Annotated in this window: 45 protein-coding genes and 1 pseudogene; 24 read left to right on the top strand and 22 right to left on the bottom strand. The window is 64.8% G+C overall.

The annotated features are described in order from the left end of the window. The 3 genes and pseudogenes from VG320_RS06540 to VG320_RS06530 all read right to left on the bottom strand — a co-directional run. Nucleotides 1-512, bottom strand: a pseudogene (locus VG320_RS06540) (YidE/YbjL duplication); the annotation flags it as partial. Nucleotides 513-724: 212 nt separating this feature from the next. Next, nucleotides 725-1,381 carry a glutathione S-transferase family protein gene (locus VG320_RS06535; RefSeq protein WP_327199319.1) on the bottom strand — a complete coding sequence of 219 codons (657 nt, stop codon included), beginning with the start codon at nt 1,379-1,381 and terminating at the stop codon, nt 725-727. 62 nt (nt 1,382-1,443) lie between these two features. Beyond that, nucleotides 1,444-2,430, bottom strand: a complete 987-nt coding sequence (locus VG320_RS06530; RefSeq protein ID WP_327199318.1) for an acyltransferase — start codon at nt 2,428-2,430, stop codon at nt 1,444-1,446. A gap of 341 nt (nt 2,431-2,771) precedes the next feature. Between VG320_RS06530 and VG320_RS06525 the strand changes: the two genes are divergently transcribed. Continuing rightward, a complete protein-coding gene (locus VG320_RS06525) occupies nt 2,772-3,704 on the top strand; it encodes a hypothetical protein (protein WP_327199317.1) in 933 nt (310 codons plus the stop codon). Nucleotides 3,705-4,002: 298 nt separating this feature from the next. Beyond that, the gene (locus VG320_RS06520; protein WP_327199316.1) at nt 4,003-4,974 is read left to right on the top strand and encodes a LysR family transcriptional regulator; all 972 of its coding nucleotides are present in this window, start codon (nt 4,003-4,005) and stop codon (nt 4,972-4,974) included. An 89-nt stretch (nt 4,975-5,063) separates the two neighbouring features. Here the strand turns inward: VG320_RS06520 and VG320_RS06515 are convergent, their stop codons facing one another. Beyond that, nucleotides 5,064-6,356, bottom strand: a complete 1,293-nt coding sequence (locus tag VG320_RS06515; RefSeq protein WP_327199315.1) for an NAD(P)/FAD-dependent oxidoreductase — start codon at nt 6,354-6,356, stop codon at nt 5,064-5,066. A 177-nt stretch (nt 6,357-6,533) separates the two neighbouring features. Here VG320_RS06515 and VG320_RS06510 point away from each other — a divergent pair, with 177 nt between their 5' ends. The 3 genes from VG320_RS06510 to VG320_RS06500 all read left to right on the top strand — a co-directional run bounded on the left by VG320_RS06510 (nt 6,534) and on the right by VG320_RS06500 (nt 11,306). Further along, nucleotides 6,534-7,199, top strand: coding sequence for a helix-turn-helix domain-containing protein (locus tag VG320_RS06510; RefSeq protein ID WP_327199314.1), 666 nt, complete (start codon nt 6,534-6,536; stop codon nt 7,197-7,199). A gap of 343 nt (nt 7,200-7,542) precedes the next feature. Further along, on the top strand, nt 7,543-9,978 hold the full coding sequence (locus VG320_RS06505; protein ID WP_327199313.1) for a membrane-bound PQQ-dependent dehydrogenase, glucose/quinate/shikimate family: 2,436 nt from the start codon (nt 7,543-7,545) through the stop codon (nt 9,976-9,978). Nucleotides 9,979-10,127: 149 nt separating this feature from the next. After that, nucleotides 10,128-11,306 carry a porin gene (locus VG320_RS06500; protein WP_327199312.1) on the top strand — a complete coding sequence of 393 codons (1,179 nt, stop codon included), beginning with the start codon at nt 10,128-10,130 and terminating at the stop codon, nt 11,304-11,306. 119 nt (nt 11,307-11,425) lie between these two features. Here VG320_RS06500 and VG320_RS06495 read toward each other — a convergent pair whose 3' ends face one another. Beyond that, complete coding sequence (locus VG320_RS06495; RefSeq protein WP_327199311.1) at nt 11,426-11,716, bottom strand: DUF4148 domain-containing protein; 291 nt, start codon at nt 11,714-11,716, stop codon at nt 11,426-11,428. 206 nt (nt 11,717-11,922) lie between these two features. Here VG320_RS06495 and VG320_RS06490 point away from each other — a divergent pair, with 206 nt between their 5' ends. From VG320_RS06490 to VG320_RS06455, 8 genes are all read left to right on the top strand, one after another. Beyond that, a complete protein-coding gene (locus tag VG320_RS06490) occupies nt 11,923-13,212 on the top strand; it encodes a citrate synthase family protein (RefSeq protein WP_327199310.1) in 1,290 nt (429 codons plus the stop codon). Nucleotides 13,213-13,492: 280 nt separating this feature from the next. Continuing rightward, nucleotides 13,493-13,564 carry a pyrroloquinoline quinone precursor peptide PqqA gene (gene pqqA, locus VG320_RS06485; protein ID WP_084162062.1) on the top strand — a complete coding sequence of 24 codons (72 nt, stop codon included), beginning with the start codon at nt 13,493-13,495 and terminating at the stop codon, nt 13,562-13,564. Nucleotides 13,565-13,660: 96 nt separating this feature from the next. Continuing rightward, nucleotides 13,661-14,572, top strand: coding sequence for a pyrroloquinoline quinone biosynthesis protein PqqB (gene pqqB, locus VG320_RS06480; RefSeq protein WP_327199309.1), 912 nt, complete (start codon nt 13,661-13,663; stop codon nt 14,570-14,572). A 90-nt stretch (nt 14,573-14,662) separates the two neighbouring features. Then, a complete protein-coding gene (pqqC, locus tag VG320_RS06475; protein WP_327199308.1) occupies nt 14,663-15,415 on the top strand; it encodes a pyrroloquinoline-quinone synthase PqqC in 753 nt (250 codons plus the stop codon). A gap of 5 nt (nt 15,416-15,420) precedes the next feature. Then, nucleotides 15,421-15,702 (top strand): pyrroloquinoline quinone biosynthesis peptide chaperone PqqD, encoded by a 282-nt coding sequence (gene pqqD, locus VG320_RS06470; RefSeq protein WP_103706759.1) that lies wholly within the window; start codon nt 15,421-15,423, stop codon nt 15,700-15,702. After that, the gene (pqqE, locus tag VG320_RS06465; protein ID WP_327199307.1) at nt 15,695-16,876 is read left to right on the top strand and encodes a pyrroloquinoline quinone biosynthesis protein PqqE; all 1,182 of its coding nucleotides are present in this window, start codon (nt 15,695-15,697) and stop codon (nt 16,874-16,876) included. Before pqqD ends, pqqE begins: the two co-directional genes overlap by 8 nt. Further along, a complete protein-coding gene (locus VG320_RS06460) occupies nt 16,842-18,701 on the top strand; it encodes an alpha/beta hydrolase family protein (protein WP_327199306.1) in 1,860 nt (619 codons plus the stop codon). Before pqqE ends, VG320_RS06460 begins: the two co-directional genes overlap by 35 nt. Before the next feature lie 226 nt (nt 18,702-18,927). After that, nucleotides 18,928-19,983, top strand: a complete 1,056-nt coding sequence (locus tag VG320_RS06455; protein WP_327199305.1) for a methyl-accepting chemotaxis protein — start codon at nt 18,928-18,930, stop codon at nt 19,981-19,983. Between the two features lie 11 nt (nt 19,984-19,994). On the opposite strand, the gene VG320_RS06450 is transcribed toward VG320_RS06455, so the two are convergent. The 3 genes from VG320_RS06450 to VG320_RS06440 all read right to left on the bottom strand — a co-directional run bounded on the left by VG320_RS06450 (nt 19,995) and on the right by VG320_RS06440 (nt 21,272). Next, nucleotides 19,995-20,417, bottom strand: coding sequence for a lysozyme inhibitor LprI family protein (locus VG320_RS06450; RefSeq protein ID WP_327199304.1), 423 nt, complete (start codon nt 20,415-20,417; stop codon nt 19,995-19,997). A 112-nt stretch (nt 20,418-20,529) separates the two neighbouring features. Further along, nucleotides 20,530-20,841: a hypothetical protein gene (locus tag VG320_RS06445; protein ID WP_327199303.1), complete on the bottom strand. Its 312-nt coding sequence runs from the start codon at nt 20,839-20,841 to the stop codon at nt 20,530-20,532. Nucleotides 20,842-20,963: 122 nt separating this feature from the next. Then, nucleotides 20,964-21,272: a chemotaxis protein gene (locus VG320_RS06440; RefSeq protein ID WP_327199302.1), complete on the bottom strand. Its 309-nt coding sequence runs from the start codon at nt 21,270-21,272 to the stop codon at nt 20,964-20,966. 235 nt (nt 21,273-21,507) lie between these two features. On the opposite strand from VG320_RS06440, the gene VG320_RS06435 reads away from it, so the two are divergent. The 3 genes from VG320_RS06435 to VG320_RS06425 are packed head-to-tail and all read left to right on the top strand — an operon-like array spanning nt 21,508 to nt 25,851. Then, nucleotides 21,508-22,683 carry an HlyD family secretion protein gene (locus VG320_RS06435; protein WP_327199301.1) on the top strand — a complete coding sequence of 392 codons (1,176 nt, stop codon included), beginning with the start codon at nt 21,508-21,510 and terminating at the stop codon, nt 22,681-22,683. A 2-nt stretch (nt 22,684-22,685) separates the two neighbouring features. Next, the gene (locus VG320_RS06430; RefSeq protein WP_327199300.1) at nt 22,686-24,269 is read left to right on the top strand and encodes a DHA2 family efflux MFS transporter permease subunit; all 1,584 of its coding nucleotides are present in this window, start codon (nt 22,686-22,688) and stop codon (nt 24,267-24,269) included. Nucleotide 24,270: 1 nt separating this feature from the next. Next, the gene (locus tag VG320_RS06425; RefSeq protein ID WP_327199299.1) at nt 24,271-25,851 is read left to right on the top strand and encodes an efflux transporter outer membrane subunit; all 1,581 of its coding nucleotides are present in this window, start codon (nt 24,271-24,273) and stop codon (nt 25,849-25,851) included. 34 nt (nt 25,852-25,885) lie between these two features. Here VG320_RS06425 and VG320_RS06420 read toward each other — a convergent pair whose 3' ends face one another. Both VG320_RS06420 and VG320_RS06415 read right to left on the bottom strand, forming a co-directional pair. After that, on the bottom strand, nt 25,886-26,731 hold the full coding sequence (locus VG320_RS06420; RefSeq protein ID WP_327199298.1) for a CHAD domain-containing protein: 846 nt from the start codon (nt 26,729-26,731) through the stop codon (nt 25,886-25,888). A gap of 78 nt (nt 26,732-26,809) precedes the next feature. After that, nucleotides 26,810-28,771 (bottom strand): potassium transporter Kup, encoded by a 1,962-nt coding sequence (locus VG320_RS06415; RefSeq protein WP_327199297.1) that lies wholly within the window; start codon nt 28,769-28,771, stop codon nt 26,810-26,812. A 213-nt stretch (nt 28,772-28,984) separates the two neighbouring features. Between VG320_RS06415 and VG320_RS06410 the strand changes: the two genes are divergently transcribed. From VG320_RS06410 to VG320_RS06385, 6 genes are all read left to right on the top strand, one after another. Next, nucleotides 28,985-32,542 (top strand): response regulator, encoded by a 3,558-nt coding sequence (locus VG320_RS06410; protein WP_327199296.1) that lies wholly within the window; start codon nt 28,985-28,987, stop codon nt 32,540-32,542. A gap of 4 nt (nt 32,543-32,546) precedes the next feature. Further along, nucleotides 32,547-33,431 (top strand): CheR family methyltransferase, encoded by an 885-nt coding sequence (locus tag VG320_RS06405; RefSeq protein WP_327199295.1) that lies wholly within the window; start codon nt 32,547-32,549, stop codon nt 33,429-33,431. Between the two features lie 21 nt (nt 33,432-33,452). Next, the gene (locus tag VG320_RS06400; protein ID WP_327199294.1) at nt 33,453-34,094 is read left to right on the top strand and encodes a chemotaxis protein CheB; all 642 of its coding nucleotides are present in this window, start codon (nt 33,453-33,455) and stop codon (nt 34,092-34,094) included. 14 nt (nt 34,095-34,108) lie between these two features. Beyond that, nucleotides 34,109-35,251, top strand: a complete 1,143-nt coding sequence (locus VG320_RS06395) for a hybrid sensor histidine kinase/response regulator (protein ID WP_327199293.1) — start codon at nt 34,109-34,111, stop codon at nt 35,249-35,251. A 478-nt stretch (nt 35,252-35,729) separates the two neighbouring features. Continuing rightward, complete coding sequence (locus VG320_RS06390; RefSeq protein WP_327199292.1) at nt 35,730-36,215, top strand: hypothetical protein; 486 nt, start codon at nt 35,730-35,732, stop codon at nt 36,213-36,215. Nucleotides 36,216-36,395: 180 nt separating this feature from the next. Then, the gene (locus tag VG320_RS06385) at nt 36,396-40,250 is read left to right on the top strand and encodes an ATP-binding protein (RefSeq protein WP_327199291.1); all 3,855 of its coding nucleotides are present in this window, start codon (nt 36,396-36,398) and stop codon (nt 40,248-40,250) included. A 5-nt stretch (nt 40,251-40,255) separates the two neighbouring features. Here VG320_RS06385 and VG320_RS06380 read toward each other — a convergent pair whose 3' ends face one another. Continuing rightward, complete coding sequence (locus VG320_RS06380; RefSeq protein ID WP_327199290.1) at nt 40,256-40,795, bottom strand: serine/threonine protein kinase; 540 nt, start codon at nt 40,793-40,795, stop codon at nt 40,256-40,258. 390 nt (nt 40,796-41,185) lie between these two features. Between VG320_RS06380 and purU the strand changes: the two genes are divergently transcribed. After that, complete coding sequence (gene purU, locus VG320_RS06375) at nt 41,186-42,079, top strand: formyltetrahydrofolate deformylase (protein WP_327199289.1); 894 nt, start codon at nt 41,186-41,188, stop codon at nt 42,077-42,079. Between the two features lie 6 nt (nt 42,080-42,085). Here the strand turns inward: purU and VG320_RS06370 are convergent, their stop codons facing one another. After that, nucleotides 42,086-42,337, bottom strand: coding sequence for a hypothetical protein (locus tag VG320_RS06370; RefSeq protein ID WP_327199321.1), 252 nt, complete (start codon nt 42,335-42,337; stop codon nt 42,086-42,088). A 248-nt stretch (nt 42,338-42,585) separates the two neighbouring features. Here VG320_RS06370 and VG320_RS06365 point away from each other — a divergent pair, with 248 nt between their 5' ends. Then, complete coding sequence (locus tag VG320_RS06365; RefSeq protein WP_327199288.1) at nt 42,586-43,692, top strand: GlxA family transcriptional regulator; 1,107 nt, start codon at nt 42,586-42,588, stop codon at nt 43,690-43,692. 19 nt (nt 43,693-43,711) lie between these two features. Here VG320_RS06365 and VG320_RS06360 read toward each other — a convergent pair whose 3' ends face one another. The 10 genes from VG320_RS06360 to VG320_RS06315 form a co-directional block, all read right to left on the bottom strand. Then, a complete protein-coding gene (locus tag VG320_RS06360; RefSeq protein ID WP_327199287.1) occupies nt 43,712-44,731 on the bottom strand; it encodes a GlxA family transcriptional regulator in 1,020 nt (339 codons plus the stop codon). An 85-nt stretch (nt 44,732-44,816) separates the two neighbouring features. Beyond that, the gene (gene choW, locus VG320_RS06355; protein WP_327199286.1) at nt 44,817-45,713 is read right to left on the bottom strand and encodes a choline ABC transporter permease subunit; all 897 of its coding nucleotides are present in this window, start codon (nt 45,711-45,713) and stop codon (nt 44,817-44,819) included. Next, nucleotides 45,706-46,878: a glycine betaine/L-proline ABC transporter ATP-binding protein gene (locus tag VG320_RS06350; protein WP_327199285.1), complete on the bottom strand. Its 1,173-nt coding sequence runs from the start codon at nt 46,876-46,878 to the stop codon at nt 45,706-45,708. The genes choW and VG320_RS06350 overlap by 8 nt, the downstream gene beginning before the upstream one ends. A 115-nt stretch (nt 46,879-46,993) precedes the next feature. Continuing rightward, nucleotides 46,994-47,851, bottom strand: coding sequence for a glycine betaine ABC transporter substrate-binding protein (locus VG320_RS06345; protein WP_327199320.1), 858 nt, complete (start codon nt 47,849-47,851; stop codon nt 46,994-46,996). A 134-nt stretch (nt 47,852-47,985) separates the two neighbouring features. Beyond that, nucleotides 47,986-49,125 (bottom strand): hybrid-cluster NAD(P)-dependent oxidoreductase, encoded by a 1,140-nt coding sequence (locus VG320_RS06340; RefSeq protein WP_327199284.1) that lies wholly within the window; start codon nt 49,123-49,125, stop codon nt 47,986-47,988. Nucleotide 49,126: 1 nt separating this feature from the next. Beyond that, nucleotides 49,127-50,434, bottom strand: a complete 1,308-nt coding sequence (locus VG320_RS06335) for an aromatic ring-hydroxylating dioxygenase subunit alpha (protein WP_327199283.1) — start codon at nt 50,432-50,434, stop codon at nt 49,127-49,129. Nucleotides 50,435-50,539: 105 nt separating this feature from the next. Further along, on the bottom strand, nt 50,540-51,331 hold the full coding sequence (locus tag VG320_RS06330) for an electron transfer flavoprotein subunit beta/FixA family protein (RefSeq protein WP_327199282.1): 792 nt from the start codon (nt 51,329-51,331) through the stop codon (nt 50,540-50,542). After that, the gene (locus tag VG320_RS06325; protein ID WP_327199281.1) at nt 51,328-52,497 is read right to left on the bottom strand and encodes an electron transfer flavoprotein subunit alpha/FixB family protein; all 1,170 of its coding nucleotides are present in this window, start codon (nt 52,495-52,497) and stop codon (nt 51,328-51,330) included. Before VG320_RS06325 ends, VG320_RS06330 begins: the two co-directional genes overlap by 4 nt. Before the next feature lie 4 nt (nt 52,498-52,501). After that, nucleotides 52,502-54,436: a (Fe-S)-binding protein gene (locus tag VG320_RS06320; RefSeq protein WP_327199280.1), complete on the bottom strand. Its 1,935-nt coding sequence runs from the start codon at nt 54,434-54,436 to the stop codon at nt 52,502-52,504. A gap of 3 nt (nt 54,437-54,439) precedes the next feature. After that, on the bottom strand, nt 54,440-55,975 hold a 1,536-nt coding region (locus VG320_RS06315), incomplete at its 5' end, for an FAD-dependent oxidoreductase (RefSeq protein ID WP_327199279.1).

Genomic DNA, 55,975 nt, shown 5'->3' with positions numbered 1-55,975 from the left:
CCCAGCGCATACAGAAACAGGATGGGTCCGGCGACGCCAAACGGATAGGAAACGCTATACCCCACTGCCGCGCCATCGCTTTTCAATGAGGCCACGGCGGCTTGCAGGCTCGCGGTGCTGGTGCCGGAGCCGGCGAACATCCCCAGCGCCTGGTCCAGCTTCACGCCGAACAAGGGTATCAGCGCGATGGAGACAAAGCCCGCGCCGATCACCCCCGCGATGGCCGCCGCATTGGCCTTGAGTCCGTTGGCGCTGGTCAGCCCCTTGAAGAACTGCTCGCCATACTGAATGCCGATTCCATACAGAAACAACAGCAGGCCGAGCGTGCCGAGCAAGGCAGGCGGCGCTGACTTCGGCGCCCATCCGCCTATCGCGAGACCCACGAACAGCACCGCACCGGACCCGAGCGACACGCCCTTGATATTCAGTTCGCCCACCACGTAGCCAAGCGCCACCGTCACGAAGAGCGTAAGCAGAGGCTGGGCTTCGAGCAGCGTCTTGATCGTGTCCATGCAAGCCATTCCTCGCGAAGAGTTGGAGTGCTACCGCTGCGTTTGCATACGTCGGCCACGCTTTGGCAAGCGGTCGCTTCAGCAGCTTCGGCGTTTCGAATTGTCTGCCATTATTCCCCGCCCTGCGTTTGCGCCGCGCGAACCTGCTCGCTGCCGATAAAGGCGGCGTTAAAGGTTAGTTAACTCGCAGCACACCCGCTGCTATTAACGCCTTAGTCGCGATCTGGCGCGCCCAGCGGAAAGAGCGGCCGATAGGGCCTGGCTTCGTCCACCGCACGCGCGAACGAGGGCCGCGCCAGCAATCGCTCGCGATAAGCGCGCAGCGTGGCGAATCCGGCCGGAATGCGATGCGTCCAGTCTGCATAGAACAGCGAAGGCGCTGCCGCGCAATCCGCCAGCGTGAAATCGTCGCCCGCGGCCCACGTGCGGCCTGCCAGGGTTGCGTCCAGCCACGCGTACGCCAGATCGAGCTTCTGCGCCGCGTGGGCCAGACCTTCTGCGCGCCTGGCATCGTCGCCGGAAAGCGCACCATCGACGGCGCGCTGCACCGGCGTCATCACATGCAGATCGAAGAAGCGGTCAAGAAAGCGCACGTCGAGCGCCGCCATCGGGTCGGCGGGCAAGAAGCGCACGGGCCCGGGATGCGTGAGCTGGAGATATTCGATGATGATGCTGGTCTCGGCCACGTTGCGCTCGCCGTCCACCAGCAGCGGGAATTTACGCAGCGGCCAGCGTTGCAGCCAGTCCGCCGCGTGCGGCGAATCCGGCCCGATGACGCGAAATTCGAATGGCGTAGCGTTTTCGTACAGCGCGACCAGCACCTTCTGCGTGTACGAGGAGAAAGGATGACCGTAGAGTGCGAGCGACATTGTGAAACCTCCCGACAATGCCAGCCAGGCGGAAGCTGGCGACGTCCGCCAGACTACCGCATTCAGGCCGCGACGGGACCGCCCTGGGGCGAGCGGGCACGTTTCAGGCGCAGCGCCGGCGACTCCACCACGCGCCAGCTTACGAACGCGAGCGGCACGCAGATCGCAGTCACGCACGCGAACAGCGCGAGCGGAGCGATCGACGGCAGCCAGAGCGCGAGCAATTGCGTCACGGGCCAGCCGTATAGATAAAGCCCGTAAGAAAGATCGTCATTCATGCGCAATTTCGCGAGCCGGGGCGACTGAAGTTGGCCGATGTAAAAAAGGCCATAGGCGAACAATGTCACGGTGGCTGCGCGCATGACGGCTGCAGGCGCGAACAACGCCACGCAAAAACCGATCAGCGCGAACACCGCAAGGCGGCCGCGCAACGGCAAACGCTCGCGAAACAGATAGAAGCACACGCCCGCCAGATAAAGCGACGCGAACCACAGCATGAAACCCGACACGCCGAACATCGCCTCGCCCTGCTCGCCGCGCTGGACCGGCGCACCGGCAATCGCCGCGAGATTGACGGCCAGCGCGAGCAGAAGAATCGCCCAGCGCCGCTTCATCGCGCCACATAAACCGAGTACGGTCATCAGCAGATAACAGCGCAATTCGAACGTGATCGTCCACATCGAACCGTTGACCGATGGCACCGGCGAGTTCGCAAACACCTCGGGCGTTCGCGGCTGGCGCAATCCGGCAAGATCGGCGAAGAACTTATGCGCCGACCAGTCGCTGAAGTATTGTGCGGTACTTGCGCCCAGCGGTCCCACCACGAATACCGACAGCACCGAAGCGACAATAAACGCCGGATAGAGCCGCAATGCGCGCTTCTTCAGGAACGCGAGCGCACGCGGTTCATGCGACCAGCTTTGCGCGGTCAGATAACCGCTGAGCAGAAAGAAACTGCATACGCCGAGCGTACCCACCGACATCCCCGCTGACGAGCCTTCAAGCGGATCCTGGTGGCGCAGCAACTCAAACGAATGAGAAAAGATCACCCCGACCGCAAATAGCAGCCGCAAAAGATTGAAGTTATTTTTATGCACGCGTTCTGTCTTATGTTTGTTAATTTCCCCGAAGACAGCGCGGACTATAGCATCGATCAATGGCCTTTAAATCAAGCCTGTCGCGCGGAAAGAACAGCCGATAAACGGACATTGCATCTGCTTTAAATCGCTGGTTTAAACGCGTCTCAAAGCGTGGATCGATACACGCTTGCTTGCCCGATATCCGGCCACGCCCAACAACGGCACGGATTCTGCTCAGACACTCCTCACCGGCCCGGCACAGCCCGCACGACGCGGCGCACGGCGCCTTTACCCCAAGGAGGAGGAGCCCCATGAATCACACTGAACTGGGCGCGGGCGTGGCGACACCGCTCGCGGCAACGCAGCACGGCTTCCTGCGAGAGGCGGTTGCCTGGGGGGCGATAGTTGCAGGCGCGGTAGGCATGGCTGCGTTTGCGCTGATCCTGCTCACGCTCGGCACCGGTCTCGGGCTGTCGTCGCTCTCGCCGTGGCCGGGCAGCGGCGCGCACGCCAAAACCTTTGGCGCGGCGGTCGTGATCTGGATTTTCGTCTCGCAGATCATGTCATCGGGGCTGGGCGGTTATCTGGCCGGGCGGTTGCGCCGCCACTGGCCGAGCATCAGCGGCGACGAAACCCACTTCCGCGATACCGCGCACGGCTTTCTTGCGTGGGCGCTGGCGACGCTTCTGATGGCAGGCCTGCTTGCCTCGGCGGCCTCAGGGATCGGGCGCACCGCCGCCGTGGCGGCCGCCGAAAGCGGCGTTCATACCGCGGCGGGGCTCGGCGGCGTCGATCGCGGCAATGCACAGACGGCGTGGCAGACCTGGCCCATGGGTTATCTGATCGACGGCATGCTGCGTCCCGTTGCAGGCGCTGCCGCGCCAGCAGAAACCCGCCCCGAGCAGGCACTCGCGAGCGTCACGCAGAAACAGGAGATCGCGCGCATCTTCCTCAACTCCCTGCCCTCGGGCGCCGCGCTCTCGCCTGAAGACACGTATTACGTCTCGCAGGTCGTCGCCCAGCAAACCGGTCTCTCGCCCGCCGATGCCCAGGCCCGCGTGACCACGACCTACGCGCGCCTGCAGGACAAGATGAATGCCATCGAGACCGCCGCGCGCGCCGCCGCCGACGAGGCCCGCAAGGCCACCATCCACGCCACGCTCTGGCTGTTCGTTTCGCTGCTGATGGGTGCCTTCGCCGCCAGCTACATGGCGACCGTGGGCGGCCGTCTGCGTGAATTCTGATCATTTCCCGAGGAGACTGACATGCGCTCGATTCTTCTTTATATGCTTGGCGTGCCGATTCCGATCATCATCCTGATCGCACTGTTCTGGCATTGATCCCAACAGATCTCATCTAAGACGGCACGCCCCAGGCGCGCCGTCTTTGACATCGCCCCCACGCCCGCAGTAAAATTATTTCATCATGCGTTGAATATAAAGGGCGCGGCGAGTCATGCTGACACGCCAGCCACACGCGCCACGCCCCTTTCATCGCTGCGCCCCCGCGCCAACCCGATGGACCTCACACAAGCGCAATCCAATGGACAAGCTGGGCAGCATGAAGATGTTCGTGGGCGTCGCGGAAGCCGGCGGTTTCGCCAAGGCCGCCGTGCGCGCCTCCCTCAGTACCGCAGCCGTTTCGCGCGCGATCATGGATCTGGAAGCGAGCCTGCAAACGCGCCTGTTCAACCGCACCACGCGCCAGATCTCGCTGACCGAGGCGGGCCGCCGCTATCTGGAACATTGCGAGCGCATTCTCAATGAAGTCGATCTCGCCGACGCCGAAGCCATGGGCGCCGCCGCCCAGCCCAACGGACGACTGCGCGTGCACGCCCCGGCCGGCTTCGGCCAGCATTACCTGACGCCGCTGCTCGCCCGTTACACCCAGCAATTCGAAGGTGTATCCGTCGATCTCGTGCTTTCGCAGCGCACGCCCGATCTGCTGGAAGAGCGTTTTGACGTTGCGATCGTGGTGGCGCAGAACCTCAAGGATTCGTCGCTGGTCTCGCAGCGGCTGGGCATGACGCGCGCGGTGCTGTGCGCCTCGCCGCACTATCTGTCGCGGCGCGGCACGCCCGCCTCGCTCGACGAACTGGCGGCGCACACCTGCGTGCAGCTTTCGCTGCAGGATCAGCCCCCGCTGCCGTGGGTTTTCGAAGACGCCGACGGTAATGAAAACGTGTTGCGTCCCATGCGCGAAGCGCCCTTCACCGTGAATATCGCCGAAGCGCTGGGCGAAGCGATCCGCGCGGGTATGGGAATCGGCATCCTGCCGATTCCGACCGCGCTGCAAGGTCTGCGCGACGGCACGCTCGTGCAGGTGCTGCCGCACGCGCGTCTGAAGCCGATCAACGTACACGCGTTGTATGCGTCGCGCCAATACCTCGACGCCAAGATCAAGACGCTGGTGGAATTTCTACGCGATGCGGTACCGCAACGGGTGGCGGAGCACGAACAGGAACTGGGGCTGTGGCATGCGCGCTATGGGCGCTCGGCAATGTGCCCGGCGTGAATGCTCAATAATTAATTAGCTCGTCGAATCATCGCAAAAGAAAAACGCCGCACGCCCACCGGGAGCGCGCGGCGTTTTGACTTGTGAAGTCAAGCGAGGCGGATCTTCGGCTGCACCCAGCCGTTGATACGCTCGGCGGTCCAGAGTAGCGTTGCCTTGCGCAAGCCGTGCAAGGCCTGCTGATGACGGCGGTACAACATCGCGTGGCTCAATTGCGCGAGCCTGCCGCGAATAAAGCCGCCGCGGAAGAAACCAAAGCGCCCCAGCGTGCCGAACGCGTCGTAATCGCTCAACGAGACCAGCGAGCCAAAATCATGAAACGCAAACGCTGGCATCGGCTTGCCCGCGAGCCAGGCCGGCAGATGGCGCGCGAGGTATTCGGCCTGCTGCGTGGCGACCTGCGCGGTCGGCGCAAGCGCGCGTTCGGCGCCGCCGGGCGTGAAGCTGGCACAGTCGCCGAGCGCGAATACATGATCGTCCTCCGTGGATTGCAAAGTCGGGCCGACAACGATCTGGTTCGCACGATTGGTCGCGAGACCGCCCAGGCCGTTGAGAAAATCGGCGGCCTTCACGCCTGCGGCCCAGACCATCAGATCGGCCTCGGCCAGCGTCCCGCCGTCGTAGACAAAGCCGTTGGCCGTGGCCTCGGTCACGCGCGTGCCGGTCTTGACGCTGAAGCCGATCTTTTCGAGCTGATGCTGGCTCGACGCCGAAATATTGGGCGGAAACGCCCCGAGAATGCGTGGACCGCTTTCGAGCAGCGTCAATTGCAGGCGCTCGCGCACCTTCGCATCGCCATAGGCGCTCGCCACCTCCAGCAGGCGGCTCAGTTCGGCGGCCAGTTCCACGCCGGTCGCCCCGCCGCCGACAATCGCCACGCGCAGGGCCTCGTCGCGCGCCACGCTGCGAAACGCGCGCGCACGCAGCGCTTCGTTGAAGGTTTCGGCCTGCTTCTGGCTGTCGATGAAATAGCTGTGGTGCGCCACGCCTGGCACACCAAAATCATTCGCATGACTGCCGAGCGCGAGCACCAGCACGTCATAGCCGACTTCGCGCGGCTCCAGCACCGTGCCGCCGTCGGTCGTTGTGAGCGCACCCAGTTGTACGCAGCGGCGCGCGCGGTCGAGCCCGAGCATCTCGCCCGGCTCGTAGGTATAGCCGTGTTCGCTCGCATGCGCGAGAAAGATCACCTGTTGCTGCTGGACATCGCGCGTGCCGGCCGCGATCGTGTGCAACATCGGCTTCCAGATGTGCGTCGGGCTTTTGTCGATCAGCCGGATCCGGGCCTTGCCCGCGCGGCCGAGCGTATCGCCCAGTTTCGTTGCCAACAGGATGCCGGCGATACCGCCGCCCACGATTACGATGCGTACCGGATTCGTCATTTTTAATTCAACACGCAATGAATAAAAGCCGATGGTAAACCCCTGGCGTGGCCTGTGTCAAACGGCCACATGCAGACCACATGTGAATCAACTGCGCACCTCACGCAGACCCCAGGCGGCAAGGCGTCGGCGCTCGGTTACACTCACGTCCATCAAAAACAGGGAACGCTGAACCGCATGAAAGAGAAGGCCACTGCATCTCCAACGCCAACGCCCGCGCCGGTGCGGCGCGGCCGCGGCCGGCCGGCACAGCAAGCTTCGGTGGGCCGCGAGGTGCTATTGCGCCGCGCGCGCAAGACTTTCGGCACGCGCGGCTTCGATGCCACCAGCGTGCGCGAGATCGCGCGCGAATCGGGCGTCGATCCGGCCTTGCTCGCGCATCATTTCGGCTCGAAGGATGCACTCTGGGAAGCCGTGGTCGAGCAGATCGCCGCACACGCCCGCCCCATGATCGCGGCCACGGCGGCGCTGCGCGACTCGAAGCTGGATGCGAAGGCGCGCGTGGACCGCGCGCTGGAGCTGTATATCGACAAGGTGTTCGAGGAACCTGATATCGGCCTGTTCTTCTCGACCGCGACGACCGAAGAAGGTACCCGCCTCGATCTGCTGGTCGACCGGCTCATGCGGCCCTACTACGAAGTGATGGTGCCCCTGCTCGACGACGCCGCAAAACAGGGCGTGCTCAAGGTGAAGGACGCCGAGATGCTGTTCTTCGTGCTGCTCAACGGCGTGAGCAAGACTGTGGGCTACGACCACCTGATGCTGGCGTTCTCCACGCTGCCCCGCAATCCGAAGAAGTTCAAGCGCTCCGTGCTGGAGACCGTGCTCGCACTGGTTGCCTGAACGCCGGAACCGCTTCGCCCTCGCGCGGGTGTCTCTCGCCCGCCGCTTCATTCCCGCGCCTTTCCTCCCGATTCCACTCCCTTGCGGCCTGCGCCGGTCGCGAATCTGCGTCAATCCGGCACCCGCGCCGCCGCGCTCGCACACCCAAAAAACCGCTTCCTGTACCCCTGCAGTCGTTTTTTGAACCACAGAGTTGCGAAACTGCGGGCAGGATTTCAATTTTCTTAATAAAATGTACCAACTAGTTAATCTAGAACAAGGCTTGACGTTTGCGCCCCAATAAAGGCGCATGCTCAGGCCGACCTCCGCGGCGAGCCTTTAGCGTCCAATCGAGAATAAAACGATGTCGAAGCAACCAACAGATTCAGATAAACAGATTTCAAAGGCCGTGCGTATCGGCCTACCCCTTATAGGGTTCGTCGGCCTGCTGCTCGGGCTGTATTTCCTCATCGGCGGCGGCATGCTGATCGCCCGCGGCGGCAGCTGGTACTACCTGCTTGCCGGCCTCGCGCTTTGCGCCACCGGCGTGCAGCTCGCGCGCCGCCGCTCCAGCGCGTTCACGATCTTCCTCGTATTCCTGATCGCCACGGCGCTGTGGGCCTTGTGGGAAGTCGGCTTCGACTTCTGGCCGCTCAACACGCGCATCTTCATGTTCTCGATGATCGGCATGCTGCTCGCGCCGCTCGTCCCCGTGCTGCGCAAGGGCGAAGGCAAGTCGTCGGCCTGCAAGCAGGCCTGGGGCATCGCCGCCCTGCTGGCTCTCGTGAACGTCGGCTTCGTGTGGGGCATGTTCGTGCCGCACGGCAAGTTCGGCGCCGAAACCACCCCGCCCATCGCCGGCACCGCCGGCATGGGCGACTGGACCGCTTACGGCCACTCGGCCGGCGGCGACCGCTTCGCAGGCGCTGCGCAGATCAACCGCGACAACGTGAAGGATCTCCAGGTCGCCTGGACGTTCCATACGGGCGACACGCCGCTCAGCCCGGACGGCGGCGGCTCGGAAGACCAGGAAACGCCGCTGCAGGTCGGCAAGACGCTGTTCCTGTGCTCGCCGCATAACACTGTGATCGCCGTCGATGCCGCCAGCGGCACCGAAAAGTGGCGCCACGCGTTCCCGACCAAGACCACGGTCTGGGTGCGCTGCCGCGGCCTCGCCTACTTCGACAGCACCAAGCCGCTCGTGCAGCCCACGGTTACCGGCTCGACGCCGGTGTCGGCAATCGACACGTCGGGCGACCCCGCCGCGTGCCGCCGCCGCATCTACATGAACACGATCGACGGCAAGCTGGTTTCGCTCGACGCCGATAACGGCAAGCTCTGCGACAACTTCGGCGACCACGGCATCATCGACCTGAAGGCGGGTCTGGGCAAGGCGCAAAGCCCGCTGTACCAGCTCACGTCCGCGCCGACCGTGGCCGGCACGACCGTGGTGGTGGGCGGCCGCGTAGCCGACAACGTCTCGCTCGACATGCCTGGCGGCGTGATCCGCGGCTTCGACGTGATGACCGGCAAGATGAAGTGGGCGTTCGATCCGGGCAGCCCGGAAGACCACGCAGCACCGGCCGCCGGCAAGACCTTCACGCGTTCGACGCCGAACGTGTGGGCGCCGATGACCTATGACGCCACGTCGAACACCATCTACATGCCGACCGGCAACGCCGCGATCGACCTGTGGGGCGTCAAGCGCACCGCGCTCGACGAGAAGTACGGCGGCTCGATCCTTGCGCTCGACGCCACCACCGGCGCCGAAAAGTGGCACTTCCAGACCGTCCACCACGACCTCTGGGACTACGACGTGCCGATGCAGCCGACGCTGATCGACTTCCCGATGGAAGACGGCAAGAAGGTGCCGGCGCTGATCGTCGGTACCAAGATGGGCCAGCTGTTCGTGCTCGACCGCCTGACCGGCAAGCCGCTCACGAAGGTTGTCGAACACCCGGTCAAGACCGGCACGATCCCGAACGAGCCGTACTCGAAGACGCAGCCGCTGTCGGTGGGCATGCCGCAGATCGGCGCTGAAGTGCTCAAGGACGCCGACATGTGGGGCGTCACGCCGATCGACCAGCTGATGTGCCGTATCTCGTTCCGCGGCATGCGCTACGACGGCCTGTTCACCGCACCGGACACGGACTACGCGCTGAGCTTCCCGGGTTCGCTCGGCGGCATGAACTGGGGCGGTCTGTCGTACGACCCGAACGCCGGCATGATCTACGTGAACGACATGCGTCTGGGCCTGTGGGTCCATCTGGTGAAGGAAAAGCAGCGCGCGGGCGCGACCTCGGACGGTAACGAAGCCGTCAACGCGGGCATGGGTGCGGTGCCGCTGGGCGGCACGCCGTACTCGGTGACCAAGGACCGCTTCTTCTCGCCGCTGGGCATTCCGTGCCAGAAGCCGCCGTTCGGCAGCCTCACGGCAATCGACCTGAAGACGCGTAGCGTCGCGTGGCAAGTGCCGCTGGGCACGGTCAAGGACACGCGTCTGTATGGCGTGCAGATGCACATGCCCACGCCGATCGGCATGCCGACCATTGGCGGCTCGCTGACGACCGGCGGCGGTCTGGTGTTCTTCGCGGCGACGCAAGACTACTACCTGCGCGCGTTCGACAGCTCGACCGGCAAGGAAGTCTGGAAGGCCCGTCTGCCGGTGGGCAGCCAGGGCACGCCGATGAGCTACACGATCGACGGCAAGCAGTACATCGTGATTTCGGCGGGCGGCGCACGCCAGTCGCCGGATCGCGGCGACTACGTGATCGCCTACGCACTGCCGACGACGCATTAAGGCACTAAACCGTATTGGCCGGAAGTCCGATTGATGGACTTCCGGCCTTCTGGTTTACGGCCTGTTTTAACTACTCAGTCCAAATATTCTTCCGAATCCGGGATGGCCGGCCGCATCGTCCATCATCCGGATCGCTCGTCTGTCTTACGATGAAATCAGAACACTTTTTCTGGGGCGGCTCGCTGCTCGTGTGCGCCGCGACGATCTCGCAACCGGCCATGGCGCAAAACAGCCTCACGCTGTATGGCAACGTGGACGAAGCCATTACCTACGCGAGCAACCAGGGCGGCCATTCGAATGTGTACATGCGCAACGGCAATCTGTACGCCTCGAAGTTCGGCTTCAAGGGCTCGGAGCAACTGAGCTCGACGCTCAACGCGATTTTCGATTTGCAGGAAGGTTTTGATCCGGGCACGGGCGCGCAGCAATCGGCCGGTCTGGCGTTCAACCGCTATGCCTTCGTCGGTCTGCAGGACAGCCGCCTGGGCACGCTGACGATGGGTCGCCAGTACACGCCCTATTACCTGCTCGCCGGCACGCTCGGCCCGGTCACCTACCTGACCGGCGCAACGGGCGCGCATCCGGGCGATATCGACGGTTTCGATACGGACATTCGCGCAAATAGTTCGGTTACCTACACATCGCCGACTATCGACGGTCTGCGCGGCAGCGTGCAGTATGGCTTTGGCGGCCAGGCGGGCAGCATGAAGAGCGGCAGCATGTTCAGCGCGGCGCTGCGTTACGACGGCGGCCCGCTGTCCGTGGGTCTGGGCTATCTGCGCATGAGCAACACGCAATACTCGGGCGGCTTCGATCCGAACGCGAGCGCCACCTTCCCGCATTCGACCATCAATACCGGCTATCTGTCGGCGAATACGGTGCAGCAGGCGGCGGCACTGGCGACCTACACCTTCGGCAATCTGCTGTTTGGCGTGAACTATTCGAATGTGGTCTACCGTCCGGGCAGCCAGTCGCTCTTCACCGATACCGCCGTGTTCAACACGTACGGCGCGCTGGTGAGCTATCGCGTGAGCACGCCGATCGAAGTGTCGGGCGGCTATAGCTACACGCGTGCCTCCAGCGCCAACGGCATTCACGACGCCGCGCGCTATCAGCAGATTTCGCTGCGCGAGATGTATCACCTCTCGAAGCGCACGACGCTCTACACGATTCAGGCGTACCAGCACGCCTCGGGTCAGACGCTGGGCGCGAACGGCGCAGGCGATATCGTCGATGCGGTGGCGATGGTGGGCGACTCGCAAAACACCTCGGCGTCGTCGACGGGCAATCAGTTCGTCGCCATGTTCGGCATTGCGATTGCGTTCTAAGCCGGCGCGTTAAGCCGTAGTTTTTCTCGTTTTAAGCAACGCGCAAAATACCGCGCAATTTCAGGCAGCGACACGGGGCACCACCCGTCTCGCTGCTTTTTTTCGGGCGCGCGAAACGCTCAGGTCTTGCGATGCAGCTTGAGACAGTCGGCGCTGTAGTCGGAGGTCAGGCGTTTCTGCGCGGCTTGCAGATCGGCGGGATAGACACCGTCGTCGTCGCCGGGATGATAGCCGCGCGCTTCGAGTTCGCCGAGTTCGTTCATCAACTGCGCATGCGTGATCTTGCCCGCCGCGACATGCTTGAACGGGTAGCCCATGCATTGCTGCTGGGTGAGATGCGGCCCGGCATGAGCGGCCAGGCTAATGGTCGCCGCGGCAAGCGCAGCAAGATATCGCAGGGTTGCTCTCATCGGGGCCCTCTCCAGTTAAGCTCGCAAGTTCGAAGTCATGAGTCGAGAGCTTATGCGACGGCGCCTATGGGATCGTGATCGGTCAGATGAAGTTTTCTTAATATGCGGTAAGCCGGTTTAAAACAGGCAGCGCGCACGCACAAATCGTCAACGTTGATTATGCTGCTCGCCATACGCCGGAATTGTCACTGCATCGCCGACACCCCATGCCGACCTACCTGACCTCCACCGAAGCCGCCACGCGCCTGGCCGTCTCGCGTCAGACGCTCTACGCCTACGTGAGCCGCGGTCTGCTGCGCGCCGAAAGCGACCCGGTCTCGCGCGAAAGCCGTTATCTCGCCACCGACGTCGAGCGTCTGGCCGCCAACCGCGCACGCGGGCGCAAGCCGAAGGAAGTGGCGCGGGCGGCGCTAGACTGGGGCGCGCCGGTGCTCGAATCGGCGATTACGCTGATTGAAAACGGCCGGCTTTCCTATCGTGGCGTCGATGCACTCGATCTGGCGGCGCGCGCGAGCCTTGAAGACGTGGCCGCGCTGCTCTGGCAATGCGACGTAAGCGCCGCTTTCACGGCGCGCGCGCCGCAAGTGCCCGACGTATTTCAAGCGCTGCTGAAGCATTACCGCGACCAGCGCGCAGAAGCCGCCATGCTGCCGCTCTTTGCGCTCGCAAGCGACGACGCGCCCACCGCAATCTGGCAGCGCAACGCCGAACGCCAGGCCCAGGGTTGCGGCGATCTCGTGCGCCTGCTGGCCGCGTGCCTGCTGGGCAGCGCGCCCGACACCGCGCCGCTGCACGAGCAATGTGCGCGCGCCTGGGGGGTCGGCAAGACGGGCGCGGACTTGATCCGCATGGCGCTGGTGCTGTGCGCCGACCACGAGCTGAACGCGTCGAGCTTTACCGCGCGCTGCATCGCGTCAACCGATGCGAGCCTGCGCTCGGTCGTGATCGGCGGTCTGGCGGGACTTTCGGGCGGCCGCCATGGCGCGACCACGGCGCGCGGCGAGGCGCTGTGGGACGAACTCGGCGACACCGACCCAGAGCGCAAACTGCGCGAGCGCCTCGCGCGCGGCGACGATCTGCCGGGCTTTGGCCACCCGCTTTATCCCGACGGCGATGTGCGCGCGGCGTGGCTGCTCGCGCGCGTGCTACCGCGTCATCCCAAATGGAAAAAACTCATCGATCTGGGCAGTGCGCTTGTCGGGCAACCGCCGTCGCTCGATCTCGCGCTCGTGGCGCTGCGGCGTCATCTGAACCTGCCGCTGGGAGCCGCGTTCGGCCTGTTCGCGCTGGGCCGCTCGGCGGGCTGGATCGCGCACGGGCTGGAGCAGCGCCAGGATCCGCATCTGATCCGGCCGCGCGCCATTTACACGGGCGAAAGACCTCCCGCAAGCGATGCGCACGCCACGCGCCCCGGCACGCGAAAACGCACCGGTAAGTCCCCGCGCGAGACCAAAGCGGCTGCGGACATGTTCACCACCTTGTTCAAGATTACGTAGCTTTCGTCTGCATTGCGCTCGAATATTGCTACTTACGAAATAAAGTGTTTCGCGCAGCCACTTTTGGCGTTTGATGCTGGATTTCAGGGCCATCCGGTGCCGGCGAGCCGTCGCGGAGCGCGCAAATTTGATACGATACGCGCGAGGAGAATTGCAGCGCATAACCTGTCAGGCGTGCAGTTCATTCCGCCTGCCGTATCGGCTGCCATTTCCCGCATTGCCCGGTGTGTCCGCTTTGCCGGACGTCCGCCTGTCCATCCATTTTTCAAGGAGTTCCGCCATGTGGACCAAGCCCGCTTACACCGACCTGCGTTTCGGTTTTGAAATCACGATGTACATTTCGAACCGTTAATCCGCAGCGTCAACATCCTCTCGCAGGATCTTCATAGCCCCGGCCCGCCGGGGCTATTTGTCTGGCGCGTTCAATCCGCAGCCTATATCAGCAAGCATGCACATTCACATTCTCGGCTCCGCAGCCGGCGGTGGCTTTCCTCAGTGGAACTGCAATTGCGCGAACTGCGCGGGCTTCCGTAACGGCCGCCTCAACGCAAAGGCGCGCACGCAGTCGTCGATCGCCGTCTCCGACGATGGCGAATCCTGGGTCCTCTGTAACGCCTCACCGGACATTCGCGCCCAGTTACAGGCATTCGCGCCCATGCAGCCGGGCCGCGCGCTGCGCGACACCGGCATCGCGGCCATCGTGCTGATGGACAGCCAGATCGATCACACAACCGGCCTGCTGAGCCTGCGCGAAGGCTGCCCGCACGAGGTCTGGTGCACCGACATGGTCCACGAGGACCTCAGCACCGGCTTTCCGATCTTTCCGATGCTCAAGCACTGGAACGGCGGCCTGCGCTGGAACCCGATTGTTTCGGGCGAGGCGTTCACGATCGGTGCCTGTCCGAACCTGCGCTTCACGCCGTTTGCGCTGCGCAGCGCCGCGCCGCCCTATTCGCCGCATCGGCACGATCCGCATCCGGGCGACAACATCGGCCTCGTGATCGAGGACACGCGCACGGGCGGCAAACTGTTTTACGCGCCGGGTCTGGGCGAAGTCGATGAAGCGCTGCTCGCGCGCATGCACGAAGCCGATTGCCTGCTGGTGGACGGCACGCTGTGGCACGACGACGAAATGCAGCGTCGCGGCGTGGGCACGCGCACTGGCCGCCAGATGGGGCACCTCGCGCAAAGCGGCCCCGGCGGCATGCTCGAAGTGCTCGAGCAGTTCCCGAACGCGCGCAAGATTCTCACGCATATCAACAACACGAATCCGATCCTCGACGAAGACTCGGCGGAGCGTGCCGAACTCGCGCTACGCCACGTCGAAGTCGCCTTCGACGGCATGAGCATCGATCTGTAAATACCCTGTGGCGCGCGATATTTGCGCGCCGCCCTGCATTTCGCTGCTGCGAATATGCAGCAGCCGCTTTCATTGGAATTGGACCGAATCATGAGCCAAACCGCCCTCACTCCCGAGCAATTCGAACAGGCCCTGCGCGCCAAAGGCGCGTTCTATCACATCCACCACCCGTATCACGTGGCGATGTACGAAGGCCGCGCAACACGCGAACAGATCCAGGGGTGGGTGGCGAACCGCTTCTACTACCAGGTCAATATCCCGTTGAAGGACGCGGCGATTCTCGCCAACTGCCCCGACCGCGAAGTGCGCCGCCAGTGGATCCAGCGTCTGCTGGACCACGACGGCGCGCCGGGCGAAGACGGCGGCATCGAAGCCTGGCTGCGCCTGGGCGAATCGGTCGGACTCGATCCCGATCAGCTTCGTTCGCAGGAACTGGTGCTGCCGGGCGTGCGTTTCGCGGTGGACGCCTACGTGAATTTCGCGCGCCGCGCGAGCTGGCAGGAAGCGGCCAGTAGTTCGCTCACCGAATTGTTCGCGCCGCAGATCCATCAGTCGCGCCTGGACACGTGGCCCACGCATTACCCGTGGATCGACCCGCGCGGCTACGAATATTTCCGCTCGCGTCTGGGCCAGGCGCGCCGCGACGTGGAGCACGGCCTGCACATTACATTGCAGCACTACACGACCTTCGAGAGCCAGCAGCGTATGCTGGAGATCCTGCAATTCAAGCTCGACATTCTGTGGACCATGCTCGACGCAATGTCGATGGCGTATGAACTGGGCCGCCCGCCGTATCATACGGTCACGAACGAACGCGTCTGGCACAAGGGGATCGCACTGTGAACACCATGAACACGCCCTTCGACCGCAACCTCAAGCCCGTCTGGCGACGCGGCTACCGCTTCCAGTTCGAGCCCGCGCAAAACGCGCACGTCCTGCTCTATCCTGAGGGCATGATCAAGCTTAACGACAGCGCCGCTGCAATTGGCGGCCTGATCGACGGCGAGCGCAACGTCGCGGCCATCGTCGCGCATCTGGACACGCAGTTCCCGGGCGTGCCTGAACTGGGCGAAGACGTCGAGCAGTTCATGCTCGTCGCCCGCGAAAAGCACTGGATCGATCTTGTCTGACGAACGCCTCACGCCAGGCGCGGCAACCGTCGCGGCGTCTGCCGACCCCACCCAGCCCGCCGTGGGCCTGCCCTTGTGGCTGCTCGCGGAAGTGACCTACCGTTGCCCGCTGCAATGCCCTTACTGCTCGAATCCGCTGGATTTCGCGCGCCAGGGCGAAGAACTGAGCACGGAGCAATGGATCCGCGTGATGACCGAAGCGCGCCAGATGGGGGCCGCGCAAATCGGCTTTTCCGGCGGCGAGCCCCTGGTGCGCAAGGATCTCGTCGATCTGATCGCGCACGCGCGCAAGCTCGGTTATTACACGAACCTCATCACCTCGGGCATCGGCCTGAACGAGCAGAAGCTCGCCGATTTCCAGCGCGCCGGGCTCGATCACATCCAGATCAGCTTCCAGTCGAGCGACGAGGAAGTGAATAACATGCTCGCCGGTTCGGGCAAGGCGTTCGCGCAAAAACTGGCGATGGCGCGCGCCGTGAAGGCGCACGGCTATCCGATGGTGCTGAACTTCGTCACGCACCGCTACAACATCGACGATATCGACCGCATCATCGAACTCTGCATCGCGCTGGAAGCGGATTTCGTCGAACTCGCAACCACGCAGTTTTATGGCTGGGCCAAGCTCAACCGCGAGCTGCTGCTACCTACGCGCGAGCAGCTCGAACGCGCGGAGCGCATCACCAACGAATATCGCGCGAAGCTGGAGGCCAGCGGCAACCCGTGCAAGCTGATCTTCGTGACTCCTGATTATTACGAGGAACGTCCGAAGCCTTGCATGGGTGGCTGGGGCAGCATTTTCCTCACCGTCACGCCTGACGGCACAGCGCTGCCCTGCCACGGCGCACGCATGCTGCCAATCGAATTCCCCAACGTGCGCGATCACGATCTGCGCCACATCTGGTACGAATCATTCGGCTTCAACCGGTTTCGCGGCAACGCGTGGATGCCCGAACCGTGCCGCTCGTGCGACGAAAAGGAAAAGGACTTCGGCGGCTGCCGCTGCCAGGCCTTCATGCTGACCGGCGACGCCGCCAACACCGACCCGGTGTGCGGCAAGTCCCCCGAGCATCGCATCATCGTGCAGGCCAGAAGCGAGGCCGCGCAACCCGTGCAACCGATCCAGCGACTCATCTTCCGCAATGACAGGAATTCCCGCGAACTCAGCAAATCCTGAGCGCGTCAGCGCCGAACAGGCCGTCGCCGCCGGCAAGGACTTTGGCGAACTGGCTGCGTCGGCGCGCGGCGTGTTCTGGACGGCCTTCGATCCTGCGGATGCCGCCACGCGCATCTGGCACGCGCGCAGCGGTACGGCGCCGCGCTGCCTGACACCAGACGGTTTCAGCGTACGCGGTCGCGTCTATGAGTACGGCGGCGGCTCCTTCTGCATTGCTGAGGATGCCGTAGTATTTGCCAACGAGAAAGACCAGCGGCTTTACCGCCAGTCGATGGATGTCGATGCCCTGCCGTTTGCACTGACTGAGCCTGGTTGCCGGTATGGCGATCTGCGCTACAGCCACGGCGCGGTGCTCGCAGTCGAAGAAAACGGCGACACGCATCGTATCGTGTCGATCGCGCTCGCGGACGGCGCGCGCACCGTGCTGGTGGAAGGCGCGGATTTTTACGCAGCGCCCAGCCTGCGTGCGGACGGCAAGCGCCTTGCGTGGATCGAATGGCAACGCCCGCATCAGCCATGGACCGCAACGCGACTGCGCAGCAGCGAGCGCGACGCCAGCGGCGCATGGCTGCCGCCACGCACGCTTGCGGGCGACGATATCGAGGACGCGCTGCAACAGCCGCAATTCGACGCGCACGGCACGCTGTATTGCCTGAGCGATCGCGGCGGCTCCTGGCAGCCGTGGCGCGAACACGGCAATGCGCTTGAGGCACTCCCCGCAGCCCTAGCCGACCATGCTTCGGCGCCGTGGCAACTGGGCGGGCGTAGCTGGATCGCGCTCGCCGATGGGTCGAGTCTCGGCACGTGGACCGACGAAGGCTGGGGCGTACTCGGCCATCGCGCGGCCGATGGTGTATTGCGCACGCTCGCGCCACAATACAGCCGCTTTCGCAATCTCGCGGCAGACGACACGCATTTCTATTGCCTGGCCGCTTCGCCCACTTGCCCCGCCGCCGTGCTCGCGATCAGCCGCAACGGCTTCAGCGTACAGGTGCTCGCGGAGGTCTCGCCTATGCTGGCCGCAGAGCGCATTCCCGTGCCCGAACGTCTGCGTTTTTCGAGCGGCGACAGCGAATCGCATGCGTATTTCTACGCGCCGGAACGCGTGGAGAGCAACGATGGCGATGAAAGCGCCCCGCCTGTCGTCGTGTTCATTCACGGCGGCCCGACCTCGGCCTGCTACCCCGTTTTCGATCCGCGCATCCCGTACTGGACACAACGCGGCTTCGCGGTCGTCAACCTCAACTACCGCGGCAGCACCGGCTACGGACGCGCCTATCGACAGGCGCTGCACGAAAGCTGGGGCGTGGTGGACGTGGACGACGCCTGCAACGTCGTCGCGCATCTGGCCGCCCACCAGCGCATCGATCTCGCGCGCGCCTTCATTCGCGGCAGCAGTGCGGGCGGCTATACGACGCTTTGCGCCCTCGCGTTTCGCGACGTGTTTCGTGGCGGCGCAAGCCTCTATGGCGTGAGCGATCCGCTGACGCTGGGCCGCCACACGCACAAGTTCGAAGCCGACTATCTGGACTGGCTGATCGGCGACGCCGTGGCCGATGCCGAGCGCTACAACGCCCGCACGCCGCTACTGCATGCCGATCGTATTCGCGTGCCCGTGGCGTTCTTTCAGGGCGAACTGGACGCTGTCGTCACGCCCGACCAGACGCGCAGCATGGTGAGCGCCTTGCAGGCCAACGGCATCGCCACCGAGGCGCACTACTACGCCGACGAGCGTCACGGCTTCCGCAAGGCCGTCAATCAGGCGCACGCGCTGCAAGCGGAATACGCGTTCTACTGCGGGATTCTCAGGCAAACGCCGCTGTAATCGCGTACCCACAACCGTGCACGCAGATGGCCCAGGCCGCGGGCCAATCTGGTGCACGTCCTCACGTTCATCGTTGCATTGACTCGCGCGGCGTCGCGCAACACTCGCGTAAAACGTTTGCGATCGTTTCATAACGCTTGCGCACGCAACAATCCGGCGAGCATCGACAGGCCCGAACCTTGCATGCATGCACCGTGATATTCACACCCATGTCACGGAACCCTGCATGTCGAATCCGCAAGCCATCGTCGATCTCACCCATGAAGTCAAACGCCTTGCCTCCAGCAAGATCAGCGACATTAACGACATCAACCGCGAAACCACCTTTCTCGCGCTCAACGCACTGATCGAAGCGGCCCGCGCGGGCGATGCCGGCAAGGGCTTCGCCGTGGTGGCGAATCAGGTCAAGCACGTGTCGCGCCGCATCTCCGAGATCACGACAGCCCTGAACAAGGATCTCGCGGGTTCGCTGTCCACGCTCACGCAACTGGGCGACAGCATGATCGACCGGCTGCGCTCGCACGACGGCCAGCGTTGCGCAGACCTCGCGCTCAATATGATTGATGTGATCGACCGCAACCTCTATGAGCGCTCGTGCGACGTGCGCTGGTGGGCCACGGATTCGGCAGTGGTCGAATGCCTCGCGGCACGCGATGGCGTCGATGCGTCAGCGAATGCGGCGCACGCGGCTGAACGTCTTTCAGTGATTCTCGACAGTTACACGGTTTATCGCGATCTCTGGGTGATCGACGAACACGGCGTCGTGATCGCCAACGGACGCCACGCGCAGTATCCCGTGCGCGGCCACAACGTGGGCGATACCGAATGGTTCAAATCGGCGATGAGAACGAAGTCGGGCGCGGACTACGTGGCCGCCGACATCGAAACGCTCGCGCCGCTGCGCCAGGCACAAGTGGCAACCTACGCGACGGCGATCCGCGAAGGCGGCCGCGCGACTGGCCGCGTGCTGGGCGTGCTGGCGATCTTCTTCGACTGGGCGCCACAAGCGGGAGCGGTCGTCAAGGGCGTGCGGCTGAGCGACGAAGAATGGAGCCGCACGCGCTGCATGATCGTCGATTCGTCGTTTCGCGTAATCGCGGCATCCGATGAGAAAGGCATTCTGAACGAGCGCTTCCGGCTGCAGGCCGAAGGCAAGCAGGCGGGCTACTATCGCGCGCTTGATGGCACCGTGGTGTCGTTTGCGGCGACGCCGGGCTACGAGACCTATCGCGGGCTTGGCTGGTATGGCGTGATTTGCCAGAAGCCCGCGCAAAACGCCTAGAGCGTCGCGATTTACTGGCCGCCGCAGGACAGATCGCCTTCCTTGCAATGGATCTGCGCGTCAAGGCGGCGGGTCTGTTCCTGCGTGAGTTCATCGATGCACAAGCCGTACATCGACGAATTGATGCTGCCACCGCTGGTGCCCATCGTGTTGAATTCGCACTGCGCGTCGCGCCACGCCAGCCATGCGCGCTGCGCCTTGCGCAAATGATCCGCACCGTTCTTGCTTACCTTCGCCAGCAGCGCCTTATATGTCTCGTTGAGCTTCTGGTCAGACGCTTTCATGGTACGTCCGATGCAGTCGTCCATGGCCGCCTGTGTGGGAGCGTTGTTCAGGCATTCGGGCTGGGCCGCAAAACACAGCGAAGACAAGGACGCACCGACTAGCACGCCCGTCATCAACACGGCGCGCGCATAAGGGCGAAAAAAACGCATGACACGGCACTCCGGATCTATGGGGGTGCCAGACTATGCCATAGATGCCGTGAAAATCAACGCAGGGCGAGCGGCGTCATGCATGCCGCCTGCCCCGCCGGATGAACTTCCCTTACTGCCCCTTCGTGTCGCTGCTGGCGTCAGCGCCCGGCGTGTTGGTCGTGTCGTTCATCGGCTTCTTCGTCGACTTCTTCGTATGCGACTTGTGCATGGATTTGTGGGGCGTGCTGCTTGCTCCCATCGCTGCGGTCGCCGCGTTCTGGTCACCGCCTTGAGGCGGCGTGGTGGCGTCCGTGCCAGTCCCCGAGCCCGTGCCGCCAGGCCCGTTGCTGCTGCCACCACCGGCTCCTGCCGCAAATGCAGCGCCAGAGACGGCCAGCATGGCGCTCAGGATGGCGGGGGCGATCAAGTGACGTGATTTCATGATTGGCTTCCTGATAAACGTTAAAGGGTGATCGGGCAGCGCGCTTGATGCGCGCTCAACGCACTGCCCGCCAATGACTTCGCGCACATCGCATGCCGCGCCAGGCGCTCGCCATAAAATATTCAGTAGTCCGGTGTATGCCTGATCTGATCCGGCAACACATCGCCGTCCGGACGCAGCGATTCGTCGCCATCGGCCGAGGCGCGCTCGCCCGTGCCGTGGCTATCGCTATCGCTTAGCGCTTCGTCCTCGCCGGCTTCCAGCGCGTGATTGTCAAGCTCCGAGTCACGGTCGAACTCATGGCGCTTCGCGCCGATCGTATCGCTGCCGGAATCGGACGAGTCGCCGGGTCCAAGCGCTTCTATGTCGTGCCCCGGCGGCAGCGGTTGAGCCATGTCGTCGTCGTTGTCGGGATCGAGTGTGCTGGTCATGATCTGAACTCCTGCAAGCGTGCTGCGATGCAAAAACCGCCCGCCAACGGCGCGCGGCGCCACTCTCAATAGCGCACTCCCCGTGCCCCGTTGTGCCGTTCAAATCCACCACCGGGGCACGCCGCTTGCTATAGCGGTTGCGCTTTTGCTCATCGTCGAGATCTGTCCTCTATCGAGCACCCCATGAGATCCATCCCTTTTTCGATCGCGTTGCCGCACGCCGCCGGAGCCGCGCATGGCTGAGCACGAGGCGGCGGGCGGCATTCGCGCATGGTCACGAGCACACCGGGGCAAGCCGCGCCGCGGTGCCGATGGACGTAAAGGCGCGCAGGACGGCAAAGACGACAAGGACAACGGCAAGGGCGCCCGCAAGCGTCCCGGCAAGAAGCCGCTCATCATCCTCGGCCTGATCGTGCTGATCATCGCGATTGGCGCATTCGTCTGGTGGTTCGCGACGCGCAACGAAATCAGCACCGACGACGCTTACACCGACGGCAACGCCATCACCATCGCGCCAAAGGTCTCGGGCTACGTCACGCAGCTCAATATCAACGACAACGTGTTCGTCCATAAAGGCGATCTGATGCTCGAGATCGACCGCCGCGACTACCAGGCGCAGGTCGATCAGGCCAATGCGCAACTGGGGCTGGCGAAAGCGCAATTGCTGGCCGCCCAGGCGCAGCTCGACATCGCCCGTGTGCAGTATCCGGCGCAGTACGAGCAGGCGCGCGCGCAGATCGAAACCGCCAACGCCAACTTCGCGCGCGCCCAGGCCGACTACGCGCGCCAGCATGGCGTCGATCCGCGCGCGACCACGCAGCAGAACATCGACAGCGCCACGGCCCAGCAACGCAGTTCGCACGCCGACGTCATGAGCGCCCAGGCGCAACTCAAAACTGCCAGCCTGGTGCCGCAGCAGATCCGCCAGGCGGTGGCGGCCGTGGAGCAGCGCCGCCAGCAGGTCGCCCAGGCGCAGGCGCAACTGGACACCGCGCAGCTCAATCTGGCGTGGTGCGATCTGCGCGCGCCTTCTGACGGCTACATCACGCGGCGCAACGTGCAGTTCGGCAGCTTTTTGCAGGCCGGCACCTCGCTGTTTTCGATTGTCACGCCGCAGGTGTGGATCACGGCGAATTTCAAGGAGTCCCAACTGGCGCACATGCGCCCTGGCGACAAGGTGAAAATCAGCATCGACGCGTATCCCCAACTCGATCTGCGCGGCCACGTGGACAGCATCCAGCTAGGCAGCGGCTCGCGCTTTTCGGCCTTCCCCGCCGAAAACGCCACCGGTAACTTCGTCAAGATCGTGCAGCGCGTGCCCGTGAAAATCGTTATCGACGACGGCCTGCCCGCCAACCGCCCCTTGCCGCTGGGCATCTCGGTCGTGCCCACCGTCTATCTGAGCCACTGACCATGAGCGACGCCAAACCCGCGTGGCGCCCCGCCGGCAATCCGTGGCTGATTGCCATCGCCGTCACGCTCGCGGCGTTCATGGAGGTTCTGGACACGACCATCGTCAATGTCGCGTTGCCGCACATCGCGGGCACGATGTCGGCGAGTTACGACGAGGCCACCTGGGTGCTCACGTCGTATCTCGTGGCCAACGGCATCGTGTTGCCGATCTCGGCGTTCTTTGGCCGCGTGCTCGGGCGAAAACGCTATTTCCTGCTGTGTATCGTCGCGTTTACGATCTGCTCGTTCCTGTGCGGCGTGGCGACGAGCCTGGGCCAACTGGTCATTTTCCGCCTGCTGCAAGGCTTTTTTGGCGGCGGCCTGCAACCGAACCAGCAATCGATCATCCTCGACACTTTCGAGCCCAGCCAGCGTGGCCGCGCGTTTTCAATTTCGGCCATCGCCATCGTGGTCGCGCCGATCATGGGCCCAACGCTGGGCGGCTGGATCACCGATCATTTCTCGTGGCGCTGGGTGTTTCTGCTCAACGTGCCGGTTGGCGTGCTGACGACCTTCGCGGTCATGGCGCTCGTCGAAGATCCGCCCTGGATCGTGCGGGAAACGCAGCAGCGCATGAACTGGCGCGACGTGGATTTTCCTGGCATCGCGCTGATCGCTGTGGGCCTGGGCTGCCTGCAGGTCATGCTCGATCGCGGCGAGGACGACGACTGGTTTTCCTCGCCCTTCATCGTCACGTTCGCGGTGCTGGCCGTTCTGGGCATGGTGGGCGCGGTGTTCCGGCTGCTCTACGCGAAGCATCCCGTCGTCGATCTGCGCTGCCTGCGCGACCGCAATTTCGCGCTGGGTTGCGTGATGATCGGCGCGTTCGCGACCGTGCTCTATGGCAGCGCCGTGATCGTGCCGCAACTCGCGCAGCAGCAGCTTGGCTATACGGCCACGCTCGCGGGTCTCGTGCTCTCGCCGGGGGCCGTGCTCGTCACGATGGAAATACCGATAATCAGCAAGCTGATGCCCTATGTGCAGACGCGTTTGATCGTCATGACCGGCTTCATTCTGCTGAGCGTCGCGCTGATCTACGCGCGCATCCTGACACCCGATATCGATTACACCACGCTCGTGAAGCTGCGCAGCGCGCAATCGATCGCCATCGGCTTCCTGTTCGTTCCCGTCACCACGCTGGCCTATCTGACGGTGCCGCGCGCGCTCAACAACGACGCCTCCGCACTCTTCACGATGTTCCGCAACGTGGCTGGATCGATTGGCATTTCCGTGTCCACCGCGCTGATCCGCGAGCGCTCCCAGGCGTGGATGGCCCATCTTTCAGGGCATATGTCGCCGTTCTCGCAGAACTATCAGGACACGCTCGCGCGCAACGCGCAGACGGTGATGGACAGCACCGGCGTGCCGCTCGCCCAGGCCTTGCAGACGGCGACCGGGCATCTATACGAAACTTTCGTTTCGCAGGCAACGATCCTCGCCTATATCGACGTGTTCGGCATTCTTGCGGTCTATTGCGCGCTGTTCGTGCCGCTCGCGCTGCTTTTTTCGCCCGTGAAAGCGTCGGGCGGCGCGGGAGGACATTGACATGCGTTTCGCAATCCGAATGATTATTGTGAGCATCCAGGCAGCGATGCTCACCGCCTGCGCGGTTGGCCCCGATTTCAAACCGCCCGAAGCAAACATGCCGGAAGGCTGGAACGCCATGCAAACGCCCGGCGCCACGGCACAAGTCACGTCCAGTCCCACAGTCCAGTCGGACCCCGACCCGAACTGGTGGCAGAGTTTTCACGATCCCGTGCTCGACGCGCTGATTGCGCGCGCCGTACAGGGCAATCCTGACCTGCGCATCGCCGTCGTCCGCATCGCCGAGGCACGCGCACAAACGCAGCAGGCCGCCTCACAAGGCCTGCCCAACGTGCGCGCGAGCGCGAGCTATGAACGCGAGCAACTGGGGGCCAAAGGCATCCTCGAATCCGCGGGCATCTACAACAAGGTCGATTCGCTCGGCGCGCCCGATTCGCCGATCAACACGATTGCGCCGGGCGCAGGCGGCGCCGTCGAGCGCGGCGCGCAAAACGCCCTCGATCAGCTCACCGCGCCCATCAATTTGTGGCAGGCGGGCTTTGACGCTTCGTGGGAACTCGATCTGTTCGGCCGCGTGCGCCGCTCGGTAGAAGCCGCAAATGCACAGACCGACGAGGCCATCGAGTCGCAGCACGATGCCCAGGTGTCGCTCGAAGCCGAAGTTGCCGAGACCTATATGCAGCTACGCGGCGCGCAGATGCTACGCGCCACCGCCGTGGCGCTGATCGACCAGCAACGCGAAGTCGTTGAACTCACGCAGAACGCCTCGAAACACGGGCTGCAAAGCCAGCTCGACGTCGAACGCGCGCAGGCGCAGCGCTCGCAGACCGAAGCCTTGCTGCCGCAGTATGACCAGCAGATTGCGCAGGCGCTCAACGCGCTCGCGGTGCTCACGGGCGAAGCGCCCGGCGCGCTCGACGCCGATCTGTCGCCGGCGGCCACGCTGCCGGACACGCCGCCGGGCGTGCCCGTGGGCCTGCCTGCCACGCTCGCGCGCCGCCGCCCCGACATCCGCCGCGCGGAGGCGTCATTGCACGCGGCAACCGCCAACGTGGGCGTGGCCGTCGCGCAGTTCTATCCGGACATTTCGCTTTCTGCGCAGGCGGGCACACGCGCCACCACGCCGCGCGATCTCGCGCACTGGGCGAGTCTGTTCTGGTCGTGGGGACCGAGCGTGTCGCTGCCGATCTTCCAGGGCGGCGCGCTGGTGTCGAATCTGCGGCTCTCGAAACTGCAGCAGCAGGAAGCCGCGCTCGACTATCGCAAGACAGTGTTGACCGCGCTGCGCGACGTCAACAACGCGCTGGTGGTCTATCGCACCGATCAGGCGCGCCTCGCCTCGCTCGATGAAAGCGTCGCGGACCAGCAGCGCGCGTATCTGCTCGCGCGCGACAGCTATCGTAAGGGCATCGTCTCGTTCATCAACGTGCTGGACGCCGAGCGCCAACTGAGCACCGCACAGCAAAATGCGCAGCAGCAGAAACTCCAGGTCTGTACCGATCTGGTTTCGCTCTACAAGGCGCTGGGCGGCGGCTGGGACGATGCGGGCACGCTGGCTTCAGCGCCGGCAACGGCCCACTGAGGCGGGTCCGATCATGCCGGTCCTGTGCCCGCCTTCACGCGCCGATCAACTTGCCCGCACGCCGCTGGCGCCATTTGCGCTCCTGCCGCAAGGCGTCGAGGGCGGCATCGGCGCTGGTGTCGTCCGCGAAAATCTCGCGATGGTCTTGCAGCAGGTGTTCCGTAGCCACGGCATCGTTCAGATCTCCGAAGCGTTTCTGGAGCTTCTTCAACGGCTTCAGACGCTTTGCATCCCGGCGCACGAGCATTGGCGCGAAGAATTCCAGCGTGTAACGCAATTTCTTCGCGGCCTTGCGTACCTCATGCCACGCGGCGTAGTCGCTTTTCTTCGCCTTGCCCGCGCGGCGCACGCGCTTTTTCAGGCCGATTCTCGCCGCCCGCACGCTTTTGTCTGCGAGGCGTTCGATGGACGCGCGGCGCGACGCGGTGTTGAGCGACTGATTGACCTTGTGCAGCATCTCGCGCAACGCGTGGCGCAGATCGGCGGCGGTGAGCGTTGCACACGCACTTTCGCGTGCAGCGAGGCGCGCGGCCTCCAGCCGTTCGCCCGCCACGTTTGCGCTTTCGGCGTCGAGTTCGCCGAGCATTTGCGTGGCGATGTCCCAGTCACGCGCGGAGCCTGCCGCCGCGCCCACGCGCTTCAGATAGCCGCGGTCGAGCGCCGCCATCTCGCGATCGAGCAACGGCCGCCAGATCCAGAGCAGCGTGCGCAGCCGCCGCAATGCCACACGCAGTTTGTGCAGATCGTCGGCGCTTGGGTCGAGATGCGCGCTGCGCCGCAGCGCTTCGTCCACGAGCGGCTTCGCGTAGCCGGAAAAGCGCGCCTGTGCGTCGTGGCGCGGTTTGACTGTCGTCACTTTCGCGCGCTTGCCTCGCCTCATGATCGTCTCCGTGCGGTCTGCCGTATCCGGGAATTCCGGGAATTGCGCACGGCGCGTGCCCTGCTGCGTTTGCAGCGCTTACAGGGCAACCTGCACGCCCAGTTCGACCACGTGTTCGGCCTGCAGGCCATAATATTCGGCGCTCGACGACGCGTGCAGCGACATGAAAGCAAACAGTCGCGCGCGCCACGCGCTCATGCCGCGCACGGCATGGCCGTGCAGCACCTCGTCGCGCGGCAGATAGAAGGTGGTGCGCGCGGGGTCGAAGCGCCAGTCGGCCAGCCGCGTGCCCAAGGTCGCCAAAAGATTCGGCAGATTGGGCCGCTCGACAAAGCCGTGATGCGCGATCACTTCAAAGCAGCCGCCGCCCAGATCGCGCACTTCGATGCGGGTTTTCTCGTCTGCTTGCGGCGCGGATTCGGAAACGTTGGCAAACACGATCGTCGTCGCGTGCAGCACATGGTTGTGGCGCACGTTGCTCGACAGCGCGGCGGGCACGCGGCCAGGCAGATTGCCCGGATAAACAGCCGTGCCCGGCACGCGCGCGGGCGCGACTTCGCCGTGCTCGTCATGCGGGCCGTTGCAGACCGCATGCAGAAAGGCATCGAGCGATTCGCTTTGCTCCGCATGGCGCGCGGCCAGTTCGCGGCCACGGTTCCAGGTGGTCATCGTCACGCACAACAGCACACCGATCAGCACCGGGAACCAGCCGCCGGTGGGGATCTTGGGCAGATTCGCCGCCAGCAGCAGCGTGTCGATCAGCAGCAGCGGCACGCACACCAGCGCCGTGACAACGCGCGGCCAGCCCCACACCTTGCGGCACACGGCCAGCATCTGCAGCGAGGTCGTCAGCATGGTGAGCGCGACGGCCAGCCCATAGGCGGAAGTGAGTTTCGCGGAACTGCGGAAGAACAACACGAGAAACAGCACGGCGACCAGCAGCGCGATATTCACGGCGGGCACATAGACCTGGCCGCGCCGCGCGCGCGAGGTTTCGATGGTGCGCATGCGCGGCAGAAAACCCAGCTCGATGGCCTGGCTCGTCATCGAGAAAGCGCCCGAAATCACGGCCTGCGAAGCGATCACGGTGGCGAGCATGGCGATGCCCACAGCGGGCACCAGCGCCCAATGCGGCACCGAGCGAAAGAACGGCTGATCCGCGCCCTGCGGGTCGGAAAGAATCGTCGCGGCCTGGCCGAAGTAGCCCAGCACGATCGCGGGCAGCACGACCGCGTAGAAGGCCACTCGAATCGCGCGCGTGCCGAAATGGCCGATGTCGGCGTAAAGCGCCTCGGCGCCCGTCAAGGCGAGAATCACGGCCGCCAGCACGACGAAGGCCAGCGCCGGATGCGCGAAGGCCAGTTGCAGCGCCCAGCCAGGCGACACCGCTGCCAGCACGCGCGGATACAGCGCGATGCGATACACGCCCACGGCCGCGAGGCTCAGAAACCACAGCGCCATCACTGGGCCGAAGGTGCGCCCGACCACGTCGGTGCCGCGCCGCTGGAACAGGAACAGCGCCACGAGGATCGCGATCGACACGGGCAGTACCGCCGCGTCGAAATGCGGGTCGATTTCGTGCAGGCCCTCGACGGCAGACAACACGGAAATCGCCGGGGTAATCATCGAATCGCCGTAAAACATCGCGGCGCCCACCAGTCCCGCCAGCAGCAAGGCGCGCGGCGCACGCTGGCCCGCACGTGCAAAGCCCGCGCGCACCAGCGCGGTGAGCGCGACGATGCCGCCCTCGCCCTCGTTGTCGGCGCGCATCACGAAGCACGCGTACTTGAGCACGACGACAATCGCCACGGCCCAGAGAATCATCGACAGCACGCCCATGACCACCGGCTCAGCACGCGTGTGAGCCGTGAGCACCGCCTCGCGCAGCGCGTAGATCGGACTCGTGCCGATATCGCCGAACACGACGCCAAGCGCGCCGAGCGCGCCCAGCGCCAGGCTGTTGCGTGGCGATTTCGCTGCGGGTTTCGCGCCGTCGCGCTGCGTTTGAACGGGACCTTCTACAAGGCGATCACGAAGCATGATGGCGGGCCGCTTATCGGTGGGCTAGACCTTATTGGCCAGCAAGTAGCGTGCGCGCGATCGGTCAGCTTTTTGTATGATTGCATCTGCATCGATTTCACCCTTTTTGCCCCGTAGAGGGCGCGCCTTTTTTCATAAATGGCGTGAAAAACCGGTCGATATTCCCGCCTTATCTGCATCGACCCGCGAACCATCGGAACGAATCGGAAAATAATGCCTGCACTGAATGCGATCGACCCGCTGCGTTTCAAACGCATCATTCAAAGAAACGTCGCGCTGCCGCTGCTCGCGGGTTTCGCGACCGCCGTGGCTTTTGTCGCGCTGATTGCGTATCTCGTCTCGACAATGAACTGGGCCGAGCACTCGGAGCGCGTGATCGGCGAAGCCTACGAACTGCTGCGCGTGCAGGCCGACCGCGAATCGAGCCTGCGCGGATTCCTGCTGGACGGCGACGAGCGTGGGCTCGCGCCATTCGAAGTGGGCCGCGCCCACTTCGGCGCGCAGGTCGGCAGTCTAAGCGCACTCGTGATCGATAACCCGCCGCAGGTGGAGCGGCTCAAACGCATCCTCGCGCTCGCGCAGCAATGGGACAAATCGGCGAGCGAGGCCGTGCGCTTGCGGCGCGATCACGACGCCGTGCTCGCCACGGTGCAGAACGACAAAGCGCAGCCCAACGCCGACGCGCTGCGCCGCGAATTCGCCGATTTTCTCGCCGAAGAAGGCCGCCTGCGCGAAGCGCGCACCAGCGCCGCGCGCAATCTGACCTTCATCACGGTGGCTGTCTTTCTCGCGCTCACGGTGTTCGTCAACGCCCTGCTTGCGTGGCTGGGCCGCCGCGAGCTGACCGCGCTGTCCGCCACTTACGACGACGCGCTGCGCGGCCAGGCCGAACAGGGCGACGCGCTCGCCGAGCAGGTCTGGTTCCGCTCGGGCCAGCGCCTGCTGGCCGAAAGCGGCATGGGCAAGGAAGCGCTCGCAGAGGTGGGCGGCGCGATGCTCGACTGCCTCGCCGGTTATCTGAGCGCGAGCGTCGCCACGCTCTATGTGCGCGACGCGCATGACGCATCGCTGCGCCGCGTGGCAACCTTCGGCTTTGGCGATGAAAGCGGCTATAACGTGCCGATGTTGCAAAGCGGCCAGACGCTCGTGGGCCAGGCCGCCGCTTCGCGCCGCGTGATCGAGTTGCGCGATGCGCCCGCCGGCTATCTGAAAGTGGAGTCGGGTCTGGGCTCGGCCACGCCCACGTCGCTGCTGATTTCGCCGATCGACGCCACCGGCCAGATCAACGGCGTGGTGGAACTCGCCTTCATGCGCGCGCTGCTGCCGCGCGACACTGAATTCCTCACGCGCGTGGCGGGCACCATGGGCGATCTGGTCGAAGCCGCGGTCTCGCGCGAGCGCCTCCAGGTCGCGTATGCCGACGCGCAGCAACTCAATCACGAACTTCAGGTGCAGCAGGAAGAACTGCGCGTGGCCAACGAGGGCCTGGAAGAGCGCGGCCGCGCGCTGATGGATTCGCAGTCGCGTCTGGAAGCGCAGCAGGTGGAGCTTGAGCAGACCAACGTGCAGCTCGAGGAATACGCGCGACGTCTTGAAACCCAGAAGAGCGAACTCGAACGCGCCCAGGGCGAACTCACGCGCAACGCCGAGCGCCTTGCGCAATCGAGCCGCTACAAGTCCGAGTTCCTCGCCAACATGTCGCACGAACTGCGCACGCCGCTCAACAGCTCGCTGATCCTCGCGAAGCTGCTGCAGCAGAACCGCACCGGCAATCTCAGCGAGGAACAGGTGCGTTACGCGGCCACCATCCACGCTTCGAACACCGATCTGCTCGCGCTCATCAACGACATCCTCGATCTTTCCAAGGTCGAGGCGGGCCAGGTTCAGCTCATGCTGGAAACCGTCAAGCTCGACGATGTGACTGCGTCGCTGCACGAAACCTTCGCGCCGCTCGCGCGCGAAAAACATGTGGCGCTCACCATCGACCGTCTGCCCGGCGTTGCCGACACGCTCACGACCGACGGCCAGCGCGTGCTGCAGATCCTGCGCAACCTGCTGTCGAACGCGCTGAAGTTCACGGCCCAGGGCGAGGTGTCGCTCACGGTCTCGCCGGTCGACGCGAACGTGGTGCGCTTCGATGTGCGCGACACCGGCATCGGCATTCCCGAAGACAAGCTGGAGATGATTTTCGAAGCCTTCCAGCAGGCCGACGGTTCGACGAGCCGCGAATATGGCGGCAGCGGGCTCGGCCTGTCGATCTCGCGCGAGCTCTCGCGTCTCCTGGGCGGACGCATCGGCGTGGCCAGCGAGCCGGGCGTGGGCAGCGTGTTTACGCTGTGGCTGCCGCTCGACAGCACGGCCGCCGCGCGACTCGCGCAAGCCGAAGACGCGGCACAGGCCGTGGTCGCCACGCCGCACGCGGCTGCGGCCAGCAACACCGCTCGCGCGCAACCCGCTCCCGCTGAAACCGTCACCGAAACCACCACGCTCAACGCCGACGCGCGCGCGGGCCAGGCAATCGTGGCCGCCAGCGCCCCCACGGCTCACGCCGCGCATCTCGCCGACGACCGCGGTGGCCGCCAGCATGGCAGCCGCGCGATCCTCGTGATCGAAGACGATCTCACCTTCGCCGAGATCCTGCGCGATCTCGTCCACGAACTGCAGTTCGATTTCCTGCACGCCGCCGACGCCGCCACCGGCTTCGCAATGGTCAAGGACGAGGCGCCCGTGGCCGTGCTGCTGGACGTCGGCCTGCCCGACCGCTCGGGTCTTTCGGTGCTCGAATGGCTCAAGAGCGATCCGCTCACGCGCCATATTCCCGTGCATATCGTCTCGGCAACCGATCATGCCGACAAGGCGCTGCATCTGGGCGCGATCGGCTACACCCTCAAGCCCACCGCGCGCAGCACGCTGGAAGCGGCAATCCGCCGGCTCGAATCGCGGCTGGAACAACGCGTCAAGCGCGTGCTGGTGATCGAGGACGACTATGCGATGCGCGAAAGCATCCGCGCGCTGCTGGTGGGCGACGGCGTCGAGATCGTCGCGGTCGGCACGCTCGCGGACGCGCACGCGCAGATCGCGCAAGGCGTCTTCGACTGCATCGTGACCGACCTCACGCTGCCCGACGGCACCGGCTACGACCTGCTGGAAACGCTCGCGGGCGACGCGGGCGTGGCCCCGCTGCCGGTGATCGTCTACACGGGCCGCATGCTCTCCGACGACGACGAGCAACGCCTGCGCCGCTATTCGAAGTCGATCATCATCAAGGGCGCGCGCTCGCCCGAACGTTTGCTCGACGAAGTCACGCTGTTTCTGCACAGCGTGGAATCGTCGCTTGCGCCCGAGCAGCAGCGCATGTTGCGCGCGGTGCGCCAGCGCGACGACACCTTCGAAGGCAAGACGATCCTGCTGGCCGAGGACGACGTGCGCAACATCTTCGCGCTTTCGCATGTGATCGAGCCGCTGGGCGCGAAGCTGCTGATCGCGCGCAACGGCCGCGAGGCGCTCGACATCCTGGGCGGCCAGGAGCCGGTGGACCTCGTGCTGATGGACGTGATGATGCCGGAGATGGACGGCCTCGCCGCCATGCGCGCGCTGCGCAGCGACGCGCGCTACACGCACGCCGCGCGCCTGCCGGTGATCGCGCTGACCGCCAAGGCCATGGCCGACGACCGCCAGCGCTGCCTGGAAGCAGGCGCGGACGACTACGTTTCCAAACCCATCGACGTGGACAAGCTGGTGTCGCTGTGCCGCGTCTGGCTGCGCAAGTAAGACCATGACTGAACCGAACCACCACGCGCCCCACCACGCGCTGCCGCACGCCACGCCGCATCCGGGCCGGCCTGCGCTCAGCGTGTTCGACATTGAATTGCGCCTGCTGCTCGAAGCGATCTATCTGCGCTATCAGCACGACTTCCGGCACTATTCGCTGCCCTCGCTGCGCCGCCGTCTGGAAGAGGCACGGCGCGACTTCGGCGTGGCGTCGCTGAGCCAGCTGCAGGACCGCGTGCTGCGCAGCCCCGAGGACTTCTCGCGCCTGTTCGGCTACATGACGATCCAGGTGAGCGATATGTTCCGCGACCCGGAATACTTTCTCGCGCTGCGCCAGCATGTGCTGCCGGTGCTGCAGACCTATCCTTCGCTCAAGGTGTGGGTGGCGGGCTGCAGTTCCGGCGAGGAACTCTGGTCGCTCAAGATCCTGTTCGAAGAGGAAGGCCTGGCCGAGCGCACGATCTTCTACGCGACCGACATCAGCCCGCAGGCGCTCGAACGCGCGGAATCGGGCATCTATCCCGTGGACCGCTTCGCGGGCTTTAGCCAGAACTATCTGGCCGCGGGCGGGCGGCGCACACTGTCCGATTACTATCACGCGGCCTATGGCGGCGCGCGCCTGTCCAGCACGCTCAAGGAACGCGTGGTATTCGCCGATCACAGCCTCGCCACCGACGAAGTGTTCCTCGAAGCGCATCTGGTGTCGTGCCGCAATGTGCTGATCTATTTCGACCGGCCGCTGCAGGACCGCGCAATCGGCCTGTTCGAGCGGGCGCTGGTGCGGCGCGGGTTCCTGGGCCTGGGCAGCAAGGAGAATCTGCGCTTCTCCAGCCGCCATGAAGCCTTCGACGAATTCCGCACTGCCGAACGCATTTACCAGAAGCGCTGAACCGTTATCGACACGCCCACCATGTCAGCCCCTCAACCGAATCCAGCGCCAGCGCGCACCGTCGCGGGCCCCTTCGACGCCGTCGTGATCGGCGCGTCGGCGGGCGGCGTGGACGTGCTCGGCCAGATTTTGCCGATGCTGCCGGCTCACTTCGGCGCAGCCGTGCTGATCGTGCTGCACCTGCCGCCCGCCTCGCCGAGCTTCCTGGTCGCCGCGCTGTCCGCCCGCTGCGCGCTGCCGGTCGCCGAACCCGATGCGGGCGAACCGATACTCGGCGGCCGCGTCTATGTCGCGCCGCCCGACTACCACATGCTCGTGGAGTCGGAAGCCGGGTCCACCGATAAAAGCGCGTGCATCGCGCTGTCGATCGGCGGCCCCGTGCGTTACTCGCGCCCGTCGATCGACGTGCTGATGGAATCGGCCGCCGATGTCTATGGCGCGCGCCTGCTTGGCGTGCTGCTCTCGGGCGCCAACGACGACGGCGCGCGCGGCATGGCGGCGATCCGCGACGCGGGCGGCACGACCTGGGCGCAGACGCCCGCCACGGCCGCAGCGCCCCAGATGCCGGAAGCGGCCATTGCGCTTGGCGCCGTCAACGCAACCATGACACCTGCCATACTCGGCGCGCGGCTGGCCGCGTGGCCGCAGATGAAACTGGATTGACCCGGATAAACCGCATGAACCTGCCCATTGTCAATGTGCTGATCGTCGACGATATCGAGCACAACCTCACCGCGCTGTCGGCCCTGCTCGCGCGGCCCGAAGTGCGGCTGCTCGTGGCCCGCTCGGGCGTCGAGGCGCTCGAGCATCTGCTCGAACACGACGTCGCTGTCGCGATCCTCGACGTCAACATGCCAGGCATGAGCGGCTTCGAGCTGGCCTCGCTGATCCGCGGCAGCCCGCGCACCGCCCACGTGCCGATCATCTTCCTCACGGCCACGTCGCAGGACGCGCTGCGCACCTTTCAGGGCTACGAAGCGGGCGCGGTGGACTTTCTCTACAAGCCCATCGAGCCGCGCATCGTGCAGTCGAAGGTCGGCATCTTCGTGCAGCTCGAATTGCAGAAGCGCCAGCTTGCCGAGCAGCTCGCGGCCACCCGCCAGATGCTCGAAGCCAACGAAATGCTGATGGCCGTGCTCAGCCACGATCTGCGCACGCCCTTGTCGGCCGTGATGAGTTCGGCGGAGTATCTGATGCGCGCTTCCACTGACGAAAAAACCATCGCCGTGGGACGCCGGATCGAACACTGCGGGCGGCGCATGTCGCGCATGGTCGAGCAGTTGCTCAATCTCGCGCGTCTGCAGGGCGGACGGCTGCCGCTGCGGCGCTCGGACGTGCAGCTCGACGCGCTATGTCAGGCCGTGATCGAGGAGTTCGCCGCCAACACCGCCGCCGTCGCCGACGGCCGGGTGATCTTCGAGGCGCACGGCGATCTGGCAGGCCAGTGGGACTCGGACCTGATCGCCCAGGCGGTGTCGAACCTCGTCTTCAACGCGCTCACGCATGGCGAGCCCGATGCGCCCGTGCGCGTGCGCGCCAGTGGCGAGTCGCCCGGCGAAGTGCTGGTGACGGTCGCCAATCGCGGCGCGATTCCCGCCGATGTGATGCCGCTGCTGTTCGGCGCGTTCAGCACGGCCACGCGCGCGGAACGCCAGGGTTCGGGACTCGGACTCGGCCTGCATATCGTGCGGCTGATCGCGCGCACGCACGGCGGCGATGTGAACGTGCTGTCCAACGAAGCCGAAGGCACCGTGTTCACCATCCGGTTACCCCGCACGCCGCAACAGGGCGCGCAGCCGGGTGAGCTGGCGCTGATCTGAAACGCTAAAACGTAGAAACGCAGGCAACGGGGCATGCGCAAACCGCGTGCCGCCACTGCCGGCAGCTTCGCCTTGTCTGTGTGGCAGCACACATTATTTGTTTGAATGACGCACGGACTTCATTGCGAGTCCGTGGCGTTTTCCTGACGTTTTCCTCGCGTTTGCATGGCGTTTGCAAGCCATCCTTGAGTGCTTCGCGGAATACGTCGCGTCTGCATCCGTCAGGTTGCTTCGTCATCGATTTCGCGTGGCCCTTCGGTATCCCGATCATCCCTCATGTCGCCCACATTCGGCTAGCGTGATGCAATTCACTGACTACAATGTGTGGGTGCATCCAACGCGCGCAGAGTCCCAGAACGCACTGCACAGCGGGTCTGTTCAGACGTAATCACCGGTCGTGTGACGTTTCGATTCCTTCTTCATGGAGGGCATGCCCATGACGTGCCTGAACGAAAGGATGGTCGGTGCCGTCTTGCTTATGCTAGGCGGTTCTGCGTTCGCGGGCAGTCCCGCGACCGACTTGCCCGAGGCGATGACCGTCGCCAACATCGCGCCGCTGCCGGTCGAGGTTGTCTCGCCCGTACCCGAACCGCAGGCCTACCTGTTCCACTACGAGATGGAATATCAGGCGTCCCAGGCCAAACCCTTCTTCGCGCAGATGGATCAGTTCTACAGCGCCCAGCTTGGCCACACTTATACGTTCGTTAAAAAGCCCGCACCAGGCTCGGGCACGAGCGCCGCCGCCGACGCCACCTCGTCCGCGCAATTCCTCGACACCGGCCCCTCCACGGCGCCGCAGATCTCCATCGTCCAGTTGCCGACTTCGAACACGGCGCTTGGCGCTGCACCGCAGCGCAGGCTGTCGCTGACCGTCGACGACTGGGTCTTCTCCGGCACGGCGCGCGTGGCCGTGCTGCACTCGCACGATTCGGGCGCCACCCTGACCGTGCGTCACGGCTTCTGATTCTTCCGGGCTGCTGATTTTTTCGATCGCGTGACTGCTGAGGAAAGCACGCGCGCCTGGGCGTGCGCGCGCGGCACTTGCGTTTCTCGCGCCTGCCGGGAGCGAGCCGTGCTGGGGAGTTGTCAGGTTCGCATGGGCGCGAGGCCCGCAACCTGACCCCGAGCATCGCGAGAACCCTCGATGGAAAACCTCAAGACGGCGCGCACCGCAGAGCCGGACAACCCGTTCGGATTTCTGCCCGTACACGGCGAGATGGCCCGACGGGTCCGCTCGTTCGACTGGACAGCCACCTCGCTGGGCGGCCCCGGCGGCTGGTCGCCGAGTCTGCGCGCCGCGCTGAGCCTGTGCCTGAGTTCGCGCTTTCCGATTGTGATCTGGTGGGGCAGCGACTACCGGGTGCTTTATAACGACGCTTACATTCCCTTTCTCGGCGCGGCCAAACATCCGCTTGCGCTCGGCCAGCCAGGCCACGAATGCTGGAGCGAAATCTGGCCGAGCATCGGCCCGATGCTCGAAGGCGTGATGCGCAAAGGCAAGGCCGTCTGGTCCGACGACGGCCAATACTTCTTCGATCGCGACCTGCCGCGCGAAGAGGTCTATGTCACCTTCACCTACGGCCCGATCCTCGCGGCGGACGGACGCACCGTAGAAGGCGTGTTCTGCCCCTGCACCGAGACCACCGAGCGCGTCGTCAGCGCGCGGCGGCTGGAAACGCTGCGCATGCTTGGCGTGCGCACGCCGCAGGCGGGCATCGTCGCGGCCTGCGAGCATGCCACCGGCGTCCTCGCGCAGAACCGCTACGACGTGCCGTTTGCCATCGTCTATCGCTGCCACGCAGCCAGCGGGGCATCAGGCGGTCCCGCGGCGGGTGCAACGCGTTTCGAACGGCTGGCCTCGACGGGCGTCGGCAAGACGCGGGCGGCGGCCGCCGTGCACGACCCCGGCTCCTGGCCGCTTGAAGAAGTGCTGCGCACGGGCCGGGCCGTCGATGTCGATCTAAGCGCGCGCGAGCTAGAAGCGCCCGGCGGCGCATGGCCCGAAGTCTGCGCCACGGCACGCGTGCTGCCGCTGCGCTGGGGCGGCGACGCCAGCATCTGCGGCCTGATCGTGCTGGGCGTGAGCCCGCGCCGCCCGCTCGAACGCGCCTACGGCACCTTCCTCGATCTGGTCGCCGGGCAGACCGGCTCGGTCGTCGCGAATGCGCTCGACTACGAGCAGGAGCGCCGCCGCGCCGAAGCGCTCGCCGAAATCGACCTCGCCAAGACGGCCTTCTTCTCCAACGTGAGCCACGAATTCCGCACGCCGCTCACGCTGCTGCTCGGCCCGCTAGAAGACGCGCTCGCGCAACCGGACGAAGCGTGGCCGCGCGAGCGCGTCGAGATGCTTCATCGCAATGCGCTGCGCCTGCAGAAGCTGGTCAACTCGCTGCTCGACTTTTCGCGCATCGAAGCCGGACGCGAGCGCGCAAGCTACGCGCCGACCGATCTCGCACGGCTCACGGCGGAACTGGCGAGCGTGTTCCGCTCCGCGATCGAGCGCGCCGACATGCTCCTGACCGTAGACTGTCCGGCACTGGCCGAGCCGGTCTACGTCGATCGGGACATGTATGAAAAGATCGTGCTCAACCTGATGTCGAACGCATTCAAGTTCACGCTCGACGGCGAGATCGAAGTGAAGCTGCACGACGCGGGCGCGAACGTCGAACTGACGGTGCGCGACACCGGCACCGGCATCGCCGAAGAACAGTTGCCGCATATTTTCGAGCGTTTTCATCGCATCGAAGGCGCGCGCGCCCGCACTCACGAAGGCACCGGCATCGGTCTCGCGCTGGTGCTGGAACTGGTCAAGCTGCACGCGGGCACCGTGAGCGTGGACAGCGCGCCGGGCCAGGGCAGCACCTTCACGGTGACGATTCCCAAAGGCTGCGCCCACCTCGCGCCCGAGCGGATCGAATCGGCCTGCGAAACGGAGCTGCCCGCCCACCCACGCTCGACCTACGTCGAAGAGATCGTGAACTGGCTGCCCAGCGACGCGCCGCCGCTGCTGCCCGACGCGACGGCGCCCAACGCAGCGGCGCCCGCAACGCTTGCCGCGCCAGCCGCACGTGCGCGCATCGTCTGGGCCGACGACAACGCCGACATGCGCCACTACGTCGAGCGCCTGCTCGCGCCGCTCTACGACGTGGAGACGGTCAACGACGGCGCAGCCGCGCTTGCGAGCGTGCACCGCGCGCCGCCCGCGCTGCTGCTGGCCGACGTAATGATGCCGGGCCTCGACGGCTTCGCCTTGCTGCGCGCGCTGCGCGCCAATGCGCGCACGCGTGCGGTGCCGGTGATCCTGCTGTCCGCGCGCGCCGGCGAAGAGGCGCAGATCGAAGGCATGCAGGCGGGCGCCGACGATTACCTCGTCAAACCGTTTTCGGCGCGCGAACTGCTCGCGCGCGTCGACGCGCACCTGAAGCTCGCGCACGAACGCGAGCAGACCAACGAGACCCTGCGCGCCAACGAAAAACGTCTGCTGACCATCATCGAGCAACTGCCGGCGGGCGTCGGGGTGATGGATCTGTCTGGCAAATGGACCTTGAGCAACGCGGCGATGAAGCGCTGGCTGCCGGTTGGCGTGCCCTCGATGCACGTCGGGCAGGCTGCGCGCTGGCGCGCCTGGGACCAGTGGGGCAACCCGGTTGCGCCCGAAAACTGGCCCGGCCGGCGCGCGCTGCGCGGCGAAACGGTGATGCCCGGCCTCGAAATGCGCTATACCGACGACGCGGACGAACAGCACTGGATGCGCTCGAGCGCCGCGCCGCTGCGCGACGGCTCCGCGCGGGTGATCGGCGCCTGTGTGGTCGTGCAGGATGTCACGCAGCTCAAATCCGCCGAACAGGCGCTGCGCGAAGCCGACCGCCGCAAGGACGAATTCCTCGCGACACTCGCGCACGAACTGCGCAACCCGCTCGCGCCGATCCGCAACGGCCTGCACATCCTGCGCCTCGCGCGTGCCGACAGCACGGCCGCGCAGCGCACCCACGACATGCTGGAGCGCCAGCTCGATCATATGGTCCGCCTCGTGGACGATCTCATGCAGGTCTCGCGCATCATGGGCGGCAAGATCGCGTTGCGTAAGGAAACCGTCGATCTGGGCGCGGTGCTGCGCCAGGCCATCGAAACGAGCCGCACGCTGATCGACGCCGCCGGGCACCGGCTCACGGTGAGCCTGCCGCCCGAGCCGATCGTGCTGGAAGCCGACCCGGTGCGGCTGTCGCAGGTCGTCGCCAATCTGCTTAACAACGCCGCGAAATACACCGATGCGGGTGGGCAAATCTGGCTCACGGCCTACCGTGAAGATCAGAATCGCGACGGCCATGGCAGCAACGCCGTGGTATCGGTCCGCGACAACGGCATGGGCATTTCCGCTTCGATGCTGCCCAAGGTCTTCGATCTCTTTACTCAGGGCGAACGCAGCTATAGCCGCGGCCAGGGCGGCCTGGGCGTGGGCCTTACGCTGGTGCGCAGCCTCGTCGAGCTACACGGCGGCGGCGTTGAAGCGATCAGCGAGGGCCTGGGCCGCGGCAGCGAATTTATCGTGCGCCTGCCGATGGCGCTGGCCGCGCGCAGCGGCGAGCCTCACGAGCCCTCGGCGCTGCCTACGCAGACGCTGGTTGGCCGCAAGATCCTGATCGTCGACGACAACCGCGACGCCGCCGATAGCCTGGGTGTGCTGCTCGAACTATTCGGCGCGCAGGTGCGCATCGTGCGCGACGGGCCAGCCGCGCTGGCGATGTTCGATAGCTGGCCGCCGGACGCCGTGCTGCTCGATATCGGCATGCCGGGCATGGACGGCTTTGAAGTCGCGCAGCGCGCCCGCGCACATCCCGCCGGGGCAAACGTCGTGCTGATTGCACTCACGGGCTGGGGCCAGGAAGAGCACCGGCGGCGCTCGAGAGAAGCGGGCATCGACTTTCACCTGGTCAAGCCCGTCGATATGCGCGCGCTGCATCAGTTGCTGGTGACGCAGGTGGGTCGACTGGAAGAGTGAAGTGCTCAGATTGACTGATAGACAAGCACGACGCGATGGCCGAGAACCGCGCCAATCGCGTCGGCGAGTTTCTGCTCGACGCCGATTCCATCAAAAGCGAACGCCAGGTTTCCAAATCCCCATGCCATATCCGCGAATCGCCAGTCGGTGATGCTGGATGATTCTGCACAAGCCGGGCACGCCAGGCGATCGTCTTCTTGTTCGTACCACGCGTCCACCGCTTCGCCCCAGGCGATGTCATCGGCGCCATGCATCGTCCTGCAGCGGGGGCATTCGAGACCGTCCACGCCATTACCGCCCGTATGAAATACCTGGCGGCCAGTTTGGGCAACCACACCGCATCGGCTCCACTCGTCCAGCCACTCGACCCAGGCGCTAGCGTTGGGGCCTGCGGTGTGTGTGGCGGGAGCAAAGGCGACCTCCGCGTCCGGCGCGGGAACCGCAATGCCTTGCTCTTCCAGCCATTGCATCACTCTGGATGCTAGCGCGGGCGCCTCTTCCAGCGTTGCGTCCCGGTCGACGATATAGATGGTGTGGTCGCTCATCGATTCTCCTCGTGAATGCTGCTGCGCAGTTTTAACGCATACTTCAAAATCTTGTCTCGAAGCCGAACTAGAAACGTATGCACACACGCCCAACCGTTCCCGTCGCCGCTGCCAGACGTGATCGCTTTGCATTCGGCCATATCGTCGCGTGGCACGTACGCCCGCTCGGCAAGCACGTCTTTCTGGTGACCGAAACGTGTCAGTAAGCGTTCGACCACGGAAGCGCGCAACTACCAGAAACAGTCTTTCGCCCCCGTGGCGTCCCCATACCAACAACTTAGCGCGATCGTTCTATGCGCCACCCCACCTCTGCCGTACCGTTCAAGTCATCCCCGCTCGCGAAGTCAACGTGACTTCAGCGCCGCGCGGCCAACGACACCAGGAGATCCCATGACCGCGCCCCTTTCAACGCCGCCGCGCCCCCACGGCTACGCCCTCACACTCTCCTGCCCGAGCGCGGCGGGCCAGGTGGCCGCCGTGGCGGCCTTGCTCGACCGCCATCGCTGCTATATCGACGAACTTACAGTTTTCGACGACGCCGAAAGCGCGCGCTTTTTCCTGCGCTGCGTCTTTCACGAAGTCGCGGGCAATGGCACGCAGGAAGCGTTGAATGTCGCCGCGCTACGCGACGACTTCGCGCCCACCGGCCGCGCACATGGCATGGACTGGGCGATCCACGACCTGCGCCGCCGCCCCAAAGTGCTGATCCTCGTGTCGAAACTCGAACATTGCCTCAACGATCTGCTGTTCCGTTGGCGCATGGGCGAACTGGAAATGGATATCGCAGGCATCGCCTCGAATCATCCGGACTTCGAATCAATTGCGCAGCAGCATCGGCTGCCGTTCCATCATCTGCCCGTCAATGCGCAAACGCGCGAACAGCAGGAAGCGCAGCTACTCAAGCTGGTCGAAACGAGCGGCGCGGAACTGGTCGTGCTCGCCCGCTACATGCAGATTCTCTCCGACGCCACCAGCGCGAAGCTTGCGGGCCGCGCGATCAATATCCACCACTCCTTTCTGCCCGGCTTCAAGGGCGCGCGGCCTTATCACCAGGCGCACGCGCGCGGCGTCAAACTGATTGGTGCGACGGCGCATTTCGTGACCGCCGATCTGGACGAAGGTCCGATCATCGAGCAGGAAGTCCAGCGCGTCGATCACGCCTACGGACCCGACCGCCTGCTGGCTGTAGGGCGCGATCTGGAATGCGTGACGCTCGCGCGCGCGCTCAAGGCCGTGCTGGAGCATCGCGTGTTTATCAACGGCGCGAGGACCGTCGTGCTGTGAGGGCGCTTACGCGCCGCGCCGGCGCCTGGCCTCGGCGGCGAGGCTAGCGAGCGTTTCGGCGCTCAGGCGCTGCGCAACACGCTGCACGTAATCGTGATGGCGCGCCTGCAGGGGCGCGCTCAGATATTGCGCGTGCAGATAGCGCAGCAGCGCAATACGTCGATGCCCACGCGCCATGCTGTGCTCCAGCAAGGCGAGCGCAGCCTGTGCATCGCCAGCGGTGGCGCGTTCGGAAAGTTCGATGGTCTGTGGGCGCATACTGGCGTTGGTCGCGGCGAGCTGGGCGGGTTCGGTCACGCCAGCATCGCCTGGCGGCCCCGCCGCCGATAGAACAGGCGCGGCATGAGCGTGGAATCGCGCCGCCGCGCGCGCATTCGCGATGATTGATGGCGCAAAATGACAAGTGCGCGTGCGCCGGATCGGCGACGCTTGCCACGCGGGCTTGGTCTTTCAAGCCAGAATCGACTATCCGATTGCACCCCTTGCCGCCGTACCGACACGCCACCATGCACGCCGAACCCGTCCCGCCCGCCTCATCAGCATCGGCCCAATCCGAAGGCCGCATCCGCTTTGGCATTGTGCTGTTGCCGAACTTCACGCTCACGGCCTTTTCGGGCTTCGTGGACATGCTGCGCCTGTCCGCCGACGATGGCGATTACAGCAAGCCCGTGCGCTGCTCGTGGAGCATCGTCGGCGAAACGCTCACGCCCGTGCGCGCGAGTTGCGGCATCCAGATAGCGCCGTGGGAGACCTTCGCGGAGGCCAGCGAGTTCGATTATGTGGTCGTGGTGGGCGGCCTGCTGCATTCCGGCCCGCAGGCGAGCGAAGAGACGTTGCGCTTCATCCGCGCGGCGGCCCAGGGCGGCGCGACGCTGGTGGGCATCTGCACAGGCGCATTCACGCTGATGCGCGCGGGCGTGCTCGACGGTCATCGCGTGTGCGTGAGCTGGTTCCACTACTGGGATTTCATCGAGCGCTTTCCGGCCGTCAATGCCGATGCGCTGGTGGCCGACCGCCTGTTCGTGATCGATCGCCGCCGCATCACCTGTTCGGGCGGCCGCGCTTCGATCGACGTCGCCGCGGCCATTCTGCTGCGCCACTTCGATCACGCGACGGTGCAGAAAGCCTTGCGCATCCTGCTGGTCGGCGAACTGCAGAAAGGCAACGCGCCGCAGCCGCATCCGCCGGGACTCGATCCGGCCACGCATCCCAAGGTCAAGCGCGCGATCCTGCTGATGGAGCAGCACGTCGGGCGCAATGTGCCGCTCGAAGAACTTGCGGGCAAACTCAATCTGTCGCCGCGTCAGCTTGAGCGGCTTTTCAAGGCCGAAACCGGCAGAAGTCCGCGCGCGTTCGCCAACGGTCTGCGCCTGCGCACTGCCGCGTGGCTGCTAACCAGTTCCGATCGCACCGTGGCCGATATCGCGTCCAGTTGCGGGTTTTCCGATGCCTCGCATCTGGGCCGCGAATTCCGCAAGCAGTTTGGCGTGCCGCCGATGATGTTCCGCGAGCAACGCAGCGGTAAGGAAGACACGCGCACGGCCAGCTTCGACGACTTCATGCGCAACACCGTCCCAGCCGGCATTACGCCGCTCGAAGTCGATCCCGACTGACGTTTTTTGCGTCTGGGTTTCAGGGCCGCCCCGCGCGCCGCTCGAAACTCGGCGCGTGTCCGAACTGCACGCGGTACGCCTTGCTGAAATGACAAGGCGAATTGAAACCGCAATTCGACGTGATATGCGCCACCGACATATCGGTCGTGCGCAGCAGTTCGCGCGCGCGTTTGAGACGCAGCGTCAGATAGTAGTGCGCCGGTGAAATATTCAAATACGCCTTGAACATACGCTGCAAATGGCGCTGCGAGAGCCGCACAAGGCGCGCCAGTTCTTCGAGCGAAAGTGGTTCCTTGAGGTTGGCTTCCATGAGCCGCACGACTTCGACGAGTTCGGCGCGCGAAAAGCCCACGCGCGCATCGACGGGAATCGGCTGCAGGTCGCTAGCGCTGCGAATGCGTTCGAGAATGAATTGCTCGGAGACCTTCGCGGCCAGCGGCTGACCCAGACGCACGCTGACGAGATCGAGCATCAGATCGAGCGGCGCAGTGCCGCCCGTGCAGGTCAGACGGTCGCGATCGACCACGAAGAGTTCATCGGCGAAACGCACGCGCGGAAACTCCTCATGCAACGCCGAAAGACTCTCCCAGTGCACCGCGCAGCGATAGCCATCGAGCAGACCGCTCGACATCAGTGCATACGCACCCGTGCAGATACCGCCCAGCGGCTTGCCGCTGCGCGCGATCTGCCGCAGCGCAGCGCGCACGGCATCGTCCACCACGTCGCGGATGTGGATGCCGCCGCACACGATCATCACGTCGGGCAGATTATCGGGGTCGAGCGCCTGCGTGGGGCGCACGGTGATGCCGTTGCTCGCGCGCGCCGGTTGCCCATCGAGCGAATAGATCGACCACCGATAATGCTCGCCGTTGCCGACGTAATTGGCCATGCGCAGCACTTCGACGGCGCTCGAAAACGCGATCATCGAAAAATGTGGCAAGGTCAGGAACCCGAAATGTTTGAACGTCGATTCCTGCGGCGATGCCTGGCGGCCCTGTGGGGCTGCTTCGGCGATGTCGGCAGCGATCTCCGTGCTCATGTCCGCAATCACATTACGCCCCTTCTCTGGAGACGATTCAGGCGAGCCAGGCTCGCCTCTTCAAGCGTGGACGAACAAACTCAGGTCAAGCCTCGGCGGGCACGGCGCGTACGCGAAACACCTGCTTGATGCCTGAAAACAGCGGCGCTTTTGCGGCACCGGGCGCGCGTCCGAAGCTTTCGGTGATGCGGTCGAGAATGATCGCCAGCAGCACCACGGACAGTCCGCTTTCGAAGCCAAGGCCAATATCCAGGCGCTGAATGCTTGCCAGCACGTCGTTGCCCAGGCCGCCCGCGCCCACCATCGACGCGATGATGACCATCGACAGCGCCATCATGATGGTCTGGTTCACGCCCTGCATGATCGACGGCAGCGCATTGGGGAACTGCACCTTGTAAAGCAGTTGCCACGGCGTGCAGCCAAAGGCCTGCCCCGCTTCGACGATCTCGCGGTTCACGTGACGGATGCCCAGACTCGTGAGCCGCACGGCAGGCGGCATCGCAAAGATCACCGTGGACAGAATGCCCGGCACGCGGCCCAGACCGAACAGCATCGCCGCCGGAATCAGATACACGAAAGCGGGCATCGTCTGCATCAGGTCGAGGATGGGCCGCACGATGGTCTGCACGAGTTTGCTCTTCGCGGTCCAGATGCCCAGCGGCACGCCCAGCACGAGGCTGATCAGTGTCGAGGAAAGCGTGAGCGCGAGCGTGACGACGGTCTGATCCCAGAAGCCGGTCGCATAGATGAGTAGCAGCGACGCCAGCGCGAACACCGCGAAGCGCCAGCCCACGCGCCACAGCCCGCCCACCACGAAGATCGCCATCAGGAGCGGCATGGGGATGCCTTGCAGACCCTGTTCGATGAGCTTGGCAAAACTCTCGATCGCACGGCCGATAGCGTCGAAGGTATTGGCGTCGTGGTCCAGCAGATAGTGGACCGACTGGTCCACCCAGCGGCCAAGCGGAATGATCTCAGACATGGTGGTGACTCCCGTTGCGCATCATGACCTTGAGGACGGCCGCCTGATCGATCGAGCCGCAGAAGCGGCCTTCGTCGTCGACTACGGGCAGCGCGACCGGATTCGCGCACACACGCGAAACGACCTGTTCGAGCGGCGCGCCGCGCGAAATGCATTCGATCTTCTTGAGCTGTGGCTTCGCCACGCCAATCGCGTCGCGCGTGACGAAACCGCTGATCCGGCGTTCGGCATCCAGCACGAAGGCATAATCGGCGCTGCCGTTGAGCGATGCGGCTACGCTGGTGGCGTCCAGCGAGCGCACCAGCGGCACACGTTCCGATTGCATCAGATCGCCTGCGGTGAGGTAACGGCTCGTATCTACGCCGTCGAAGAAAGCGCGCACGTACTCATCGGCAGGATTACTGATGATCTCGCGTGGCGTGCCGATCTGCACGATGCGCCCGCCTTCCATGATGGCGATGCGGCTGCCGATACGCAGCGCCTCTTCCAGATCGTGCGAGACGAACATGATGGTGCGGCGTTGCTCCTTCTGCAATTGCAGCAGCACGTTCTGCATTTCCTTGCGCTTGAGCGGGTCGAGTGCGGAGAACGCCTCGTCCATGATCATCAGCGAAGGATTCACGGCCAGCGCGCGCGCAAGGCCCACGCGCTGCTGCATGCCGCCCGACAGCTCGGCGGGCAGCTTGTGCGCGAAGGCAGCCAATCCAACCTGCTCAAGCACGTCCAGCGCGCGGCGCTCGCGCTCCTTGCGGCTCACGCCCGCCACTTCCAGGCCAAACGCCGCGTTGGAGAGCACCGTGCGTTGCGGCATCAGCGCGAAGGACTGGAACACCATACTCATGTCGGTGCGGCGCAGCGAAACGAGTTCCGATTTGCGCACCGCCGCGATATCGCGGCCATCGATCACCACCCGGCCCGCAGTCGGTTCGACCAGGCGGTTGATGAGACGGATCAACGTGGACTTGCCGGAGCCGGACAGTCCCATCAGCACGAAAATCTCGCCTTCCTGGACTTCGAAACTCGCGTTGTTGACGCCCAGGACGTATCCGGTCTGGCGGAACAGTTCGTCCTTGGTCGCGCCGCGCGCCAACATCTCGCGCGCCACCTTGGGGTTGGGACCGAACACCTTGCAGAGTCCGTCAACCACGATCTTGGGGGATTTCATCGAGTCCATCTCCTCGTGATGCAGGCGCCGGCCTGCGCTGTGCTGAACAAGCATGCCGGCGCAGCGAGCGGCGACACGTTTCGGATACCTGACTATGTGTCTTTTGTTCGTTGCGTTATTGCGCGGACGCCACCCAGTCCTGCACGCGCTCGCCGTGCGCGGCGATCCAGCTGTCGGCGGCGGCTTCGGGTTTGGTGCCGTTCTGGATCGCCAGCATTACGCTGTCGATCTCACCCGGCTTCCATTGAAACTTCTTGAGGAAGGCGACCACCGGCGGCGCCTTGGTTTCCAGCCCTGGATTGGCCACGCTGTCCACGTGTTCGGCCGCGCCAAAGACATTCTTCGGATCGTCAAGGAAGCGCAGCTTGTATTTGGCGAACATCCAGTGCGGCGTCCAGCCCGTCACGATCACCGGCTTGTTCGCATTCACCGAGCGCGCCAGTTCCGCCGTCATACCACTGCCGGAACTGGGCATCACCGCATAGTTCAGACCATATTGCTTGATCGCCTGATCGGTCTTGGCCATCACGCCCGCACCGGCGTCAATGCCGACGATGCGCCCGGCAAAGGCCGACTTCTGCGCGTTCAGATCGTCGATACTCTTTGCCGCCACGTATTGCGGCACGACGAGGCCGATTTTCGCACCGGTGAAGTTGGTGCCCAGATCGACCACCTTGCCCTTGAACTGATCCCAGTACGCGCCCTGGGTGACCGGCAGCCAGGCGGACAGCGTGGCGTCCAGGTCGCCGCGCGCCACGCCCTGCCACATGATGCCGGCAGCCACCGGTACGAGTTCGACCTGATAACCGAGGCGCTTTTCGATGATGCGCGCCGCCACGTTCGACGTCGCCACGCTGTCGTCCCAGCCTTCGACGTAGCCGATTTTCAGCGTCGGCTTGCTGTCCGCCAGCGCGCTTGCGCCCAGCGCCACCGACACCACACCCATGCCCAACCATTTCCCTAGCAGCTTCACGGCAATCTCCTGTGATTCGGGCATCAGCGCCCTACACCTCCAGATTCACCCGTCACAAATAGCCAATACCGTTGTTTTCCGACGCGATCTTGTCCAGCGGCGACGCGGTGCGCATTTGCGGACGCATTTGCAATTTACTTATCGACGACCAGATCCGAGCGCGGCGTGCTGCAGCACAGCAGCACCATGCCCTGATCGATTTCGCGCTGACGAATGCCGCCGTTGTGCTTCATCTCCACCTGACCGGATACCAGCTTGACCTTGCAGGTGCCGCACATGCCCTGGGTGCAGGACGCGGGCAGACGCACGCCCGCCTCGCGCGCCGCCGCGAGCACATGCTGGTGTTCACCGCAGGCAATCTCGCGATGGCTTTTTGCAAACGTCACCTTGAAGGTGGCGGTGTCCGTGGACGCCGCCTGTTCGTCAACGGGCGCACTCAAAGACGCGTCGCTGGCTGCCAGTGTCTCGAACGAAAAACTCTCTTCGTGATAGCGCTCGCGTGCAAAGCCAGCTTCATCGAGCAGACCCCGCACGGCCTTCATATAAGGCGCAGGCCCGCAGGTGAAAATCTCGCGCTCCATGAAATCCGGCGCGATCAGCTTGAGCAGCGGCAGCGTGAGAAAACCGGTCACGCCCGACCAATGCGTGCGTGCGCCCACACGCTCGCACACAAACGAAGTGCGAAAACTCGCGTGACTCGCGGCGATCAATTCCAGTTCGCGCGCGAAGATCACGTCGTCGGGCGTGCGCGCGCTGTGTACGAACACGATGTCGCGATCTTCGGCCAGATCGTGATAAGCGCGGCTCATCGACATCAGCGGTGTAATGCCCGATCCCGCCGAAAGAAAGAGATACTTAGGCGCGGCGTGACGCGCGCAGGTGAATTCGCCCGCCGGTCCCAGCACGCGGATCCGCGCGCCCGGCATGAGGTTGTCGTGCAGCCAGTTCGAAACCTTGCCGCCCGGCACGCGCTTGACCGTAATGGACAGCGTGTGCGGACGCGCAGGCGAGGACGAGATCGTATAGCAGCGATTAATCGTTTCGCCGTCGATCTCCAGTTCGAGCGTGATGAATTGCCCCGGCTCGAACGAGAATGTGCGTCCTTGCGGCGAGCGCAGAAAAAAGCTCTTCACGTCATGCGTTTCCTGCCGTACCTGGCAGCATTCCAGCGTCTCTTCGGCGTCGCTCGTCCACTTCTCCGGCAGCGCGCCCCAGAACGCCGGGCGCGTCACGCGGCTGTGGGCGGGATCGAATTGGGCCGCATCTCGCATCATGTCAGACTCCGCCTTCCAGGCTTTCCATGCTTTCCACGCGCAGGGGAATGGACCGCTTGCGCGCGAGCGCGGCGGCCATACGACCCACATACCAGGCCGAGAATTTTTCCACGAGCCCTTCAGTAAAGGGCGAATACGGGCCCGGCTCATAGGCGCTGCTGGCCGCGCCGCGCTGCGAATACTCCACCAGCGTGCGGTCCTGATTGTTGGTGGCGTTCCAGACCGCCGTGAGATTCGCCACGTCGTAATCGATGCCCTCGCGCGCGTCCTTGTGCACAAGCCAGCGCGTGCGCACCAGCGTCTCGCCCGCCGAAAGCGGAATCACCGAGAACGACACAATGTGATCGCTCATGAAGTGATGCCAGGAATTGGGCTGGGTCCAGAACGACAGGCCGCCCAGATCGGCGCTGCGGAACTCGCTGAGCAATTTCTTGCAGGCCACCTTGGCATCGAGCGTCTGCGATTCACCGCTGCGGTCGAGCGGCAGCCGTTGCGTGCGAAAGCCCGTCACGTCCAGCAGTTTTTCGATTTCCACCGAGGGCAGATCCAGTTGCTCCCACTGACGCGCGCGCTCCACGCAGGTGCGCTCGAAGGCGTCCATGCCTTCTGCGTTGGCGGCCGAGCGCTGATAGCCGAAGCCATATTCGTAGAGCGAAATCGTCAACTCGGGATGGTTCGCGACGCAGTGATAGCACTCGCGATTGTTCTCCATCACCAGCTTCCAGTTGCCCTTTTCGACGATATCGACCTGCGCCGCCACCTTGCAGTTAGCCAGATCGTGCGGCAGCATGTACGGCTCCATGGCCGCGCGCATGAGGTCGAAATCGGCAGGCGGTTCATCGGCCAGACACACGAAGATCAGGCCTGCCAGGTTTTGTACGTGGACGCTCTTGAGGCTGTGCTTGCAGCGATCGAACTGCTCGCCCATATGCTCGGCGAACATCAGATCGCCGTTCAGGTTATAGGTCCAGCTGTGGTACGGGCAGACGATATTGCCCACCGTGCCCTTCTCCTCGTTGCACAGGCGCGCGCCGCGATGGCGGCAGACGTTGTGGAAGGCGCGCACCTGCATGTCGTCGTCGCGCACGATCAGGATCGAGTCGCTCCCCAGCTCGACCGTCACATAGTCGCCCGGTTCCGGGATTTCCGGTTCCACGGCCACCTGAATCCAGTGCTCCCTGAAAATCGCCTGCATATCGAGCGCAAAAATCTCCTCGCTCAGATAGAAAGGCGCTTCGAGGCTGTAACCCGTCTTGCGCCGCTCCAACAACTCGCGCATGTGTGCCGCTACGTTTGCCGATACGTTCATCGTGTGCTCCGGATTCTGCGTCCCTGATGCTCTGTTAAATGCGTCTGTCTAGTGCTGGCGTTGTTACGGACCGCTTTCGCGCGGGTCGCTGGCGTCCCGCTGGAATCAGTCGTCGATGAGTTGATGCTCGCGTAAATACGCCAGAATCACTTGTGCTTTTTCGACCGAAGTCCCCGCATTTACGACGTTGCCGCCCCGGCTTTCGGTGGTGGTCGCGCCGAGCATGCGGGCGTGGCCCGAACGGCGTTCGGCAGCGGCGAACTTCACGGGCTTGCGCTCGACGGGGCCAGATTGCCAGGCGGCGGCTTGCGTATCGGCGATGCGCGCTCCGGCCGACGGCCGAACCGACCCTGCGCGCAGCCGCGCGTAGGCATAAGCGGGCCGCGCCTCGGCGAGCGGATGCACAGCCACCACCACGGGCAGCTTCGCTTCCACGCGGCGGCGCAAACCCTTGGGCAGGAACTGGCGCACGCGCGCGTGAGCGTCCTCGACTTCGAGATCCACCGCCGCGCCCACCAGCGCATAGCCGAGCAGCGCCGCGACGCGATACGGCAGCATGCCGCTGTCGTGCGCGCCCTCGGCGCGCGTGCCGGTGAGCACGAGATCGTGCTCGCGCACGCGCGCGGCGAGCGTCTGCGCAATATCGTCAATCGGCGCGCAATCCAGCACTTCAACCTGCTGCGCGCCCAGCGCGAGGTAGTCGGGCAGCGCCGGATCGGCCGGATCGCCCGCATGTATCACGTCGAGTTGCGCGCCGTGTCGCTGCGCGAGTTTGCGGCCCAGTTCGAGCGCGGCCGCGTCGTTGCGGCTGTAGCGCGGCGCGCCGCTCACGGGATGACGCCCCGTGGAAACCAGCACGGCGATACTTTTCAAATTTGCGTTGGCGTTGGCATTCATGCGGCGACTCCTGCTGGCTTGCGTTCTTCAATCGCATCGGCTCCTCGCTGGCGTGCCGCACGCGCGGCCTGCACCTGCGCGATCAGCGCGGCGATGGTCGCCTGCGCGTCGCCGACCACGGTGAGGTTCGCGCGCTTCGCGATGGGCGCGCTGGCGTCCGTATTCACCGCGATCACGTGGCGGCAGTCCTTGATGCCCTGCAAATGCTGCACGGCCCCGGAGATGCCGAAGGCGATATACACGCTCGCCTCCACCGTCTTGCCAGTCGCGCCTACCTGCTTGTCACGCGTGAAGTGGCCGTTATCCACGGCCACGCGGCTCGCGCCGATGGCCGCGCCGAACACGCCCGCCAGCCGCTCGAAGGCAGCGACGTCGCTTACGCCATTGCCCGCCGCGACGATGAAATCGGCCTCTTCCAGCGCGACCTGCGCCGCGTCGATTTCCTCCAGGCCAAGATCGCGATACGGCTGCGCAAGCGCGCTGGCCGGGCGGATAAAATCTCCCGCCAGCCTTTCGCCCGCGCCAACGAAGGGCAGCTTCGTTTCTACCGCATTGGGCGCAAGCAGGATCACATCGGGCAGCGCGCGCGTGGCGAAGGCGCGCTTCGCCTGTTCGTAGACGCCCACGTGATTCGCGTCGATTTCGACCACATGCGTGGCCACGCTCGCCCCAGCGGCGGCTGCAAAGCGGCGGCCCAGATCGCCGTCGCCATAGGCGTTATCGGGCAGCAGCACATGTTTCGGCGCGAGCGCCGCCGCGCAGGCCTGCAATGCACGCAATTCGTTTTCGGGTGCGAAGGCACGGCGCTCGAAGCCCGGCAATTCGATGAGCTTGTCCACGCCACGCGCCCCCACATCTTCTTTCAACTCGCCGAATACGAGCAGCGCGACTTCGGTTTGGGCATCGGCCAGCAGCGCGGCGGCGGCAATCGTCTGGCAGGCGTGATCGTCGAGTGCGCCGCGTTCGCTGTGCGCGACCGCCAGCAGCACGTGCTTGCGCTCGCGCACTTCGCGGCGCGGTTTTGCCGCTGTCGCGCCATGCCCATGCGAGGCGCGCTGCAAGGCGGCGAGGTCGGCGCTGCCCGTCTCGCCCAGCGTGATGCGCCGCAGCCCGTCGGCGGTAATGACGAAAGGCCGGCGCGGATCGATTCGTTTGATGGCGTTCATCGCTTCACTCCAGCGCGGCGGCAACGAGTTCGGCCACGTCGAGGACTTCGGGGCGCGGACCCACGACGCCTTCGAGCATCGCCGTACAGTTAGGACAACCGACCGCGACGACATCGGCGCCCACGGCGCGCGCGTCGGCGATGCGGATATCGGGAATGCGTTGCTTACCGGGGATATCGGTGAGCGGCGCGCCGCCTCCGCCGCCGCAGCAACGTCCACGCATGCCGCTGCGCTCCATCTCCACCACGCGAATGCCGATGGTCTTGAGCAATTTGCGCGGCGCCTCGGTTTCGCCGTTGTAGCGGCCCAGATAGCAGGGGTCGTGATACGTCGTGCGTTTGTCCCGCAAGGCTTCGAGCGCTTTCGGCTCGATGCGGCCTTGGTCGGCCAGCTCCGCGAGCAGCGTGGTGTGATGCAGCACTTCGTAGCGCGCGCCAAGCGCCCGGTATTCGTTGCGCAGGCTGTGCATGACGTGCGGATCGGCAGTGACGATGCGGCCGAACTGCAGCGCGCCGAGCGTGCCCATCATCTGCCGCGCCATCTGACGGAAGGTGGCTTCGTCGCCCAGACGCCGCGCCACGTCGCCCGTGTCGCCTTCGCTCGGCCCCAGCACCGCGTAGTTCACGCCCGCCTTGTTGAGCACCTTGACGAGCGCACGCAACGTGCGCTGATAGCGCATGTCGAACGCGCCCTCGCCCGCCACCAGCAGGATATCGACGGGCTTGCCCGGTTGCGCCACCGGCGCCTCCAGATCCACTGACCAGTCATAGCGCGCGGCCTTGTCGTAACCGCCCATCGTGCCGGTCTCGCGCAGATTGGCCAGCACTTCGGGGCCTTTGCCCGGCACCGTGCCATGCACGAGCGTCTGGTTGCGGCGCATATCGACGATGGCGTCCACGTGCTCGATCAGCATCGGGCACTCCTGCACGCAGGCACGGCAGGTGGTGCAGGACCAGAGCGTCTGCGTCTCGATCAGGCCCGAGACGATCGGGCCGTCGGGCTGACCGCTATGGCGGCCCACCGGAATGCCGGGCGTGGGGCTGCCGGCGTAGGCCGCGTCCGTGCCGCCCGCCATGCCGGTCACGAGATCCTGAATCAGCTTCTTGGGATTGAGTGGCTGGCCCGCCGCGAAGGCCGGACAAGCGGCCTCGCACTTGCCGCACTGCACGCAGGCGTCGAAGCTGAGCAACTGGTTCCAGCGAAATTCAACGGGTTTGGCGACGCCGTATTCCTGTTGCTCGATATCGGGCAACTTGAGCGCGGTTGGCGGCGTAGCTTCGCCCGCGCCGGTCCACGCCGTGCGATCCGCAGCAAAACGCTCCTGGCGCGGATGAAACGCCAGATGCAGCAGCCCAGCGACTGCATGCTTCATCGGCCCACCCTGCGCCGCGCCAAACGTCATGGTGTAAGCGCCCATCACGATCAGCAGCGCGCAGATCAGCGCAAATGCGCCAGACATCGCGTCCGCAGGCACAGCCGTGTATAGCGCAATCCCGAGCGCGAACGCGCCCAGCATCCACGGCAGCGTATTCCAGGGCCCACGCGAGAGGCGCGCGGGCACCTGCTTCGCGTTCCGGCGACGCCACACGAACACGGCGCCCACCAGCATCGCCAGCGCGGCCAGCAGGATCAGCTTGTCGAGCCACGGCGAATAGATCGCCAGCCCATAGTTGATGAACACCAACACCAGTGCGCCAATCGCGCCCCCGGCTGTAGCAACGTGCGTTTTCGCAATGTACGGATCGCGCGCTACCACATGGTGCAGGTCGACGAAATAACGCTTCGGTATACTGAACAGATTGCCGACGCCAAATTTCCCGTAGGCTCCTGGCGCCGCCGCGCGCCCGATCCGCCAGTAGGCGGCACGCTTCGCGACCGCGAACGCGAGCCCCGCCATCGAAAGCCACAGCAGCGCGGTGATGAGGTAGGCAGGCTTCATGGCTCAGAAGTCCTTGACGAGACGCAGCGCGTCGTAGATCGCGCCGTGGATATTGTGCAGGGAGATGCAATCGCCCACGCGGAACAGCAGGAAGCGGCCATTGCCCAGTTCTTCCGAAAGACACGGCTGAGGCTCGGCGGCAAAGAGCTTGTGCACGTCCACCTGGCCGCGATTGAGCGACTCGGGCTTGAGCTTCCAGTAGAGCGCGTCGTTGGGCGTGCTGCCGTTCTCGATCACCACCTGATCGACGGCGCGCTCCTCCTGCTCCTCCGTGTACTCGTTACGCAGCACGGCGATCTTCTTGCCGTTTTCCTCGTACACGCGGTCGAGCCAGTAGTTCGGCGTATGGATCACGCCCTGCGCGTAAAGCCGGCGGTAGAAGATCGGGAAGGTGGTGCCACCCACGTCGTCGGCCACTTTCACGTCGGGTGTGACGATCTCCACGTTCGAACCGCGGCTGGAGATGAAATCGGCCACGCCCGCACCCGCATGCGTGCTCACGCCGTCGTAGACCAGCACGTTCTGCTTCGGCTCCACGCGGCCCGAGAGAATGTCCCACGAACTCACGGCCAGCCCTTCGGCGACGCCCCATGCCGGCACCTGTTGCGTAAAGCTGGAACCACCGGTTGCGAGCACAACGATATCGGGTTGCTCCGCGAAAATGGCCGCCTCGTCGGCTTCCACGCCCATGCGCCGGTCCACGCCCAGGCGCTTCGTCTCCATGTCGAACCAGCGCACGATGCCGGCCATCTGCTCGCGTTGCGGTGCCTTCGCAGCCAGCAGAATCTGGCCGCCCACGGCGTCGCCCTTCTCGAACAGCACCACGTCATGGCCGCGCAAACGCGCGACGCGCGCCGCCTCCAGGCCCGCCGGGCCCGCGCCCACCACCACGACCTTGCGCTTCGGCCCGCGTGTGCGCGCAATCACATGCGGCATGGTGGCCTCGCGCGAGGTCGCCGCATTCTGCACGCAGAGCACGTCATGACCGTTGTACTGGCGGTCGATACAGTAATTCGCGCCCACGCATTGCTTGATTTCGTCCTCGCGGCCATCGCGGATCTTGATGACCATATGCGGATCGGCGATCTGCGCGCGCGTCATACCAACCAGATCGACCATCCCGCTGGCCAGCAGACGCTCGGCCTGGCCCGCGTCGCGAATGCTCTGCGCGTGCATCACCGGCAGTTTCACCACCGACTTGATGCCCGCCGCGAGATGCACGAAAGGCTCGGGCGGCAGCGCCATCGGCGGCATGCAGTTGGCGAGCGTATTGTGTGTATCCGCGCCCGAACCGATCACGCCGAGATAATCGATCAGGCCGGTTTCGGCCATCGCCTGGGCGATCTCTTTCAATTGTTCGTGATCGAGCCCGTCTTCGTGGAATTCGTCGCCGCACATGCGCAGGCCCACGCAGAAGTCCTTGCCCACCGCCTCGCGCACAGCCTGCAGCACTTCGACGCCAAAACGCAGACGGTTTTCCAGCGAGCCGCCCCATTCGTCGGTGCGGAAGTTGGTGCGCGGACTCCAGAACTGATCGAT

This window comes from Paraburkholderia sp., from assembly GCF_035948235.1.
In the GTDB taxonomy this organism is placed as follows: domain Bacteria; phylum Pseudomonadota; class Gammaproteobacteria; order Burkholderiales; family Burkholderiaceae; genus Paraburkholderia.
This window is presented reverse-complemented; position numbering and strand designations above follow the sequence as displayed.

Bases quoted from the DNA above. Each gene is read 5' to 3' on its own strand.
- VG320_RS06535 (WP_327199319.1), bottom strand. From the start codon at position 1,381: ATGTCGCTCGCACTCTACGGTCATCCTTTCTCCTCGTACACGCAGAAG.
- VG320_RS06525 (WP_327199317.1), top strand. From the start codon at position 2,772: ATGAATCACACTGAACTGGGCGCGGGCGTGGCGACACCGCTCGCGGCA.
- VG320_RS06520 (WP_327199316.1), top strand. From the start codon at position 4,003: ATGGACAAGCTGGGCAGCATGAAGATGTTCGTGGGCGTCGCGGAAGCC.
- VG320_RS06515 (WP_327199315.1), bottom strand. From the start codon at position 6,356: ATGACGAATCCGGTACGCATCGTAATCGTGGGCGGCGGTATCGCCGGC.
- VG320_RS06510 (WP_327199314.1), top strand. From the start codon at position 6,534: ATGAAAGAGAAGGCCACTGCATCTCCAACGCCAACGCCCGCGCCGGTG.
- VG320_RS06505 (WP_327199313.1), top strand. From the start codon at position 7,543: ATGTCGAAGCAACCAACAGATTCAGATAAACAGATTTCAAAGGCCGTG.
- VG320_RS06500 (WP_327199312.1), top strand. From the start codon at position 10,128: ATGAAATCAGAACACTTTTTCTGGGGCGGCTCGCTGCTCGTGTGCGCC.
- VG320_RS06495 (WP_327199311.1), bottom strand. From the start codon at position 11,716: ATGAGAGCAACCCTGCGATATCTTGCTGCGCTTGCCGCGGCGACCATT.
- VG320_RS06490 (WP_327199310.1), top strand. From the start codon at position 11,923: ATGCCGACCTACCTGACCTCCACCGAAGCCGCCACGCGCCTGGCCGTC.
- pqqB (WP_327199309.1), top strand. From the start codon at position 13,661: ATGCACATTCACATTCTCGGCTCCGCAGCCGGCGGTGGCTTTCCTCAG.
- pqqC (WP_327199308.1), top strand. From the start codon at position 14,663: ATGAGCCAAACCGCCCTCACTCCCGAGCAATTCGAACAGGCCCTGCGC.
- pqqD (WP_103706759.1), top strand. From the start codon at position 15,421: ATGAACACGCCCTTCGACCGCAACCTCAAGCCCGTCTGGCGACGCGGC.
- VG320_RS06460 (WP_327199306.1), top strand. From the start codon at position 16,842: ATGACAGGAATTCCCGCGAACTCAGCAAATCCTGAGCGCGTCAGCGCC.
- VG320_RS06455 (WP_327199305.1), top strand. From the start codon at position 18,928: ATGTCGAATCCGCAAGCCATCGTCGATCTCACCCATGAAGTCAAACGC.
- VG320_RS06450 (WP_327199304.1), bottom strand. From the start codon at position 20,417: ATGCGTTTTTTTCGCCCTTATGCGCGCGCCGTGTTGATGACGGGCGTG.
- VG320_RS06445 (WP_327199303.1), bottom strand. From the start codon at position 20,841: ATGAAATCACGTCACTTGATCGCCCCCGCCATCCTGAGCGCCATGCTG.
- VG320_RS06440 (WP_327199302.1), bottom strand. From the start codon at position 21,272: ATGACCAGCACACTCGATCCCGACAACGACGACGACATGGCTCAACCG.
- VG320_RS06435 (WP_327199301.1), top strand. From the start codon at position 21,508: ATGGCTGAGCACGAGGCGGCGGGCGGCATTCGCGCATGGTCACGAGCA.
- VG320_RS06430 (WP_327199300.1), top strand. From the start codon at position 22,686: ATGAGCGACGCCAAACCCGCGTGGCGCCCCGCCGGCAATCCGTGGCTG.
- VG320_RS06425 (WP_327199299.1), top strand. From the start codon at position 24,271: ATGCGTTTCGCAATCCGAATGATTATTGTGAGCATCCAGGCAGCGATG.
- VG320_RS06420 (WP_327199298.1), bottom strand. From the start codon at position 26,731: ATGAGGCGAGGCAAGCGCGCGAAAGTGACGACAGTCAAACCGCGCCAC.
- VG320_RS06415 (WP_327199297.1), bottom strand. From the start codon at position 28,771: ATGCTTCGTGATCGCCTTGTAGAAGGTCCCGTTCAAACGCAGCGCGAC.
- VG320_RS06410 (WP_327199296.1), top strand. From the start codon at position 28,985: ATGCCTGCACTGAATGCGATCGACCCGCTGCGTTTCAAACGCATCATT.
- VG320_RS06405 (WP_327199295.1), top strand. From the start codon at position 32,547: ATGACTGAACCGAACCACCACGCGCCCCACCACGCGCTGCCGCACGCC.
- VG320_RS06400 (WP_327199294.1), top strand. From the start codon at position 33,453: ATGTCAGCCCCTCAACCGAATCCAGCGCCAGCGCGCACCGTCGCGGGC.
- VG320_RS06395 (WP_327199293.1), top strand. From the start codon at position 34,109: ATGAACCTGCCCATTGTCAATGTGCTGATCGTCGACGATATCGAGCAC.
- VG320_RS06390 (WP_327199292.1), top strand. From the start codon at position 35,730: ATGCTAGGCGGTTCTGCGTTCGCGGGCAGTCCCGCGACCGACTTGCCC.
- VG320_RS06385 (WP_327199291.1), top strand. From the start codon at position 36,396: ATGGAAAACCTCAAGACGGCGCGCACCGCAGAGCCGGACAACCCGTTC.
- VG320_RS06380 (WP_327199290.1), bottom strand. From the start codon at position 40,795: ATGAGCGACCACACCATCTATATCGTCGACCGGGACGCAACGCTGGAA.
- purU (WP_327199289.1), top strand. From the start codon at position 41,186: ATGACCGCGCCCCTTTCAACGCCGCCGCGCCCCCACGGCTACGCCCTC.
- VG320_RS06370 (WP_327199321.1), bottom strand. From the start codon at position 42,337: ATGCGCCCACAGACCATCGAACTTTCCGAACGCGCCACCGCTGGCGAT.
- VG320_RS06365 (WP_327199288.1), top strand. From the start codon at position 42,586: ATGCACGCCGAACCCGTCCCGCCCGCCTCATCAGCATCGGCCCAATCC.
- VG320_RS06360 (WP_327199287.1), bottom strand. From the start codon at position 44,731: ATGAGCACGGAGATCGCTGCCGACATCGCCGAAGCAGCCCCACAGGGC.
- choW (WP_327199286.1), bottom strand. From the start codon at position 45,713: ATGTCTGAGATCATTCCGCTTGGCCGCTGGGTGGACCAGTCGGTCCAC.
- VG320_RS06350 (WP_327199285.1), bottom strand. From the start codon at position 46,878: ATGAAATCCCCCAAGATCGTGGTTGACGGACTCTGCAAGGTGTTCGGT.
- VG320_RS06340 (WP_327199284.1), bottom strand. From the start codon at position 49,125: ATGATGCGAGATGCGGCCCAATTCGATCCCGCCCACAGCCGCGTGACG.
- VG320_RS06335 (WP_327199283.1), bottom strand. From the start codon at position 50,434: ATGAACGTATCGGCAAACGTAGCGGCACACATGCGCGAGTTGTTGGAG.
- VG320_RS06330 (WP_327199282.1), bottom strand. From the start codon at position 51,331: ATGAATGCCAACGCCAACGCAAATTTGAAAAGTATCGCCGTGCTGGTT.
- VG320_RS06325 (WP_327199281.1), bottom strand. From the start codon at position 52,497: ATGAACGCCATCAAACGAATCGATCCGCGCCGGCCTTTCGTCATTACC.
- VG320_RS06320 (WP_327199280.1), bottom strand. From the start codon at position 54,436: ATGAAGCCTGCCTACCTCATCACCGCGCTGCTGTGGCTTTCGATGGCG.